The following is a 56,301-nucleotide window of genomic DNA, read 5'->3' on the forward strand; positions in this document are numbered from 1 at the left end:
CTTCAAGAAAGTGGCGGACTCAGCAGGATTCGAACCTGCGACCGCTCGGTTCGTAGCCGAGTACTCTATCCAGCTGAGCTATGAGTCCGCGATTGGCAGTTTTAGACCAGGTTACCGCTGGTTGACTGAAGCAGCTTTGCAAGCAGAGCCACTTCAAGAAAGTGGCGGACTCAGCAGGATTCGAACCTGCGACCGCTCGGTTCGTAGCCGAGTACTCTATCCAGCTGAGCTATGAGTCCGCGATTGGAAGTTTTAGACCAGATACCGCTGGTTGATTGAAGCAGCCTTGCAAACAAAGCCACTTCAAAAGTGGCGGACTCAGCAGGATTCGAACCTGCGACCGCTCGGTTCGTAGCCGAGTACTCTATCCAGCTGAGCTATGAGTCCGTGTCTTGCCGCGCATTATAGGTCGCTGAAACATTTTTGCAAGAACGTTTTCGTTTAAAATCAACTACTTAGCGTTCTTACCGTTTACAGCGCCCTACGCAAATAATGGCGGTGAAGGGGGGATTCGAACCCCCGATACCCTTATGAGGTATACTCCCTTAGCAGGGGAGCGCCTTCGGCCACTCGGCCACCTCACCGCAACACGAGGCGAATATTAAAGAACCTCTTTCACCTTTGCAACCCTTTTTTTGAAAAAAACTTCAAAAAAATTAAAGGCTTGGCTCTTCATCCTTCTCCTTCTTGATCCGCAGGTAGATTTCCTCGCGGTGAACGGCCACTTCTTTAGGGGCGCTGACGCCAATACGCACCTGGTTGCCTTTGACGCCGAGCACCGTCACGGTGATCTCGCCATCTCCAATGATCAGGCTCTCGGCGCACCGACGAGTCAGAATCAACATAGCTTTCTCCTTACGCAAACATTCAGGGGTAACAGTCTTGGGGGTAAGGGCCGGTCGTGGACGACGACCTGGCCCGATTACGCGCCACACAGGGCAGGACAAGGCCTGCGTGGCGAGCAGAAACGCGAAGGGCGCGGCACCAGCCGCGCCCTCCCAGGCAGCGCCTTACTCGCCCTGTCGGGCAGGGGCGTCGAGCTCGAACGCGGTGTGTAACGCGCGCACGGCCAGCTCCAGGTATTTCTCTTCGATCACGACCGAGACCTTGATCTCGGAGGTGGAGATCATCTGGATGTTGATGCTCTCCTTGGCCAGTGCTTCGAACATGCGGCTGGCGACACCGGCGTGCGAACGCATGCCGACGCCAACGATCGAGACCTTGGCGATCTTGGTGTCGCCGATCACTTCACGGGCACCGATTTCGCGGGCGGTGTTTTCCAGCACGCTTTGCGCCTTCTCGTACTCGTTGCGGTGTACGGTGAAGGTGAAGTCGGTGGTGTTATCGTGGGCGACGTTCTGCACGATCATGTCCACTTCGATGTTCGAAGCGCTGATCGGGCCGAGGATCTTGAAGGCCACGCCCGGGGTGTCCGGCACGCCGCGAATGGTCAGCTTGGCTTCATCACGGTTGAAGGCGATACCGGAAATGATCGGCTGTTCCATGGATTCCTCTTCATCAATGGTAATGAGGGTACCCGGACCCTCCTTGAAGCTGTGCAGCACGCGCAGCGGAACGTTGTACTTGCCGGCGAACTCCACCGAACGGATCTGCAGCACCTTGGAACCGAGGCTGGCCATTTCCAGCATCTCTTCGAAGGTAATCTTCTCCAGGCGCCGGGCCTGCGGCACAACGCGCGGGTCAGTGGTGTAGACGCCATCGACGTCGGTGTAGATCTGGCACTCGTCAGCCTTCAGCGCCGCCGCCAGGGCCACGCCTGTGGTGTCGGAGCCGCCACGGCCCAGGGTGGTGATGCTGCCGTGCTCGTCCACACCCTGGAAGCCTGCAACCACGACCACGCGGCCTTCCTTGAGGTCGGCGCGAATTTTCTGATCGTCGATCTGCAGGATGCGCGCCTTGTTGTGCGCGCTGTCGGTGAGGATGCGCACCTGGTTGCCGGTGTAGGACACCGCTGGCACACCGCGCTTGATCAAGGCCATGGTCAGCAGGGCAATGGTGACCTGCTCACCGGTCGACACGATCACGTCCAGTTCACGCGGAACTGGCTGATCGGTAATCTGCTTGGCCAAGTCGATCAGGCGATTGGTTTCACCGCTCATGGCCGACAATACAACCACCAGGTCGTCGCCCGCTTCACGGTGTTTCTTGACCTTTTCGGCTACCTGCTCGATCCGCTCGATGGAACCGACAGAGGTGCCGCCAAATTTCTGTACGATCAACGCCATTTCAATGGTGCCTCAGCCCATACAGGGCCCCAAAAAACAATCCAACATGAAGAGGCCGGCGGGAGTGGCCTGTGCGGCTGATTCTTGCACCCAAATTCGGCACCAGGATTCGCCTCGCTGCGTTGCCACTCCTCGCCGTAGCCCGGCTACGACTCGTCGCGGCGCCTTGCGCGGCAAACCCTGGCACTCGAATTTGAGCGCAAGAATTAGCCGTACAGGCCACTAGACCACCGGCCCCTTCATCTCAAAGTCCCTGCTCTGCGAATGGCACGGCCAGCGCCAGGGCATGGTCCAGTGCAGCGACGTCGACGCCACCACCCTGGGCCATGTCCGGACGGCCACCGCCCTTGCCACCCACCGCCGCAGCGGCTTGTTTCATCAGATCGCCAGCCTTGAGTTGGCTGGAGAGGTCTTTGGTCACGCCGGCCACCAGCACGACCTTGCCCTCATGCTCGCTGCCCAGCAGGATCACTGCGTGGCCGAGCTTGTTCTTCAGCTGATCGACCAGGGCCAGCAGGGCCTTGCCATCCTGCCCATCCAGGCGGGCAGCAAGTACCTTGGCCCCCTTGACCTCAACGGCCGCATTGGAGAGATCGTCCCCGGCGGCGCTGGCGGCCTTGGCCTGCAGCTGTTCCAGCTGCTTCTCCAGCTGGCGGTTGCGCTCGAGCACAGCCGACAGCTTGTCGATCAGGTTGTCGCGGTTACCCTTGACCAGTTGCGCGGCTTCCTTGACCTGCTCTTCGGCAGCGTTCAGGTAGGCCAGCGCAGCGGCGCCGGTGACTGCTTCGATACGGCGCACGCCAGAGGCCACGCCGCCTTCGCTGATGATCTTGAACAGGCTGATGTCACCGGTGCGCTTGGCGTGGATACCGCCGCACAGCTCCACCGAGAAATCACCGCCCATGCTCAGCACACGCACGGTGTCGCCGTACTTCTCGCCGAACAGCGCCATGGCGCCTTTGGCCTTGGCGGTTTCGATGTCGGTCAGCTCGGTTTCCACCGGGGTGTTCTTGCGCACTTCGCGGTTGACGATGTCTTCCAGCTGCTTGATCTGCGCAGGCGATACCGCCTCGAAGTGGCTGAAGTCGAAACGCAGGCGCTGGCTGTCGACCAGCGAGCCCTTCTGTTGTACGTGCTCGCCCAGTACCTGGCGCAGCGCTTCGTGCAGCAGGTGCGTGGCGGAGTGGTTCAGCGAGGTGGCGTGCTGCACATCGGCATCAACCTTGGCCTCGACTGGCGAACCGATCACCAGCGCACCGCTGGCGACCACGCCGTGGTGCAGGAAGGCACCGCCGGTCTTGGTGGTGTCGCGCACGTCGAAGCGCGCAGCGCCGGCCTGCAGGAAGCCGGTGTCACCCACCTGGCCACCGGACTCGGCGTAGAACGGCGTGCGGTCGAGCACGATCACGCCCTGCTCGCCTTCACCCAGTTGGTCAACGGCCTGACCGTCCTTGTACAGGGCGATGATCTTGCCTTGGCCTTCGGTGGCGTCGTAGCCGAGGAACTCGGTGGCGCTGTCGACCTTGACCACGCTGTTGTAGTCCATGCCGAAGGCACTGGCGGAACGCGCACGCTCACGCTGGGCGTCCATCTCGCGCTCGAAGCCGGCTTCATCGATGGTCAGCTCGCGCTCACGGGCGATGTCGGCAGTCAGGTCCATCGGGAAGCCGTAGGTGTCATACAGCTTGAACACCACGTCGCCCGGCACCACGTTGCCTTTCAGCTGGGCCAGGTCCTGCTCGAGAATGCGCAGGCCTTGCTCCAGGGTCTTGGCGAACTGCTCTTCTTCAGCCTTGAGCACACGCTCGATATGCGCTTGCTGGCTCTTCAGCTCGGGGAAGGCTTCGCCCATTTCGGCGGCCAGTGCGGCAACGATCTGGTAGAAGAAGCTGCCCTTGGCGCCCAGCTTGTTACCGTGACGGCAGGCGCGGCGAATGATGCGGCGCAGCACGTAGCCACGGCCTTCGTTGGACGGCAGCACACCGTCGGCAATCAGGAAGCCGCAAGAACGGATGTGGTCGGCCACCACTTTCAGCGAGGCCTGGCCGTCATTGCTGCAACCGATGGCCTGGGCCGCGGCGCTCAGCAGGTTCTGGAACAGGTCGATCTCGTAGTTCGAGTGCACGTGCTGCAGCACGGCGCTGACACGCTCCAGGCCCATGCCGGTGTCTACCGACGGCGCTGGCAGCGGGTGCAGCACGCCGTCGGCGGTGCGGTTGAACTGCATGAAAACGTTGTTCCAGATCTCGATGTAGCGGTCGCCGTCTTCTTCTGGCGAGCCGGGTGGGCCGCCCCAGATGTCCGCGCCGTGGTCGTAGAAGATCTCGGTGCATGGGCCGCACGGGCCAGTGTCGCCCATGGTCCAGAAGTTGTCAGAGGCGTACGGTGCGCCTTTGTTGTCGCCGATACGCACCATGCGCTCTTGCGGCACGCCGACTTCCTTGGTCCAGATATCGTAGGCTTCGTCGTCGGTGGCGTAGACGGTTACCCAGAGCTTTTCCTTGGGCAGGTTCAGCCATTTGTCCGAGGTCAGGAAGGTCCAGGCGAAGGTGATGGCATCGCGCTTGAAATAGTCGCCGAAGCTGAAGTTGCCCAGCATTTCGAAGAAGGTGTGGTGACGCGCGGTGTAACCGACGTTTTCCAGGTCGTTGTGCTTACCACCGGCGCGCACGCACTTCTGGCTGCTGACAGCACGGGTGTAGGCACGCTTCTCCGCACCGAGGAAGCAGTCCTTGAACTGGTTCATGCCGGCATTGGTGAACAGCAAGGTTGGGTCGTTGTTCGGGATCAGCGAACTGGAGGCGACTCGGGTATGGCCCTGCTCTTCGAAGAAGCGAAGGAAGGCTTCACGGATTTCTGCGCTTTTCATAGGTTCTTCCACGGAAACGGCGGCCCTGTTGGGCAAACACGTCGACGAAACGACGGCAAAGGGCCGCATTATATCGGTCCTGCAATCTCGATGCAGTGTGTTTATACGATAGAAACCGTCGTTTGGACGGTTTTTCGGGCTATGCAAACGAAAACGACATGACCGGATGCTAAATCCTGTGTTTCGCCACTGGCAAGCCAATTACCGCTCATGGGGAGGGAAAATGGAACAGGCGGTGCATTAAAGGGTTTTCATCATGGATGGGATCCGAAAACCCGTAGCACGATGGCTGCTCATTGCGCCCTACATATATGCAGCCTTGCACGCCGTGCACCCACCTAACCTGGCCAATCACTCAACCAGCAGGTGATGCACATGGCAACCCCCGCAATGACTGCACAGCGCATAGACGGAAATGACAAAAGCAATTCGGCCGACTTCGGCGAGATGGATGAGGCTATCGCCTATGATGATCCCGTCGAATCAGCGTTGGGCTCGTCTCGCGTCTACTTCAATTTCGAGCACTTCGACCTCTACAGATCACCCGCCATGCACATACAGCGTCGGCTAATCGAGGCCATGGACGGCGAGGCAGTCGTCGGCAGCATTGACGAACTTCTTGTCTGGCTGAACACCACCGATGTGCAGTTGCGCCAAGACAGCATCATCACGCTCGAGGTCGACGGCCAACCCTTTACTATCCACCCAGCCTCTCCTGAGCAACGGCTTCATTTACTGTTCGTGGCAGCAGAGGCCCCTGAGGGCATAGGCCAAGGCGTCGATTACCCAGTGCGCGTGGACGGTAACGCGAGCCGCGACAACCTTTTCGAGATCACCGCGTTCGAGCACCTGTTCCTCTATGGCACACCGCAGTTCCAGGCACGGGTATTCGAACAACTGGCGTTGCTGCCTGGCTATCCCGAGCTGAAACGGTTACTGGACAAGGCGCGCCAGCAGTACGCAAACGTGCCGGATATCGTACTCATGCAGTGCTATACCGGCCCGCTGCAACAGGGACCTGGCTTTGACCTGGAGGGCATGATCCCGGCCAAGTATTCCCACCTGCTACCCGGCGGCTATACCGCCGTACTCTACGACCCCTACGATGCAAACGGCCTCGACGGGCTAACCACGCTGACAAGAATGCTGCAAGAGGTTTACGACGCGCTAGCGCCAGACAGCTTGGTCCCAACCCCGACGCTGGGTAACTGAGCCCCTCATGACAAGCTGCGCCCTTCATCGGGCACGATCAGAATCCCTGCCCTGAGGCCATTCCTGACCTTGGGGTTGGGGAATATGATGCGTGCACCCTCTTCCTCGACCACCCAGCGCATCTCGGCCAGGTCCTCAGCCAGCAGGTAACCCTTGCTCAGCTCCGAAAAGTTCTCGATGTCCGCCGGGAGGTGCAGGTGGAAGCTGTCGCTGTGCTTGATGATTTCACGGGAAACACTGAACAGCTGCAGGCCATCCAGCGAGGTTTCATCCCCTGGCTCGGTAGCCTCGATGATGCTGATCAGGCGCTCTTCCAGCTTGTCGAGGTTGACCTGCTCGTTCTGGCCGAACGGGCGGGCCTTGCCCAGCTCCAGGGTAAAAGCTTCAGCATCCAACTGTTCGTAGGTGAAGGCACTGAAGGTGATGGAAGATTTGCTTTGCAGCAGCACCGCCTCCATGCCGGCCGCCGCCAGGCGCGCCAGTTCGCGACGGGAATGCTTGCGCCCCTCTTTATAGGGGTACAAGGCAAACTGCTCGATCTTCGAACCGCGAATTGCCGTATGCAGGTCGTAATGCAGGCGGCTGCGCCCCGGCTTGCTGAAGAACACCCGGGCAAACTGCTCGAGCTCCGCGGCACGCAATGCCTCGAAACCACTGGAAAGCTCATGACGGCCGTTGAACAGGCGGTTGATGTCCTGCTCGATGAAACGCTCGCCCTTGCGGATCGCGGCCGGGTTGCCGAACAGGAACAGCAACCGTGCCTTGGGCTTGATCTTGCCGCTGGCCACGCCGTGCAGCAGCCGTTCGAGCAGCTCGATCGGCGCCGTTTCGTTGCCATGAATGCCGGCGGACAACAGCAAGTCCAGCCCACAATCCTCGCTCTCGGCAGGGCGCACTTCCAGCGCGCCCTCCCCCAGCCAACGCAAACGCGCGCCCTTGGGTGTCACTTGGGTCTTCTCGGCCGGTTCGTGATCGGTGAGGGTCAGCTCAAGCAATTTGCCGAGGGCGAGCATAGTGACTTCCTTAGTGGTGGTGGCCGCAGTCGGGGCCATGGACGTGATCGTCGTCTTCGCCAACCTCGGCCGGCTCCATTTCCAGCTGCAGGCTGACCAGGTTGGTGGCCATCGGGCGCAGCAGCAGGTTGGCGTATTCGGTGTCGTCTTCATCGACATCCACACCGATCAGCAGCTGGCCACGGCCGTCCTGCTGAATCCACACTTCCTTGCCTTGCCACACCACGGCAAAACGGGTGCAGGAGGTTTCCAGCTGGGTGCCGTCTTCATCTTCGAGGATCAGGCGCAGGGCGTCGGTCATTGCAAAGTCTCTCTTCAAGGTTGTCGTTGGAACGGGTACACCGAACCCAACTTCAGGATCTGGGTCAATTCGTCCAGTGCCGTACGGCATTCCACCAGCAGTTGCGGGTCGGCCAAGTCCGCTTCGCCCAGGCGATCGCGGTAATGCTTGTCGACCCACTGCACCAGGGTGTCGTACAGCGGGGCGGTCATGATAACGCCTTGGTTGACCGCCGCCAGTTCCGATTCCTTCAACGCCACGCGCAAACGCAGGCAGGCCGGACCACCACCGTTCTGCATGCTTTGCTTGAGGTCGAATACCTTGACCTCCCTGACCGGGCCACCTTGGCTGGTCAGCTGCCCCAGGTAAGCCCAGACCCGCTCATTGTTGCGGCACTCTTCCGGCACCACCAGCAACATGGAGCCGTCGTCGCGGCTGAGCAGCTGGCTGTTGAACAGGTAGGAACGCACCGCGTCTTCCACCGCCACCGCTGCCCGCGGCACACAGATGGCCTGGAAGTTGCCACCCTTGCTGGCCAGTTTCGCTCGCAGCTGGCCAAGCACCGCGCCAGTCTCGAGGAAAGCGTCCTCGTGATAGAACAGCACCTCGCCGTTACCCACCGAAATCACATCGTTGTGGAACACGCCCTGGTCGATCACCGCCGGGTTCTGTTGAGCATAGACCACACCGCCGTCACTCAGCCCATGCAGCCGGGCCACGGCCTGCGAGGCCTCCAGGGTTTGCCGGGCCGGATACTTCTGCGGCGCCGGGTAGCGGCTGTCGAAGGCACTGCGGCCGTACACGAAGAACTCCACACCCGCTTCACCATAGGCACGGCAGAAGCGCGTGTGGTTGGCCGCGCCCTCGTCACCGAACTGTGCCACGGCAGGCAATGCTGCGTGGTGGGCAAAGTGTTTCTCGTTGTTGAACATGGCACCCAGCACACGGCTGGTGGTCGGGTGCTCGATGCTACGGTGGTACTTGCAGTTCAGGTTGGCCGCAGTGAAGTGCACGCGGCCATCCGCGGTGTCGGCACTGGGGCTGACCGTGGCAGCGTTGGCCACCCACATGCTCGACGCCGAGCAGCTGGCCACCAGCAACGGCATGGCCTCCCTGGCGGCACGCTGGATCACCTCGGCATCGCTGCCACTGAAGCCCAGGCGGCGCAGTGCGGCCACATCCGGGCGCTCTTGCGGCGCCAGCACGCCTTGCTTGAAGCCCATGTCAGCCAGCGCTTTCATTTTTGCCAGGCCCTGGCGCGCCGCTTCACGCGGGTTGGAGCCTTGCTGGCTGTTGCTTTGCGAAGCCACGTTGCCGTAGGACAGGCCGCCGTAATTGTGGGTAGGCCCCACCAGGCCATCAAAATTCACTTCATAGGATTTCATCGGCTAGGCTCCGTGACTGTTGTTATAGGGTGATACCCGGCGTCAGGGTCGCCGGCAAGGCAAGGCTGGCGGTTTCCAGCGAAGCCACGGGGTAAGCGCAGTAGTCAGCCGCGTAGTAGGCACTGGCGCGATGGTTGCCACTGGCGCCCACGCCGCCGAACGGTGCACTGCTGGCGGCCCCCGTCAGCTGCTTGTTCCAGTTGACGATGCCGGCGCGGCTGCGCAACCAGAAGTACTGGTAGCGAGCGCGTGAATCGGACAACAACCCGGCGGCCAGGCCGTACTGTGTGTTGTTGGCTTCATCGATGGCCGCATCGAAGTCGGCATAACGGATGACTTGCAGCAGTGGGCCGAAGAATTCTTCGTCCGGGCGCCCGGCTACGCCAGTGACATCGACAATACCCGGGGTCAACAGCGCGGCATCGGCCTGAGGCTGGGTCATTTCCAGCAGTTTCACGCCACCTTTGCTGAGCAGGTCTGCCTGGGCGTCCATCAGCCCCTGCGCCGCCTGCAGCGAAATCACCGAGCCCATGAACGGCGCCGGCTGCTCATCGAACGCACCTACCGTGATGGTTTTGCACACCTCGACCAGGCGAGCGATCAGCGCATCACCCCAGGCACCTTGCGGCACCAGTAGTCGGCGTGCGCACGTGCAACGCTGGCCGGCGGAAATGAACGCAGACTGGATGATGGTGTACACCGCAGCGTCAATGTCCTTGACCTCGTCCACCAGCAGCGGGTTGTTGCCCCCCATTTCCAGGGCCAGGATCTTGTCCGGGCGGCCAGCGAACTGCTGGTGCAGCACATTGCCGGTGCGGCTGGAACCGGTGAAGAACAAGCCATCGATCCCAGGGTTGGCAGCCAGCGCCACACCGGTTTCGCGTGCGCCCTGCACCAGGTTCAGCACACCCGCTGGCAGGCCGGCGGCGATCCAGCAGTTGACCGTCAGCTCGGCGACCTTTGGCGTCAGCTCGCTGGGTTTGAACACCACGCAGTTGCCCGCCAACAACGCCGGCACGATATGGCCATTGGGCAGGTGGCCCGGGAAGTTGTAGGGGCCGAACACCGCCACCACACCGTGGGGCTTGTGCCGCAGCACTGCCGTGGCATCGGCCAGCGGGCCGCTCTTTTCCCCGGTACGCTCGCGGTAGCTTTGCACCGAGATTGCGACCTTGTTGATCATGCTGGTGACTTCAGTCGCCGACTCCCACAGGGGCTTGCCGGTTTCCTCGCCAATGCACTGGGCCATGGCCTCGGCATGCGCCTTGAGCTGTGCGGCAAACTTCTCCAGCACATCGATGCGCGCTTCCAGGCTGAGTTGCGCCCAGGCCGGAAAAGCCTGCCGCGCCGCCTTTACGGCAGCGTCCACCTGGCTTGCGTCAGCGCCCTGCCCTTGCCAGATCACGGCCTGGGTCACCGGGTTCAGCGATTGCAGGCTTTCGCCCCGGCCGGCCTGCCAATTGCCTGCGATGTAATGCGTGGTCATTTACTGGGCCTCCCGGCTTGCCGACAGCGGCACGGCGCGCACGTTGTCACCCGCGCCCATGCGCAGGCGCTTGGCGGTCAGCGGGTCGACCACCAGGGTACCGGCGGCCAGCCGCGCAGGTGCAGCGGTGATGCGGCAATCGTCGCGCTTGCGGTTGTGGATGATGTAAGGGGTGGCGTCATCGCCCGGCGTACCGACCGCCAGCACCAGGGTCTGGCTTTCGCGCACAGCGCGGATTTTGGCGGTGTCGCATTCGATGGCAGGGCCGGCGTCAAAGATGTCGACGTAACCCTGATAGTTGAACCCTTCCTGCTTGAGCATCGCCAGCGCTGGCTCGGTGTCTTTGTGCACACGGCCGATCACCTCACGCGCCGCCTCGGAAAGGAAGCAGGTGTACAGCGGAAACTTGGGCATCAGCTCGGCGATGAACGACTTGTTGCCAACGCCAGTGAGGTAGTCGGCCTGGCTGAATTCCATCTTGAAGAAATGCCGGCCCAGGCTTTCCCAGAACGGCGAACGGCCCTGCTCATCCGACATGCCGCGCATTTCGGCGATGATCTTCTTGCCGAACAGCTCCGGGAACTCGGCAATGAACAGCATGCGTGCACGCGACAGCAGGCGGCCATTGAGGCCGGAGCGGTAGTCGCCACGCAGGAACAGCGAGCACAGTTCAGAGTTGCCGGTCAGGTCGTTGGCCAGGAACAAGGTCGGGATTTCGCGGTAGATCTTCAGTTCCTGCGAAGCGCTGACGGTCAGGCCGACCCGGTAGTTGTACCAAGGCTCGCGCAGGCCCACGGCACCGGCGATGGCACTGATGCCCACCACCAGGCCTTCGTCGTTTTCCAGCACGAACAGGTAATCGGTGTCGCCACGCTCGGCTTCGCCACGGAAGCTCTTTTCCGCCCAGCCAACGCGCTGCCCCAGGCGTTCTTCGTTGGCCGGCAGCGTGGTCAGCCCGGTGGTGCCGGTGCTGCGTGCCAATTCGATCAACGCAGGCAAATCGCTGCTGCGTACAGGACGAACGATCATGCTATCTCCTTGAGCGGCGGCGTCGGCCGGCGCAAAACTCTTCTAACGCATCAATCCCGAAACGTCTGTTACCAGACCTCAGACCGCGACCAGGCGCACGCTGGCGCCCTCACCCACGCCCAACGCGTCGGCCGCAGCCTCGCTCAGGCTGACCGGCTTGCCGGGCACCCAGTCGAGCTCCAGCAACACGGCGCGGTAGTCTTGCAACTGGCCATTGCACACCAGGTACGGGCGCCCGCCCTTGGCCGCGCCCTCTTCGATCTTCACCGGTACAACGCGGCTCTGGGCAATCGAGCGAACACCCGAAGTACGCGCATGCAGGGTTGGGCCGCCGTCGAAGATGTCGATGTAGTGCTCGGTCTCGAAGCCTTCGCGCATGAGGATGTCAAAGGTGATCTGCGCCCGCGGATGCACCTGCCCCATGGCCTCCTGCGCTTCGTCAGGCAACAGCGGCACATAGATTGGATAGTGCGGCATCAGTTCGGCGAGAAAGGTACGGCTCTTCAGGCCACACAGGCGCTCGGCGTCGGAATAGTTGAGGTCGAAGAAATTACGGCCAATGGCATCCCAGAACGGCGACTCGCCCTGCTCGTCGCTGTAGCCAACGATTTCGGTCACCAGCGAGTCGGCGAAACGCTCCGGATGCGCCGCCATGAACAGCAGCCGGCCGCGAGAATTGAGCTCGGCCCAGCCACTGTCTACCAGTTCCGGCAATACATAGAAGCTGGTCAGCAGGCTGTTGCCGGTCAGGTCGTGACACATCGACAGCACGTGGATCTTGTTGTGAATCTTCAGCTCGCGCGAAGCGTGCACGAAGGTTTCGTTACGAAAGCTGTAGAACGGCTCGGAGTAGCCTGCCGAAGCGACAATGGCCGAGCAGCCGGCCAGCTTGCCGGTTTCGCTGTCTTCGAGCACGAAGAAGTAGCTTTCTTCACCGTTGAAGCTGACCTCGGCGGCGAAGGAAGTCTCGGAGGCGGCGATCTTGTCGCCCAGGCGAGCAGCGTCGTCCGGCAGCGAGGTGACACCAATGGGGCTGTCTGCAGCCATGCGCTGCACTTCGTTCAGATCAGCCATTTGCGCGGGGCGCATCACCAGCATGGTGTCACTCCTTTGGAATACGGGCCGCTCATGGCGGCACGGAAAAACGGCAGGCGCGTGGGCACCTGCACTGGAATCGGGTATCGCCGGCCCGGCTCAGCCTTGGCTGGGGCCGGCGAAAGGACCGCAGGCGGATCAGCCTTTGGTCAGGGTAGCCACAGCGCGCTCGAAGCGGTCCAGGCCTTCATCGATGTCGGCGTCTTCAACCACCAGGCTTGGCGCGAAGCGAACCACGTCCGGGCCGGCCTGCAGCACCATCACGCCTTCCTTCTCGGCGGCGTTGAGCACGTCCTTGGCCTTGCCTTGCCAGGCTTCGGTCAGCACGCAGCCCAGCAGCAGGCCAACACCACGCACCTGGGTGAACAGGTTGTACTTCTGGCCAATCTGCTCCAGGCGGGCCTTGAAGCGCTCATGCTTGGCCTTGATGCCGGCCAGGGTTTGCGGGGTGTTGACCACATCCAGCACCGCGCAGGCAACGGCACAGCCCAGCGGGTTGCCGCCGTAGGTGGTGCCGTGGGTGCCAACAGCCAGGTGCTTGGCCAGCTCGGCGGTGGTCAGCATGGCGCCGATCGGGAAACCGCCGCCCAGGCTCTTGGCGCTGGTCAGGATGTCTGGCGTTACGCCGTAGTGCTGGTAGGCATACAGCGAACCGGTACGGCCAACGCCAGTCTGCACTTCGTCAAAAATCAACAGGGCGTTGTGCTCGTCACACAGCTTGCGTGCGCCTTCCAGGTAGGCCTTGTCGGCCGGCACCACACCGCTCTCACCCTGGATCGGCTCGATCACCACGGCGCAGGTCTTGTCGGAAATCTGTGCCTTGAGCGCTTCCAGGTCGTTGTAGGGCACGTGGCTGATGCCGGTGATTTTCGGACCGAAGCCATCGGAGTACTTCGGCTGGCCGCCGACACTGACGGTAAACAGGGTGCGGCCGTGGAAGCTGTTCACGGTGGCAATGATTTCGTGCTTTTCCGGGCCGAAGCGGTCATGGGCGACGCGGCGGGCCAGCTTGAAGGCGGCCTCGTTGGACTCGGCGCCAGAGTTGCAGAAGAAGGCGCGGTCGGCAAAGGTGGCGTCCACCAGCTTGTGGGCCAGGCGCAGGGCCGGCTCATTGGTGAACACGTTGGACACGTGCCAGAGGGTGTTGGCCTGGTCGGTCAGGGCCTTGACCAGTGCCGGGTGGCAGTGGCCCAGGGCGTTTACCGCGATGCCACCGGCAAAGTCGATCAACTCGCGACCCGACTGGTCCCAGACGCGGGAACCCTCGCCTCGCACAGGAATGAAGGCCGCCGGAGAATAGTTGGGGACCATGACCTGGTCGAAATCGGCACGTTGCACCGGGGCTTGCTCAACGGACATCTGAGTCTCCTGAAGAGGAACGCTGGCCTGGAAGTGGCGAGCGATGGGGGGATTGTAAGGACTGATCCGCGCCTGTCCTTGCGGCCAAGCGACAACTTGTTACAGCGCAAAACCCAGTTTTGACAAGGTTTTCGGCAATGCGACAAACACTGTCGCAATCGCGCAGTGTACGGGAATGTTCGCCGGTATTCTTGTGGTGCCTGACAGATCGAGCGCCGCCCGCGCGGCGCTTCGCGGGGCAAGCCCGCTCCCACATCTGTTTCGGGCCAGTTTCTCCTGCATCCATTGGCGCGCGCACCATGGGTGCATGGCTGGAGATTGATGAAGAGCAGCAGCGCCCCCTTCGATATCGAAGGGGACAAACAAGGCGGACAGAGGTGACTTAACAGGATGGACTGGCCCGAAACAAATGTGGGAGCGGGCTTGCCCCGCGAAGCGCCGCGCGGGCGGCGCTCGATTTCGGCATCACCATCAAACCCAAGGCATACACCCCAGGCCCAACCAGAATGTCAGCCCTTTTCAGCCGGCGCCGAGCTCAGCTCGAACGGGCTGCTGCTGCGCCGCTGGTTACGGTCTTCCCGCGGCGTCGCGCCGAAGAAGTTGCGATAGGCACTGGAAAAGTGCGGCCCCGAGGAAAACCCACAGGACAAGCCGATCTGGATGATCGACTTGCTGGTCTGCATCAGCATCTGCCGCGCCTTGTTAAGCCGCAGCTCCAGGTAGTACTGGCTCGGCACACGGTTCAGGTACTGCTTGAAGATACGCTCCAGCTGCCGGCGCGACACGCACACATGCTGGGCAATCTCATCGGTGGTCAGCGGCTCTTCGATGTTGGCTTCCATCAACAGTACCGCCTGGGTCAGTTTGGGGTGGCTCGAACCCAGGCGGTTTTGCAGCGGAATCCGCTGGCGCTCGCCACCCTCGCGAATGCGCTCGACCACCAGTTCCTCCGACACCGCCCCCGCCAGCTCGGCGCCATGATCACGGGCCAGCACCGCCAGCAGCAGGTCGGTCACAGCCATGCCGCCACAGGCGGTCAAGCGGTCGCGATCCCAGTCGAAAAGGTGGCTGGTGGCGATGACCTTGGGGAAGCGCTCGGCAAAATCGTCCTGCCAGCGCCAGTGCACCGCTGCCCGGTAACCGTCGAGCAGGCCCAGCATCGCCAGCGGATAAACACCCGCAGACAACCCGCCGACCATGCAACCACTGCGCGCCAGCTGCTTGAGCGCCGTGGACAACGCAGCCCCAACCGCCGCAGGCGGCTCGTCAGCAAGCAGAAACAGTTTGTGGCAACCTTCCAGGCGACCCGCCCATGCCTCGCCCGGCAAGCGCCAGCTACCCTCCAGCGCAGGCTCGGCCTGCAGGAAGGCCAGTTCGTAGACCACATCCGGGTGCACCCGCTGCGCCACCAGCAACACTTCCTCGGCCAGCGCCAGGGTCAAGGGCCTGGTGCCGGGCCAGATGAGAAAACCGATTCGCTGGGTGGTCATAGGGTGCGGTCCGAAACCTGGGTTCGTTCGAGTCTGTGCGCCGGGTCAGGCTGCGCTCGCCGCGCAGCATGCCCTATTCTGGTGCAAAAATGCAGCTTTTACTTCAGGCTGCCGGAAAGGAACTGCTTCAGGCGCTCCGACTGCGGGTTTGCCAGCACTTCACGCGGGCAGCCGGTTTCTTCCACCAGGCCTTTGTGCAGGAACACCAGCTGGTTGGACACCTCGCGGGCAAAGCCCATTTCGTGGGTCACGACCACCATGGTCCGGCCTTCCTGTGCCAGCGCCTGCATCACCTTGAGCACATCACCCACCAGCTCGGGGTCGAGCGCCGAGGTTGGCTCGTCGAACAGCATAACCTCTGGCTCCATGGCCAGGGCCCGGGCAATTGCCACACGTTGTTGCTCACCACCCGACATATGCCCGGGGAAGGCGTCCTTGCGGTGGGCGACACCCACCTTGGCCAGGTAATGCTCGGCCTTCTCCAGCGCTTCCTTCTTGTTCATGCCCAGTACATGTACCGGCGCTTCGATGATGTTTTCCAGCGCCGTCATGTGCGACCACAGGTTGAAGTGCTGGAACACCATCGACAGGCGCGAGCGCATGCGTTGCAACTGGCGCGGGTCGGCAGCCTTCAGCGCGCCGTCCTTGCCGGCCAGCAGCTTCAGTTCTTCGTTGTTGAGCAGGATCTTGCCGGCATGCGGCTGTTCCAGCAGGTTGATGCAGCGCAGGAAGGTCGACTTGCCCGAACCACTGGAGCCGATGATGCTGATGACGTCGCCGGCCTTTGCCGCCAGGGACACGCCCTTGAGCACTTCATGGCTGCCGTAGCGCTTGTGCAGGTCTTGGACTTCGAGTTTGTACATGCTGTCGATTCTCACAAAGCGGTCAGTGCTTGCGCGGCGCCAGGTAGCCGAGCCAGCGGCGTTCGGCCATCTTGAACAGGCGCACCAGGATGAAGGTCAGGCACAGGTAGAACACGCCCGCCGTGATGTAGGCCTCGAAAGGCAGGTAGTACTGGGCGTTGACCGTGCGTGCGGCACCGGTGATGTCGATCAGGGTCACGATCGACGCCAGGCTGGTGGTCTGCAGCATCATGATCACTTCGTTGCTGTACTGCGGCAGTGCCCGGCGCAGGGCCGAAGGCAGCAGGATGCGCCGGTACATTTTCATGCGCGACATGCCCATGGCCTTGGCCGCCTCGATCTCGCCATGGGGCGTGGCCTTGAGGCTGCCGGCAATGATTTCGGCGGTGTAGGCGCTGGTGTTGATGCCGAACGCCAGGCACGCGCAGAAGGTGGCGCTGGACAGCAACGGCCAGAGGAAGCTTTCGCGCACCGCTTCGAACTGCGCCAGGCCGTAGTAGATCAGGAACAGCTGCACCAGCATGGGTGTGCCGCGGATCACGTAGGTGTACAGCCACGCAGTCAGATTGATCGCTGGCTGTTTCGACACCCGCATCAGGCCCAGCGGAATGGCCGCCAGCAGGCCGAAGAACAGCGAAATCGCCAGCAGCTTGAGGGTGGTCAGCAGGCCGCCGAAGTACATCGGCAGTGCCTCCCAGACGACGTTGTAGTCGAAGATCATAGTTCAGCCACCTTGACGCCCACCGAGTAGCGGCGTTCCAGATACTTCAGGGCCAGCAGCGAGACGCTGGTCAGCACCAGGTACAGGGCCGCCACCGCCAGGAAGAAGGTGAAAGGCTCGCGGGTGGCATCGGCCGCCTGCTTGGCCTTGAACATCATGTCCTGCAGGCCGACGACCGAGATCAGCGCGGTGGCCTTGGTCAGCACCAGCCAGTTGTTGGTAAAGCCCGGGATCGCCAGGCGAATCATTTGCGGCACCTGGATGCGGAAGAACACCTGGCGGTTGCTCATGCCATAAGCCACGCCAGCTTCGGCCTGCCCCTTGGGGATACCGAGGAAAGCACCGCGGAAGGTTTCCGACAGGTAAGCACCAAAAATGAAGCCCAGGGTACCGATACCCGCAACCAGCGGGTTGAGGTCGATGTAGTCTTCGTAGCCGAGCAGCGGTGCCACCCGGTTGATGATGTCTTGCCCGCCGTAGAAGATCAGCAGGATCAGGACCAGGTCCGGGATGCCACGGATCACCGTGGAATACAGGTCGCCCAGCCAGGCCAGCCAGCGCACAGGCGACAAGCGCAGCGCCACACCGATCAGACCGAGCACGATGGCCAGGGCCATCGACGACAGGGCAAGCTGAAGCGTCAGCCACGCCCCGTCGAGGATGACTGCCCCGTAGCCTTTCAACATGATGAGGTCCTCGACCTAGAGAATGAAAAATGGTGCAAACCTCAGAGCCTCTGCTGTTTGCACCATTGCACAGGTGAACCCGACGTCTTAGTTCGAGTCTGGACCGTAGATGTCGAAGTTGAAGTACTTCTTCTCGATTTCTTTGTACTTGCCGTTGGCGCGAATGGCATCGATCGCCGCGTTGATGCGGTCGGCGTTGGCCTTGTCGCCCTTGCGCACGGCAATGCCGACGCCATCACCGAAATACTTCACGTCGGTGAACGACGGGCCGACGAAGGCGAAGCCCTTGCCAGTATCGGTTTTCAGGAAGCCGTCTTCCAGCAGGGTGGCGTCGGCCACGGTACCGTCGAGGCGGCCGGCAGCCACGTCGAGGTAGATTTCGTTCTGAGTGCCGTAAGGGACCACGGTGGCGCCTTTCGGGGCCAGCACTTCCTTGGCGAAGCGGTCGTGGATCGAGCCGCGCTGCACGCCGATCTTCTTGCCTTTGAGTTCATCCAGGCTGTCGCTGACAGCGGTGCCGTCCTTCATGACCAGGCGCGCCGGGGTGAGGTAGTAGCGCTTGGTGAAGTCGACCGACTTCTTGCGGTCTTCGGTGATGGACATGGACGACAGGATGGCGTCGATCTTGCGCACTTTCAGCGCCGGGATCAGGCCGTCGAATTCCTGCTCGACCCAGGTGCACTTGGCTTTCATCTCTTCACACAGGGCGTTGCCGATGTCGTAGTCGAAACCAGCGATGCTGCCATCGGTCTGCTTGAAGGCGAAGGGAGGGTAAGCGGCTTCAATGCCGATCTTCAGTGGTTTTTCATCGGCCTGCGACACCAGGGAAAACACGGACAGCGCCAAGGCGCCAAGCAGTGCGAGCTTCTTCATCAGGTAACTCCATCGGTACGGGGCAATACAAGGCAGGTAACAACTGCCCGATATGCGAATGGGTACAACGCGAGCCGCGCAGGGTTCGACCAAGGTCGCAGACCACGAGCGAGTGAGTGGCATTTTAGCGATAGCCCGGTAGTCGATATTTCTTCAAAGCGACAACTACTTACAGAAGCGCCTGAAACCGCTGCGGGCGATGTTGACAGCCAGTGCAAATTATGCAAAAGCGCAAGAAATAGAACCTATAGACCTAGCAATTCCTGGGCCTATTATTGGCAAAGCCTTGTACGACGGCAAGTGCAGCGTGCCGTGTTACACAAAATGGCCTCAGGAATGCACCAAAACAAGCCAGATTTGTTTCCTGGCGCCCCGAACCTGTGCAGGGCCGGTGACAGAACAGTTACCGATGAATGTCGGGTAACAGTAAAGCAAAAACCCCGCCGGTTGCCCGGGCGGGGTTCATGTTGCCGGGCCTACGCACACCCTGTGGGAGCGCATGAGACTCGGCGATCAGGCCGAAGCCAGGTTCATGGCCTTGTGGGTGTCGATCAGGTGCTGCACCACGCCCGGATCGGCAAGGGTGGAGATATCACCCAGCGCATCGTACTCGGCGGTGGCAATCTTGCGCAGAATACGCCGCATGATCTTGCCCGAACGGGTTTTCGGCAAGCCTGGCGCCCACTGAATCACGTCCGGCGAGGCGATCGGGCCGATCTCTTTGCGCACCCAGTTCTTCAGCTCCAGGCGCAACTGCTCGCTGGCCTCGACGCCGGCATTGAGGGTGACATACACATAGATGCCCTGGCCCTTGATGTCGTGCGGCACACCCACCACCGCAGCCTCGGCCACTTTCGAATGGGCCACCATGGCGCTTTCGATCTCGGCGGTACCCATGCGGTGGCCGGACACGTTGAGCACGTCATCCACGCGCCCTGTGATCCAGTAGTAGCCATCCTCGTCGCGGCGTGCGCCGTCGCCGGTGAAGTACATGCCACGGAAGGTCTTGAAGTAGGTGTCGACGAAGCGGTCGTGGTCGCCGTACAGCGAACGCGACTGGCCCGGCCAGGAGTCGAGGATGACCAGGTTGCCTTCGGCGGCACCGTCGATCAGGTTACCCAGGTTGTCCACCAGCGCCGGCACCACACCGAAGAACGGGCGGGTTGCCGAACCCGGCTTGAGGCCGGTGGCGCCTGGCAGCGGGCTGATCAGGATGCCGCCAGTCTCGGTCTGCCACCAGGTGTCGACGATCGGGCAACGCTCCTTGCCCACGGTCTTGTAGTACCAGTTCCAGGCTTCTGGGTTGATCGGCTCGCCTACCGAACCCAGCAGGCGCAAGCTGGAGCCGTCAGCGCCTGCAACGGCGGCCTGCCCTTCGGCCATCATGGCGCGAATGGCCGTTGGCGCGGTGTAGAGGATGTTGACCTTGTGCTTGTCGACGATTTTCGACACGCGGGTGATGTCCGGGTAGTTCGGCACGCCTTCGAACAGCAGCGTGGTGGCGCCGTTGGCCAGCGGGCCATAGACGATGTAGCTGTGGCCGGTAACCCAGCCGACATCGGCAGTGCACCAATAGACCTCGCCTGGGCGATAGTCGAACACGCGCTCGTGGGTCAGCGCGGCATACACCAGGTAACCGCCCGTAGTGTGCAACACGCCCTTCGGCTTACCCGTGGAGCCGGAGGTGTAAAGGATGAACAGCGCTTCTTCAGCGCCCATTTCCTTCGGTGCGCAGTGGCTGGAGGCCACTTTCATCAAGTCTTCGTACCAGATGTCACGGTGCTGGTGCCAGGCAATGTCGCCACCGGTGCGCTTGCACACGATGATCTTCTGCACGCTGCTGGTTTCAGGATTGGTCAGCGCCAGGTCAACGTTGGCCTTGAGCGGAGTACGACGGCCACCGCGCACGCCTTCGTCGGCGGTGATCACCACCTTGGACTTGCAGTCGATGATGCGACCCGCCAGCGCCTCGGGCGAGAAACCACCGAACACCACCGAGTGGATGGCCCCGATACGGGCACAGGCCAGCATGGCGACCACGGCTTCGGGGATCATCGGCATGTAGATGGTAACCACATCACCACGGTGCACGTCCTGGCCACGCAGGGCGTTGGCGAACTTGCAGACCTGCTCGTGCAGCTCGCGGTAGGTGATGTTGCGGTGTTCGGAAGGGTCGTCGCCTTCCCAGATGATTGCCAACTGGTCACCGCGCTCTTCGAGGTGGCGATCCAGGCAGTTGGAGGAAACGTTCAGAGTGCCGTCGGCGAACCATTTGATATCGACGTGGTGGTCGTCGAAGGAGGTCTGCTTGACCTTGGTGAACGGCCTGATCCAGTCGATACGCTGGGCCTGCTCGCGCCAGAAGCCGTCCGGGTTGATCACCGATTGCTGGTACATGGCCTTGTAGGTGGCCTCGTCGGTCAGGGTAGTGGCCGCAACCTCGGGACGAACGGGATACAGTGGAGCCGCACTCATCTGTGTTACCTCGGAGTAATAGTTGTTTTTGTATGGAACCGTTTGTAACTGTACCAGAGCGACAAAAGCCATTCGACGTTGGTAGTAATTTGGTACGCCCGTGCCGGCAAAGCGCTCTGGCATGAGGATTACAGCCCGGGCCACGAAAAACCGGGGGGCTTTACCAGAGGATTGTTACAGATTCTGTCAAAACACTTTATCAAAACACCCACTGTTTCAGCCTTGGCCACAACCCTAGAATTCACCTCGCCAGCAACGGCAAGGCGATTAACAACTGGTAACAGCCCCCACGAAGGCAAGCGTTAATCTCCCTCTAATCCCGATAGTTAAAACTAGCTGTACTCGCGGCGCCATAAGCGCCGCGTGCCCCCTCACGACCTTAGACAGGTAAATAGAAAATGAAAGCTTTACTGGTATTGGTACTTGGCAGTCTTTGCGGCGCGGCGATGGCCGGCGAAGCCAAAGATGCCGAGCAGATTCCGGTTGAACAGTACAGTTACTCGCAGCACCTGGACATTGCCCGCGTCATATCCATGAGCGAAGTGCCCAATGTGTGCGAAGTCGTGCCAGCCCGCATGACCTACGAGGACTCCCAGGGCCAGAAGCACATTCTCGAATACCGCGTGATGGGGAACGGCTGCTCTAACGGCTAACCCTTGAGATTGGGGCCCCTGCGGGGCCCTTCGCGGGCTTGCCCGCTCCCACAGGTACTGCACAGCTTTCAAGTACCGTGCAATACCTGTGGGAGCGGGCAAGCCCGCGAAGAATATTGCACAAGATTAACAGGCTATTAATTACCCGCTTTGATCTGCCGACTTGCCTAAGGAATAGTCCCTTAACTTGTTGGCAATCGTCGTATGCGAAACACCCAATCTTTTGCCTAAAGCCCGGCTACTCGGAAACTCCCCCATCAAACTTTCCAGCACCGCTTTTTCAAAGCGCCCGACAATCTGCGAAAGATCCCCCTCCAGCGAAAACTCCCCCAGCGGCTGCCGTACGCCATAGTCCGGCAAACGAATATGTTCGCTTTTAACCACCCCGCCGTCACATAACGAAACCGCCTGGAACAAGACGTTTTCCAGCTGCCTTACATTGCCCGGCCAATGGTATTGCCCAAGTTTATCCATTGCCGCCGGCGCCAGGCGTGGCATGGCGCAGCCAATCTGCCGGCTGGCCTGGTCGAGAAAGTGCTGTACCAACCCTTCCAGCCCATCCATGCATTCGCGCAAAGGCGGAATGTGCAGCGACAACACGTTGAGGCGGTGATAAAGGTCTTGCCTGAACTCGCCGCGGGCACAGAGCTCGGACAAGTCCACCTGGGTCGCGCAGATCACCCGCACATCCAGGTACACCTCTTCATCGCTACCTACCCGACGGAAGCAACCGTCCTGCAGGAAGCGCAGCAACTTCACCTGCAGCCGCGGGCTCATCTCCCCTACCCCATCAAGGAACAACGTGCCGCCAGCGGTCAGCTCCAGCAGCCCCAGCTTGCCCTCGGCCCGCGCACCTTCGAATGCCCCGGGGCCGTAACCGAACAGCTCGGTCTCGGCCATCGACTCGGGCAGCCCGGCGCAATTGAGCGCCATCAGTGGCGATTGCCCACGCGGGCTGGCCAGATGGCAGGCGCGCGCCAGCAGCTCCTTGCCGGTGCCGGTCTCACCCTCGATCAGCAGCGGCGCATCCAGCGGTGCCATGCGCCGCGCCTCACGCACCACGGCGGCCATTACCCGCGAGCTCTGGAAGATGCTGTCAAAGCCGCGCAGCTCCTGCTTGCGCACGTTGTAGATGCGCTCGCCAATGCGGTCGGCACGGTGCAGGGTGAGCACGGCGCCCGCCAGCGCCTCGCTGTCATCGTGCTCGGACTGCAACGGCGCAATATCAGCCAGGAACACGTCGCCCTTGACCTTGATCCGCATGCCGTTGATACGCGACTTGTTGGCCCGCACCAGCTCCGGCAGGTCAAAGTCTTCCACGTAGCGCGCCAGCGGCATGCCCGGCACCTCGTCCACCCGCACCCCTAGCAGCTGCGCCGCGGTGCGGTTGGCGGCGACGATGCTGCCACCCATATCGATCGACAGCACCGGAAAGTCCAGCGCCCCCAGCAGTGCGTTCAGCTCCATGTGCCGGCGCTCGCTGGGCATCAGCCCTACGCGCTTGACCCCAAACACCCCGGCAATTGCTTCGAACTTCGGCCGTAACGCCTGGAACTGTAGGTTGATCAGGTTCGGGCAATGCAGGTAGATGGCGTTGCCATGGTCACCGCCCACCTCGCCGCGCAGCACGTTGATGCCGTACTCCACCAGCAGGTTGAGGATGTCGCGCAGGATGCCAATACGGTTCTGGCAATGCACTTTGATACGCATGTGGGCTCTCGAAGCGCCAATGTTTTTCAACACCGCGCAGAAAATTCGTAAAGATAAGCTGACAAAATCAGGGAAAGCATCAGCCAGATACCCCGGATTTTCCGACACCTGGGCGGCTTTGTAAAATTATCGTTACGAAAACAAGGGCGAAGACCCATACCAAGGCGGGCGCTGCATCGTGCAAACCGATCTGGGCAAGGATATTACTTAGGCATGTCCTGCACATAACAAGAAAGCCCTCACCAGGAGAGCCACATGAAACAGACGCAATACGTGGCACGCGAGCCCGATGCGCATGGTTTTATCGACTACCCGCAGCAAGAGCATGCGGTATGGAACACCCTGATCACCCGCCAGCTGAAAGTGATCGAGGGCCGTGCCTGCCAGGAATACCTCGACGGCATCGACCAGCTCAAACTGCCGCATGACCGTATTCCGCAACTGGGTGAAGTCAACAAGGTGCTGGGCGCCACCACCGGCTGGCAGGTTGCCCGGGTACCGGCTCTGATCCCCTTCCAGACCTTCTTCGAACTGCTGGCCAGCAAGCGCTTCCCGGTCGCCACCTTCATCCGTACCCCGGAAGAGCTGGACTACCTGCAAGAGCCCGATATCTTCCACGAAATCTTCGGCCACTGCCCGCTGCTGACCAACCCGTGGTTCGCTGAATTCACCCACACCTACGGCAAGCTTGGCCTGGCGGCGACCAAGGAACAACGCGTGTACCTGGCGCGCTTGTACTGGATGACCATCGAGTTTGGCCTGATGGAAACCGCGCAGGGTCGCAAGATCTATGGCGGCGGCATCCTCTCGTCGCCGAAAGAGACCGTCTACAGTCTGTCTGGCGAGCCCGAGCATCAGGCTTTCGACCCGATAGAAGCCATGCGGACGCCGTATCGCATCGACATCCTGCAGCCGGTGTATTTCGTGCTGCCGAACATGAAGCGCCTGTTCGACCTGGCCCACGAAGACATCATGGGCATGGTCCACAAAGCCATGCAGCTGGGCCTGCACGCACCGAAATTTCCACCCAAGGTCGCCGCCTGAGCGACCTTGCCGATAACAACTCGCACCGGAAAACACTCATGAACGCCTTGAACCAAGCCCATTGCGAAGCCTGCCGCGCCGACGCGCCAAAAGTCACCGACGAAGAGCTGGCCGAGCTGATTCGCGAAATCCCGGACTGGAACATCGAAGTACGTGACGGCCACATGGAGCTGGAGCGCGTGTTCCTGTTCAAGAACTTCAAGCACGCCCTGGCGTTCACCAACGCCGTAGGCGAAATCGCCGAGGCCGAGGGCCACCACCCGGGGCTGCTGACCGAATGGGGCAAGGTCACCGTGACCTGGTGGAGCCACTCGATCAAAGGCCTGCACCGTAACGACTTCATCATGTGCGCGCGTACTGACAAAGTTGCTGAGACGGCTGAAGGCCGCAAATAACCGCTTGGTAATTGGGGCCGCTCTGCGGCCCTTCGCGGGCTTGCCCGCTCCCACAGAGACCGCGCGATCCTGAGCTTTCGCGATCCCTGTGGGAGCGGGCAAGCCCGCGAAGGGCTGCGAAGCGGCCCCATTTATTATGGGAAAAATGTCCGCTGTTCGCCCGCAAACCCGACAAGCGACCGGTAAAAAATCCAAACTGTCATCCAGACTTGTGTATCCTGCCCGAGCTTTGCGAAGCTTCAACCGCGCCTGGCGCAGACTTTTCACTCACACTTGCGAGGAACGACGAGATGCACGAAATCCCGAATCTTCCCTTCCCAAGCTTGAACCCAGAAGAGCCATCCGTGACCGTTCACGCCGAACCGGCAGCTGCCGTCGAGCAGGATGGTGACGATCAATCCAGCGCTGACCAGGAATAAACCGCGCAACCTCCGACAGTGTGAAAACGGCTGACCTGCGGGTTACCCCCGTCATCACGTTTTCACACTGCCCAGAACCCACGTAGGCCCCCATGCCCGACTCACCGCGCCCCCTTGCGGTCACCCTGCAAGTCGTCTCCATCGTCCTCTTCACCTTCATCGGCTACCTGAACATCGGCATTCCGCTGGCTGTGCTGCCTGGCTATGTGCACAACGACCTGGGCTTCAGCGCCGTGGTTGCAGGCCTTGTGATCAGCGTGCAATACCTGGCCACCCTGCTCAGCCGCCCCACCGCCAGCCGCATCATCGACAACCACGGTAGCAAGAAGGCCGTCATGTATGGCCTGGCCGGCTGCGGGCTTAGCGGGGTGTTCATGCTGGCGTGCGCCTTCCTCACCCACCTGCCCTGGCTGAGCCTGGCCTGCCTGCTGGTTGGCCGCCTGGTGCTGGGCAGCGCCGAAAGCCTGGTGGGGTCGGGGTCGATTGGCTGGGGGATTGGCCGGGTGGGTGCAGAAAACACCGCCAAGGTCATCTCCTGGAACGGCATCGCCAGTTACGGCGCGCTGGCCATCGGCGCTCCGCTGGGCGTGTTGATGGTCAAGAGCCTTGGGCTATGGAGCATGGGCGTGAGCATCATCCTGCTGTGCATCCTTGGCCTGCTGCTGGCCTGGCCGAAGCAGGCAGCGCCCATCGTCAGTGGTGTACGCCTGCCGTTCCTGCGGGTGCTGGGCAAGGTGTTCCCGCATGGCTCGGGGCTGGCGCTGGGTTCGATCGGCTTTGGCACCATCGCCACGTTCATCACCCTGTATTACGCAAGCCGCGGCTGGACCAATGCAGCGCTGACCCTGAGCCTGTTTGGCGCCAGCTTCATCAGTGCGCGACTACTGTTTGGCAACCTGATCAACCGCATTGGCGGGTTCCGGGTGGCGATCGCCTGCCTGTCAGTGGAAACACTGGGGTTGTTGATGCTGTGGCTGGCGCCCAGTGCCGAGTTGGCGTTGGCAGGGGCAGCACTGAGCGGGTTTGGTTTTTCGCTGGTGTTCCCGGCGCTGGGTGTGGAAGCGGTGAACCAGGTGTCAGCGGCCAACCGCGGGGGGGCGGTGGGGGCGTATTCGCTGTTCATCGATTTGTCGCTGGGGGTGACCGGGCCGCTGGTGGGCGCGGTGGCGGCGGGGTTCGGGTTTGCTTCGATGTTTCTGTTTGCGGCGGGGGCGGCGGGTTGTGGGTTGGTGTTGAGCCTGTATCTGTACAGACAGACTCGTCGACATCGAGATCGCGTAACAGAAGGCTGAGTGTTGCGCTGCCTGCGCCGGCCCTTTCGCGGGCAAGCCCACTCCCACAGGAACCGCGTTAGCCATGGCTGACACGACCCCTGTAGGAGCTGGCTTGCCTGCGATGGGCTGCAAAGCAGCCCCCGAGGCCCTCAGGGTCAACGCTGGGCGTACTGCAACACCACTTCAAGCGGGTGGCGCATCTTGCGCTCGGTCATGCGCTTGACCTGGCTACGGCATGAATAACCGGTCGCCAGCGGCTCCCCTTCCTTGTCCAGCTTGGTCGCCCAGCTCTGCTCGAAGATGGTCCGCGAGGTGTCCTGGTTACGCGCCTCGTGCCCATAGGTACCGGACATGCCACAGCAACCGGTCGCCTCGGTCACCAGTTTCAGCCCCAGGCGGGCAAACACCTGCTCCCACTGCTTGGTGCTGGCCGGCACGTTGGTCTTCTCGGTGCAGTGCGCCATCAGGCGGAAATTGCCCGGTGCGGTCGGCGCCTGCTCAGGCAGCACATCCATCAACCATTCCTGCGGCAACAGCACCTTCGGGCAACCGTCCAGCCCCGGAACCTTCTGGTATTCCTGGCGGTACACCAGGGTCATCGCCGGGTCCAGCCCCACCAGCGGCACGCCACAGTCGGCCAAGGCCTTGAGCTGAGTGGCGTTGCGGATCGCCGCCTTGGCGAACGCCCCCAGGAAGCCCTGCACGTGCAGCGGCTTGCCGTTGGCACTGTACGGCGCCAGGTACACCCGGTGGCCCAGGCGGTGGGCCAGGTCGATGAAGGCCGACAGCAGCGGCGTTTCGAAATAGCGGGTGAAGGCGTCCTGCACCAGCACGATGCTGCGCTCGCGCTGGGCTGGGGTCAGTTCGCGCAGGGCTGCCACGCTGGCCACGCCGACACGGCAACGGGTCAGGGTGGCCTGGAAGTTGAAGCGACTGATCAGCGGGCTGTCGACCATGCCGATCTTGCCTGCCAGCAGCTTGCTGACCCACTTCGAACCCATTACCGCGTTGTACAGCCCCGGCGCATGGGCCATGTACGGGATGGTGAACTCCAGCGAGCCGATCAGATAATCACGCAGCGGGCGCTGGTAGCGACCGTGGTACAACTCAAGGAAGCGCGAGCGGAAGTCCGGCACATTGACCTTGATCGGGCACTGCCCGGCGCACGACTTGCACGCCAGGCAACCCGCCATGGCGTCGTACACCTCGTGGGAGAAGTCTTCCTGGCCCTGGGCGCGTGCACGGTTGTTGCGCAGGCGCGCCGGCAGGCCCTTGAGCCACGAAACCTTGTTGCGTGCCGCAGCCAGCACGTCGATGTTCGCCTCGCCCTGCAGGCGCAGCCATTCACGCATCAGCGAAGCACGGCCCTTGGGCGAGTGCTGGCGTTCACGGGTGGCCTTCCACGACGGGCACATGGCGTCGTTGGGGTCGTAGTTGTAGCAGGCACCGTTGCCGTTGCAGTGCACGGCGCTGGGGAAGTCTTGCCACACACGCTCGTCGATGGTGCGGTCGAGGTCACCGCGCAGGGTCACACCATCCACCGGGGTAAGGCCTTCGCGGCTGTCTGGCGGGGTGCAGATCTTGCCTGGGTTGAGCTGGTTGTGCGGGTCGAACGCGCCCTTCAGGCGCTGCAGAGCCGGGTACAGTTCGCCGAAGTACTCGGGCACATACTCCGAGCGCAGGCCTTTGCCGTGCTCGCCCCACAACAGGCCACCGTAGCTTTTGGTCAACGCCGCCACGGCATCGGAAATCGGCTTTACCAGCGCCGCCTGCGCCGGGTCTTTCATGTCCAGCGCCGGGCGCACGTGCAGCACGCCGGCGTCGACATGGCCGAACATGCCATAAGCCAGGCCGTAGCCATCGAGCAAGGCACGGAAGTCGGCAATGTAGTCGGCCAGTTGCTCCGGCGGTACAGCCGTGTCTTCCACGAACGGCTGCGGGCGCACTTCACCCTCGACGTTGCCCAGCAGGCCCACCGAGCGCTTGCGCATGACATAGACGCGGGTAACCGCCTCGGCGCCTTCAGCCAGGGTATGCCCCAGGCGCTCGACGCTGGCGTCCGATTGCAAATGTTCGACAAAGGCCTGCACCCGGGCATTGACCTCGGCCGGCTCGTCGCCGCAGAACTCCACCAGGTTGATGCCCAGGGTCGGGCGCTCGGGGTCAGCCGGGAAATACTCGGCCACGCTGTGCCAGACGATGTCCTTCATGGCCAGCATCAGCACCTTGGAGTCCACTGTCTCGATCGACAGCGGCTTGTGCGCCATCAGCGCGTTGGCGTCACGCAGGGCATCCATGAAGCTGGTGTAGCGCACGTTGACCAGCACCGCGTACTTGGGAATCGGCAGCACGTTGAGCTTGGCTTCGACCACATAACCCAGCGAGCCTTCGGCACCGCACAACACGCTGTTGAGGTTGAAGCGGCCCTGCTCGTCACGCAGGTGCGCCAGGTCGTAGCCGGTCAGGCAGCGGTTGAGCTTGGGGAATGTGGTTTCGATCAGTTCGGCCTGGTTTTCCTGAATGTCACGCGCCATGCGGTACACCTCGCCGACCCGGCCGGGGGCGGCGCAGGCCTGCTCCAGCGCGGCATCGTCGATCGGCAGGCTGTGCAGGCGCTCGCCACCCAGCAGCACGCTGTGCAGTTCCAGCACGTGGTCGCGGGTTTTGCCATAGGTGCAGCTGCCCTGGCCGCTGGCGTCGGTGTTGATCATGCCGCCGACGGTGGCGCGGTTGGAGGTGGACAACTCAGGGGCAAAGAACAGACCGTGCGGCTTGAGCGCGGCATTGAGCTGGTCCTTCACCGTACCAGCCTGCACCCGCACCCAACGCTCCTCGACATTGATTTCGAGAATCTTGTTCATGTGCCGCGACAGGTCGACGACGATACCGTCGGTGAGCGACTGGCCGTTGGTGCCGGTGCCGCCACCGCGCGGGGTCAGCTTGACCTCCTGGAAGCGCGCCTCGCCCATCAGCGTGGCAACCCGCGCCACATCGTCGGCGTCCAGCGGGAACACCGCCGCCTGTGGCAAGCGCTGATAGATCGAGTTGTCGGTGGCCAGCACCGTGCGGGTGCCGTAGTCGGCACTGATCTGGCCACGGAAGCCGCTGTTGCGCAGGGCTTCGAGGAATTCAGGGTAGTTGGCGCTCGGCGCAAGGGTCGACAGCTGGGCGATCATCGAAGGATGGCCTCTTGATATTGGCTAGTTCACGGGATTCCTGTCGCTCCCGCATGGGTGTTGCCATGCGGGGATGACGTATAGGCCAATGTTCCTGTAGTTTTGCTTCAGGGGCAAACGGATAATCCTGCCGCTATCAATGACTTTTATGAATGAATTACCGCCACCTGACACCGTCCATGTCGCTGCTGCTGGCCTTCGAGGCCGCCGCCCGGCATGAAAGCTACACCCGCGCCGCTGCCGAACTGTCGCTGACCCAGAGCGCGGTCAGCCGCCAGGTACAGGCGCTGGAACAGCAACTGGGCCTGACCCTGTTCCGCCGTGAGGGCCGCCAGGTACAGCTGACCGATGTCGGCCGCCTGTACCAGCGCGAACTCAGCGAGGCACTGGGGCGTATCCGCAGCGCCACCCTGCAGGCCCTGGCCTACCAGTCAGGGGTGGGCACCTTGCGCCTGGCCACCCTGCCCACGTTTGGCTCCAAATGGTTGTTGCCGCGCCTGCATGCGTTCTATAGCGCCCACCCGGGCATGTTGGTGCACATTCATTCACGCATTGAAGCCATCAACTTCGACACCAGTGAGATCGACGCCGCCATCGGCGTGGCCAGCCACGACCTGCCGGGGCTGATCTGCCATCGCCTGCATGCCGAAGAACTGGTGGTGATCCTGCCAACGGAAGCCGGTGCGGATAGCCAAGGCTGGAACCCGGCAAGGATCAGTGAAGAGGTGCTGTTGAATGTGGCCAATAACCCGCACGCCTGGGGCGAGTGGTTCTCGCACCATGGCCTGCCGCACCGGTCCATGCGCCTGGGGCCGAGCTTTGAGCTGACTTCGCACCTGATTCAGGCGGTGCGGGCCGGGATTGGTATCGGGCTGGTGCCACGCATTCTGGTGGAGGAGGAGTTGGCCAAGGGTGAGCTGTACAGCCCCGGGGTGGCGTTTGCCAGCCAGCGCAGTTATTACCTGATCTACCCGCCCAGGAATGAGGCCTTGCCTTCGTTGCGGGCATTCAGGGGGTGGTTGCTGGAGCAGATCTGAATTTTTGCCTGTGCCGGCCTCTTCGCGGGCACGCCCGCTCCCACAGAGAAATCACTGGGCCTGAGGCAGCGTTAAACCTGTGGGAGCGGGCGCGCCCGCGAAGAGGCCGGCGCACCAACAAAAAACCCGAAGCCAGTCACCTGTCTTCGGGTTTCTTCATGCTGCTTCAAGTAACTTACTTGGCTACGTGCCCCGCAGCCCCACCGGCATTCACCCGGCGACGCGGCTTGACCATGTAGACCACAAACATGCCGAACAGCCACACTGGCATTACATAAACCGAAACCTGAATGTCCGGGATCATCAGCATGATGCCAAGGATCAGCACCACGAAGGCAAGCACCACATAGTTACCGTAGGGGTACCACAGCGCCTTGAACAGCGGCTTCTGGCCGGTGCGGTCCAGGTGCTGGCGGAACTTCAGGTGCGAGTAGCTGATCATCGCCCAGTTGATCACCAGGGTCGCCACTACCAGCGACATCAGCAGCTCAAGGGCGTTCTGCGGCATCAGGTAGTTGAGCAGCACGGCAACAAAGGTAAAGGCAGCCGAGACCAGGATCGAACGCACTGGTACGCCACGTTTGTCGACCTTGGCCAGCGACGCCGGGGCATCGCCCTGCTCGGCCATGCCCAGCAACATGCGGGCGTTGCAGTAGGTGCCACTGTTGTACACCGACAGCGCGGCAGTCAGGACCACGAAGTTCAGCAGGTGGGCAGCAACGTCACTGCCCAGCAGCGAGAACACCTGCACGAACGGGCTGCTGCCATAGCTGCCACCCGAGGCATCGATGCTGGCGACCAGGTTGTCCCATGGCGTCAACGACAGCAATACCACCAAGGCACCCACGTAGAAGATCAGGATGCGCCAGATGACCTGGTTGATCGCCTTGGGGATCACGCTCTTCGGCTTGTCGGCCTCGGCAGCGGTGAAGCCAAGCATTTCCAGGCCGCCGAAGGAGAACATGATGAACGCCAGGGCCATCACCAGCCCGCTGACACCGTTAGGGAAGAAGCCGCCATGCGACCACAGGTTGGCGATGGTGGCGTCCGGGCCGCCGCTGCCGCTGGTGAGCAGGTAGGCACCCAGGCCGATCATGCTGACGATGGCGACGACCTTGATGATGGCAAACCAGAATTCGGCCTCACCGAAGAACTTCACGTTCATCAGGTTGATGGCGTTGATCAGCACGAAGAACGCTGCCGCCGTGACCCAGGTAGGGATCTCCGGCCACCAGTAGTGGACATACTTGCCAACTGCAGAAAGCTCCGACATGCCCACCAGGATGTACAGCACCCAGCAGTTCCAGCCCGACAGGAAGCCGGCGAAACCGCCCCAGTAGGTGTGGGCAAAGTGGCTGAACGAGCCGGCCACCGGCTCTTCGACAATCATTTCGCCAAGCTGGCGCATGATCATGAAGGCGATGAAGCCGCAGATGGCGTAGCCAAGGATCATCGACGGGCCAGCGGATTTCATCACGCCTGCCGAGCCGAGGAACAGGCCGGTACCAATCGCACCGCCGAGGGCGATCAACTGGATGTGGCGGTTCTTCAGGCCCCGCTTGAGCTCGCCTGAATGCATGTTTTGTCCACTCATGAACGAAGTCACCTGCATTGTTTTTATCTGTGACGGAATCGGACCCACCGCGCTCGTGGCGCAGCGGAATGGGCAAGGTGGTTACCTTGGGTTCCTGACCTCAGGTGCCGCCGGGGCGGGTCAACCGGGCGTGATCAAGAGTGCGCTGTACGCATAAGGGGTCACAGGTAAAACGCGGCGCATTGTATACCTCAGCGCGCAGGCGTCAACGCGCCGCACCGTTTCCGAGGAAAAAGCGCAGCGGTCCTGTGGTGCAGGGCCTTGAAAGGCGAAGTGATCGGCGTACATGGCGCCTCCATTTGTTGTTTTGTCAGCCAGGCTCTGTGGACGGGCTCTTGCGCACGGCAATGGCGGCTATAACACCGTGTAGACGGGGGTTTGGGCAAGGGTGGGTGACGCAGGGGCGGCTGGTTTTGCACATCGGCGACGGCAAGGTTTGTTTACACGATTCGGTCAAATCTGGAATCAGGGCTGAAATAGCCCGACTTTGTATAATTTTCTTTACAGGCCGGTTCAAGAACTTGCCAGTCGTCCGAAAAATTCTTTTTGTTCAATACCTTGGGGCCGCTTTGCGGCCCATCGCGACGCAAGGCCGCTCCCACAAGGGGCGCCATGCACCGTCGTTTGTGGGAGCGGCCTTGTGTCGCGATGGGCTGCGCAGCAGCCCCAAATTCTTACAGGCATAAAAAAACCAGTCCGAAGACTGGTTTCTCGTTACCGCCCAGGCCAATCAGCCACGCGGCTTGCCGCGGCCGCGACCTGCCGGCTTGTCACCATCGGGCTTGCCCGGGCGCTTGCGCATCTCGCTCGGGCGCTCGGCCACCGTGCTGCCACGGGTGTTCTTGCGCGGGGCCTCTTCACGTGGCTGACGCGCAGGGCGTTCACCGCCAGCGGCACCTTCGTGCGCCGGGCGCAGGTTGCGGACGCGCTCGCCACGGCCCAATGGGCGGGTCGACTTGCGCTGCAGGCGCTCCATCTTGTCCTTGGCCTTGAGCTTCATGGCAGGCAGCGCTACCGGCTGCAGCCCCACTTCAGCGGCCAGGATGTCGATTTCGCCCTGGCTCATTTCACGCCAGCGGCCCATAGGCAGGTCGGAGTTGAGGAACACCGGACCAAAACGCACGCGCTTCAGGCGGCTGACCACCATGCCCTGCGATTCCCACAGGCGACGTACTTCACGGTTACGGCCTTCCATCACCACACAGTGGTACCAGTGGTTGAAGCCTTCGCCACCTGGCGCCTTCTGGATGTCGGTGAACTTGGCCGGGCCGTCTTCCAGCATCACGCCGGCTTTCAGGCGCTCGATCATCTCGTCGTCGACTTCACCACGCACACGTACCGCATACTCACGGTCCATCTCGTAGGACGGGTGCATCAGGCGGTTGGCCAGCTCACCGTCTGTGGTGAACAGCAGCAGGCCAGTGGTGTTGATGTCGAGGCGACCAATGTTGATCCAGCGACCTTCTTTTGGCCGTGGCAGGCGGTCGAACACGGTCGGGCGGCCTTCCGGATCGTCACGGGTGCAGATTTCACCATCGGGCTTGTTGTACATGATCACCCGGCGAGTGGCCTCGGCGGCCTCTTCGCGCTTGATCAGCTTGCCGTCTACGGCGATTGCATCATGCAGGTCGACACGTTGGCCGAGGGTGGCCTCGACGCCGTTGACCTTGATGCGGCCCTGGCTGATCCAGGCCTCGACGTCACGGCGCGAGCCCACGCCAATGCGTGCCAGCACTTTCTGCAGCTTTTCGCCGGATGGAGGGGTGATTTCGGTATCTTGCAGGTCTTGCTCACTCATCTGGGCACCTCCCGGTGTAGGAATGAAAAAGGGGTTTCTGGCGACACAAGCGCCAAAAGGCCGCGCATCATACGCGGTTCGGCGGGGGAACGCACTGGAGATTAGAGGGTTTTGTGGGCATTGCCGGGGGTTTCTGCCTAATGGTGATGGGTTGGCTGTACCGGCCCTTTCGCGGGCACGCCCGCTCCCACAGCTACCGCGCCAACCTCGGGACCTGTGGGAGCGGGCGTGCCCGCGAAGAGGCCGGCACAGGCACCCGCAAAGTCAGGGCTGCAACTTGCCCTCTTCTTCCTCAGGAGCCTCAGGCTCTTCTTCACGCAAATCATCAAAATCAGTCTTCAGGCCCTCTTCCATGGCATCCAGCTCCACCAACAGGCTACGGAAGCTGGTTTCCTCCTTCGGCTCCGCAAGTTCCTCCTCCTCCCCAATGCTGGCATCGGCCAATGCCTGCAAGTGCGCCGGTACCGGCGCGTCATCCGGATCGAGCAGCGGCTCCGGCTCCATTTCGCGCAGCTCGGCCAAGGCAGGCAACTCATCCAGGCTCTTGAGGTTGAAGTGGTCGAGAAACGCCTTGGTGGTAGCAAACATCGCCGGCCGCCCGGGCACCTCGCGGTAGCCCACCACGCGGATCCACTCACGCTCCATCATGGTCTTGATGATGTTGCTGTTCACCGCCACACCCCGCACATCCTCGATCTCGCCACGGGTAATGGGCTGGCGATAGGCGATCAGGGCCAAGGTTTCGAGCAATGCGCGCGAATAACGTTGCGGGCGCTCTTCCCACAGGCGCCCGACCCAGGGCGCATAGTCTTCGCGGATCTGCAGACGGTAGCCGCTTGCCACTTCCTTGAGTTCGAAAGCACGGCCGCTGCACGACTTGCCCAGTACCTCAAGGGCCTTCTTGAACACGCCGGGCTCGGGGCGCTCGGCCTCTTCGAGCAGCTCGTACAGGCGCTCCAGGGATTGCGGTTTGCCCGAAGCCAGCAAAAAAGCTTCGATCAGCGACGCCAGGTCGCGGGGGTCATTCAGGTTCATCAGGTTCTTCAACAAGCGCTGGGCGAAGCCGCACATGAATGGCGGCGAAAGGTTCATTCTGCACCAGTTCGATCAGCGATTCCTTCACCAGCTCGAGAATCGCCATGAAGGTCACCACCACCCCCAGCTTGCCCTCTTCGGCGGCAAACAGCTCGACGAACGGCACAAAAGCGCCGCCCTTGAGGCGCTCCAGCACCTGGCTCATGCGCTCGCGCGTAGACAACGTTTCACGGCTGATCTGGTGGCTTTCGAACAGGTCGTTGCGGCGCATCACCTCGGCCATGGACATCAACAGCTCTTCCAGGCTTACCTGCGGCAACAACTTGCGCACCTTGGCCTGCGGCGCTTCCAGGCGTGGCACCACGACGTCGCGGCCCACCCGCGGCAGTTCGTCGATACCCTCGGCAGCCGCCTTGAAGCGCTCGTACTCCTGCAGGCGGCGGATCAGTTCGGCCCGCGGGTCGCCCTCCTCCTCCTCGACATCGGCCGAACGTGGCAGCAGCATGCGCGACTTGATCTCGGCGAGCATGGCGGCCATCACCAGGTATTCGGCGGCCAGCTCCAGGCGCACGCTTTTCATCAGCTCCACGTAGCCCATGTACTGGCGGGTAATTTCTGCCACGGGGATGTCGAGGATGTCGATGTTCTGCTTGCGAATCAGGTACAGCAACAGGTCCAGCGGGCCCTCGAAGGCTTCGAGGATGACCTCCAGGGCGTCTGGCGGGATGTAGAGGTCCAGCGGCAGCTCGGTCACGGCTTCGCCATAGACCAGGGCCAGTTGCAGCTGCCTGGGCAAGTCCACTGGTTCAGCCGGCGCCTCGGGTGTTTCTACCTGGCTCACGCGTTGACCATGAACGGCGTGGGGTCGCCGCAGCCTGCGCGGATCAGTTCCGGCTCGTCGCCCGACAGGTCGATGATGGTCGACGCCTTGAGGTCGCCAAAACCGCCATCGATCACCAGGTCGACGTGATGCTCCAGGCGCTCACGGATCTCGTAGGGGTCAGTCATCGGCTCGCTGTCGCCCGGCAGAATCAGGCTCACGCTCATCAGCGGTTCGTCCAGCTCGGCCAGCAAAGCCCGGGTAATGGCATGGTCTGGCACACGCAGCCCGATGGTGCGGCGCTTGTCGTGCAGCAGCAGGCGCGGCACTTCACGCGTGCCGTTGAGAATGAACGTATAGGGCCCCGGCACATGCGCCTTGAGCAGGCGGAAGGTGCCGGTGTCGACCTTGGCGTACAGCCCCAGTTGCGACATGTCACAGCACATCAGGGTGAAGTTGTGCGTCTTGTCCAGCCCACGCAGGCGCCGCACCCGTTCGATGGCCGTCTTGTCACCCATCTGGCAACCCAGCGCGTAGGCCGAATCCGTCGGATACACCACCACCCCACCTTTGCGGATGATCTCCACGGCCTGCTTTATCAGGCGCGCCTGTGGGTTCTCCGGATGAATCTGGAAAAATTGGCTCACGTAGTCGTCCTGTTCATAGCGCCAAAGGCTGTTCATGGCTGAATCGACGCCACAGAGGTGGCAGGTCCTCGGGCAAAGGCCGGTAGGCACCGATCTCGCCCCAGGTGCCGGGGCCGTGGAAGTCACTGCCAGCGCTTGCCAGCAGGCCGAACTCACGGGTAAGGATGGACATCGTGCCCACCTGCTCGGCCGGCATCATCCCGTTGACCACTTCAAGTGCCTGCCCGCCTGCCTGAATATAGTCGGCAATCAGCCGTCTGCGCTTGCTGCGGGTCAGGTCGTAGTGCATGGGATGCGCCAGGCTCACCCACGCTTTGGACTGGCGCAGGGTGGCGACAGTTTCGTCGAGGGTCGGCCAGTGCTGCTTGACGTCGCCCAGCTTGCCGGCGCCCAGCCACTTGCGAAACGCCTCGCCACGGTCCTTGACGTGCCCGGCGCGCACCAGGTACTCGGCAAAATGCGGGCGCGCCGGGGCATTGCCGCTGTCGCCCAGTTCGTGCTGCACGGCACGGGCACCTTCGAGCGTGCCGGGCATGCCCTTGGCCGCCAGCCGTTTGTCGATTTCTTCGGCGCGCAGCCAGCGCCCCCGGTGCAGCGCCTCGATGGCCGCCAGCAAAGGTGGTGCGTCGAGGGGGAAGTCATAGCCCAGCACGTGGATGGTCGCGCCACCCCAGGTGCATGACATTTCCACCCCGCTAACCCAGCGCATGCCCCGCTCAATGCAGGCCTGGCGTGCTTCAGGCAGGCCTTCGATGGTGTCATGGTCGGTCAGTGCCAGCGTTTGCACCCCGTGCTCATGGGCCCGGGCAACCAGTACCGAAGGCGACAGGGCGCCGTCGGAGGCCGTGCTGTGACAGTGCAGATCAACATTCATGGAGGAGCGCTTTCGCTGGAATCGATGTTTGTTATTATGCCGTCACATCCCGATTCTGGCTGCCATTGTGAAACAATTCATCGATTTCATCCCGCTGCTACTGTTCTTCATCGTCTACAAGCTGGACCCGCGCCCCCTGGAAGTCGCCGGCCACAGCTTTGAATTCGGCGGCATCTACAGCGCCACGGCCATGCTGATCATCAGCTCGCTGGTGGTGTACGGCGCGTTGTTCCTGCGCCAGCGCAAGCTGGAAAAGGGCCAGTGGCTGACCCTGGTAGCCTGCCTGGTGTTCGGCGGCCTGACGCTGACGTTCCATAGCGAAACCTTCCTGAAGTGGAAGGCACCGGTGGTGAACTGGCTGTTCGCGTTGGGCTTTGCCGGCAGCCACTTCATTGGTGACCGGGTGCTGATCAAGCGCATCATGGGCCATGCCCTGAGCCTGCCCGATGCCATCTGGGCACGCCTGAACGTCGCCTGGATCGCCTTCTTCCTGTTCTGCGGTGCGGCCAACCTGTTCGTCGCCTTCACCTTCCAGGACTTCTGGGTGGACTTCAAGGTGTTCGGCAGCCTGGGCATGACCGTGATCTTCCTGGTGGCGCAAGGCGTGTACCTGTCGCGCCACCTGCACGACGACCCTTCTACCTCCAAACCCAAGGATTGACATGCTCTACGCCATCATCGCCAGCGACGTCGCAAACTCCCTGGAAAAACGCCTGGCTGCCCGCCCAGCGCACATCGAACGCCTGCAACAGTTGAAGGCCGAAGGCCGCGTGGTACTGGCCGGCCCACACCCGGCCATCGACAGCAACGACCCGGGCGAGGCGGGTTTCAGCGGTAGCCTGATCGTTGCCGAGTTCGAATCGCTGGCTGCGGCGCAAGCCTGGGCCGATGCCGACCCGTACATTGCTGCGGGCGTTTACGACAAGGTCGTGGTCAAGCCGTTCAAGCAAGTACTGCCTTGATCCAGAACCGCGTCGTCTGCTTCGCGGGCTTGCCCGCTCCCACAGGTACAGCACAAGCCTGGGACTCTGTGCGGTCCCTGTGGGAGCGGGCAAGCCCGCGAAGAAGCTGACGCGGTGCTGGCAGTTATACGGTTGCCATCAGTCTGCGGTATCTTTGCCACTGGCGGGCTGAATAGCCGCTGTCATTGGTTGAATTGAGTGAGTCATGAGCGAGCTGTTACTGATTGATGATGACCAGGAGCTGTGCGAGCTGCTCGGCAGCTGGCTGACACAGGAAGGGTTCACCGTACGTGCCTGCCACGATGGCCAGAGCGCACGCCAGGCCCTGGCCGAGCACGCCCCGTCAGCGGTGGTACTGGACGTGATGCTGCCCGATGGCAGTGGCCTGGAACTGCTCAAGCAATTGCGCAGCGAGCATGCCGAACTGCCGGTGCTGATGCTCTCTGCCCGTGGCGAACCGCTGGACCGCATCCTCGGCCTGGAACTGGGCGCTGACGACTACCTGGCCAAACCCTGCGACCCGCGTGAACTCACCGCCCGCCTGCGCGCCGTACTGCGCCGCAGCCACCCTACCGCCACCACCAGCCAGGTGGAACTGGGCGACCTGGTGTACAGCCCTGCCCGTGGCGTGGCCAGCATCGATGGCCGTGAAATGACTCTGACCCTGTCCGAAAGCCGCATTCTCGAAGCGCTGCTGCGCCAACCTGGCGAGCCGCTGGACAAGCAGGAACTGGCGCAGATCGGCCTGGGCCGCAAACTGACCCTGTACGACCGCAGCCTGGACATGCATGTCAGCAACCTGCGCAAGAAGATCGGCCCGCATGCCGATGGCCGGCCACGCATCGTGGCGCTGCGCAGCCGGGGCTATTACTACTGCCTGTGACATCGCCGGGGCCGCTTCGCAGCCCATCGCCGGCAAGCCAGCTCCCACAGGACTGTGCAAGCCTCAGGCCCTTTGATAACTCTGTGGGAGCTGGCTTGCCGGCGATGGGGCGCGCAGCGGCCCTGGTTCATCTTTACCGAGCCTTTACCATCCCCTGACTGCGCTTGACGGTGATCTCCCTAGACTGTGCTCATCCGGTAACCACCGGCCTATGAAAGGAGAGACACCATGCGCAAGACCCTTATCGCCCTGATGTTCGCCGCCGCCCTGCCGACCGTGGCCATGGCCATGCCTGACGGCGGCCCGCGTCACGACGGCCCGCATCATCGCGGTGATGCGCCTTTCCACCAGCTGGACCTGAGCCGCGACCAGCGCCAGCAGATCGGCAAGCTGATGGGCGAGCAGATGCAGCAGCGCCGCGACATCACCGAGCGCTACCTGTCCAAGCTGCCGGCCGCCGACCAGAAGGCCATGAAGGACGAACTGCAAGCCAGCCGTACCAAAACCGACACCGCAGTGCGCAACCTACTCAAGCCTGAGCAGCAGAAGAAGTTCGACGAACTGCAAAAAGAACGCGCTGCCAAGAAAGCCGAGTGGCAGGAGTTCCAGGCCTGGAAAGCTGAAAAAGGCAACAAGGCCCAGTAAGCTGTCCGCCCAATGCCCGGCCCGCATCACTGCGGGCCGGGCTTTTCCCGTTTAGGAGGTGCACTTGCGTTCACTGTTCTGGCGCATCCTGGCCAGCTTCTGGCTGGCCATTACCTTGGTCGCAGGCCTGTCGATCCTGTTGGGCCACATGCTCAACCAGGACGCCTGGATCCTCAGCCGCCACCCGGGCCTGAATACCCTGGCCAGCAAGTGGGCCAAACATTATGAGCAGGAAGGCCTGGATTCGGCCCAGCATTTCCTGGAGCGGCGCAAGGACCGCTACAAGATCGACGTGCAAGTGCTCGACGACAGTGGCGAGGCCGTGGTGCCGGGCACCTTCCCGCGCCGTGCGGCAGCCTTCGAGGCACGCCAGCACAATGACCAGCGGCGCCTGCCGTGGCGCAGGCTGACCGAGGAATACACCAGCCCTGACACGGGCGATACCTACCTGTTGATCTACCGCATACCGCACCCGGCACTGGATGCCTGGCACCGCGAAAGCCTGATGTGGCCGCTCAGTGCATTGGGCATTGCGCTGGTGGTGCTGACCTTGTTCAGCCTGCTGGTGACCCTGTCCATTACCCGCCCGCTAAGCCGCCTGCGTAGCGCGGTGCATGACCTGGGCCAGAGCACCTACCAGCAGAACAGCCTGGCCCGGCTGGCCGCGCGGCGCGACGAATTTGGCGTGCTGGCCAAGGACTTCAACAAGATGGGCGCACGCCTGCAAAGCACCATCGGCAGCCAGCGCCAATTGCTGCGCGATGTGTCCCATGAGCTGCGCTCGCCGCTGGCCAGGCTGCGTATCGCACTGGCCCTGGCCGAGCGGGCCGGGCCCGAGCAGCGGGAAACCCTGTGGCCGCGCCTGACCCGCGAGTGTGACCGCCTGGAAGACCTGATCAGCGAAATCCTCGCCCTGGCCCGGGTGGATGCGGAACAGGCCCATGCCGAACCCGTCGACCTCAACGCCCTGCTCGGCAGCGTGCGCAAGGACGCCTTGCTCAGCGCGCCTGAGCAGGATGTGCGCCTTGAAGCGCAGCCTGGGTTGACCTTGCAGGGTTGGCCAACGCTGATCGAGCGTGCCGTGGACAACCTGCTGCGCAACGCCTTGCGCTTCAATCCGGTCGGGCAGCCGGTCGAGGTCAGCGCCGTACGTGAGCAGGCACGGATCGTGATCAGCGTGCGCGACCATGGGCCGGGGGCGGCGCCGGAGCATCTGGCACAGTTGGGCGAGCCGTTCTTCCGCGCGCCGGGGCAGGAAGCGCCGGGGCATGGGCTGGGGCTGGCGATTGCACGCAAGGCGGCGGAGCGCCATGGTGGGAGCCTGATTCTGGACAATCATCCACAGGGTGGGTTTGTGGCCAGGCTGGAGTTGCCTGTGGCTGAGGCTGCTGGCAGTTGAAGTGATGTCAAAGCCACTGGCCCTTTCGCGGGCACGCCCGCTCCCACAGGTACCGTGCAATGCCTGAAATGTGCACAGTACCTGTGGGAGCGGGCGTGCCCGCGAAAGGGCCAGAGGCCTTGATACAGCAATCAGCCCAAGGCAGCGTTACTCGCCCCAGCCACTCACGAAGTCGGCAGTTTCCAGAATCGGCGCCGTACGCGGCTCGTTCAGCGGCGTGCCGACATACAGGTAGCCGATCAACTCCTCGTTCTCGGCCAACCCCAGCCCCTTGTGCACATGGGCATCAAACGCCATGTCCCCGGTACGCCACACCGCACCGATACCTTGCGCATGCGCGGCAATCAGGATGCCATGCGCCGCACAGCCCGCCGCCAGGCGCTGCTCGGACTTGGGCACCTTGAAGTGGTCTTGCAGCCTGGCGATAACAACGATCAGCAACGGCGCCCGCAACGGCATGGCACGCGCCTTGTCCAGCGCTGCCTGGCTGGCATCGCCCTTCTTGTCCACGGCTTCGGCAAACAGCTCGCCCAGCTTCTCAAGGCCCTGGCCCTCGATGGTGAGGAAGCGCCATGGCCGCAGCTGGCCATGGTCCGGAGCGCGCAATGCGGCCTGGAACAGCGCCTCGCGCTGGGCGGCATTGGGTGCCGGGGCGGTCAGGCGTGGCACGGAAACACGGTTGAGCAATGCGTCGAGAGCCTCCATCGGCTACCCTCCTGGCAGGTGAATGTGCGGCCATTCTCAAGCTGCAAGCCATAAGCTGCAAGCTTCAAGCAGAAGCAAGCCAGCGCACGCAGGCTTTTCTTGCAGCTTGTAGCTCGCGGCTTGCAGCTGACCACCCCATAGGTAGAATGGCGCCCTTCCGTTTCGAGTCAGAGCAGATCACATGGCGTTGCCGACCTTAAGGATCATTGGTTTCATCATCGGCATCTTCCTGATTACCCTCGCCGTCAGCATGGCCGTGCCCATGGCGACGCTGGTGATTTTCCAGCGCACCGGCGACATGCCGTCATTCCTCTGGTCAAGCCTGATCACCTTTATCGCCGGCCTGGCCCTGGTGGTACAGGGGCGCCCCGAACATGTGCACCTGCGCCCGCGCGACATGTACCTGCTGACGGTCAGCAGCTGGCTGGTGGTGTGCGTGTTCGCCGCCCTGCCGTTCCTGCTCACCCAGCACATCAGCTACACCGACGCGTTCTTCGAAAGCATGTCGGGCATCACCGCCACCGGCGCCACCGTGCTCAGCGGGCTCGACAGCATGTCGCCGGGCATTCTCATGTGGCGCTCGATGTTGCACTGGCTTGGCGGTATCGGCTTCATCGCCATGGCGGTGGCGATCCTGCCGTTGCTGCGCATCGGTGGCATGCGCCTGTTCCAGACCGAGTCGTCCGACCGTTCGGAAAAGGTCATGCCGCGCTCGCACATGGTCGCAAAATCGATCGTGGGGGTGTACGTGGGCTTCTCGATCCTTGGCTCGCTGGCCTTCTGGTGGGCAGGCATGAGCCCGTTCGATGCCATCAACCACGCCATGTCGGCCATCTCGACTGGCGGTTTCTCCACCTCTGACCAGTCGTTGGCCAAATGGGATATCCCGGCCGTTCACTGGGTTGCTGTGGTGGTCATGATCATGGGCAGCCTGCCGTTCACCCTCTACGTAGCGACCTTGCGTGGCAACCGCAAGGCACTGATCCGCGACCAGCAGGTGCAGGGTTTGCTGGGCATGTTGCTGGTTACCTGGCTGGTGCTGGGCACCTGGTACTGGTACAGCACCAACCTGCACTGGCTCGATGCCTTGCGCCATGTGGCACTCAACGTAACCTCGGTGGTCACCACCACCGGTTTCGCCCTGGGCGACTACAGCCTGTGGGGCAACTTCTCGCTGATGCTGTTCTTCTACCTGGGCTTCGTTGGCGGCTGCTCCGGTTCGACGGCAGGCGGTATCAAGATTTTCCGCTTCCAGGTGGCCTACATCCTGCTCAAGGCCAGCCTTAACCAGCTGATCCACCCGCGCGCGGTGATCAAGCAGAAATACAACGGCCACCGCCTCGACGAAGACATCGTGCGTTCGATTCTGACGTTCTCGTTCTTCTTCGCCATCACCATCTGCGTCATGGCCCTGCTGCTGTCGTTGCTGGGCGTGGACTGGATGACCGCCTTGACCGGCGCTGCCGGCACGGTTTCGGGCGTAGGCCCAGGCCTTGGCGAAGTAATTGGCCCGTCGGGCAACTATGCCACGCTGCCAGACGCGGCCAAGTGGATCCTGGCGGCCGGGATGCTGCTTGGCCGCCTGGAAATCATCACGGTGTTGGTGCTGTGTATGCCGGCGTTCTGGCGTCACTGACGCCTTCGGCCTCCGCGCCGATGCGGGCACGGTACTCGCTGGGCGTGGAATCGAACCAGCGACGGAAGGCCCGGAAGAAGTTACTGGGGTCGGCAAAGCCCAGCAGGTAGGCCGTTTCCAACAGGGTCATGCCGGGCTGGGCCAGGTACTGCTCGGCCAGTTCGCGACGGGTGTCGTCGAGCAAGGTCTGGAAGCTGGTGCCCTCCTCCTGCAGGCGGCGCTGCAAGGTCCGCTGCGACAAATGCAGGGCCTGGGCCAGGGTTTCGCGCTTGGGCTCACCCTGCGGCAGGATGCGGCACAACACCTGGCGCACACGGTGGGTCACCCGGCTTTCGGAAAAGCGTGCCAGGTACTCCCCGGCAAAACGGTCGTGCAGCACCGCCATGGCCTCGTTGGCGGTCGGCAGCGGCGCCTCCATGTCGGCCCGTTCGAACACCAGCGCATCATGCGGCGCGCCAAACACCAAGGGTGAATGGAACGCGACCTTGTACGGCTCGATATCCTTTGGCTGCGGCCCCTGCACCAGCACCCGGCGCGGTTGCACCGGCCGGCCGCTGAGCCATTTGCACAGCGCCAGGGCACAGGCCAGCGATGCCTCGGCACTGTGCCGGGTTGGCGGCAGATGGTCGCCGTGCACGGTCAGGATCAGCGAGTAGCCCTCGGAGCCAAGGATAAAGCTGAGGTCGGAGCTTTCAGCGATGATCCGCTGGAAACGCACCAGGCGCTCGAAGCCCTCGGCCAAAGTGCGGCTGGACATCAGCGCGTAGCCCACCACATGGAACGACGCCGGGCGTACCACGCGGGCCATGTTCAGGCCGATGGCCTCATTGCCCGACAATTCGACCGCCAGCTGCCAGAGCCGGGTCATGGAGTCTTGCGGGAAGCGTGCATCAGGGTCGTCGAGGGCGGCAAAATCCAGCCCCAGCTGCTTGAACATGGCCCGGCAGTCCAGCCCTTCCAGTTCGAGTGCCTTCACAATCCCTGATGCCCAACTGGCTGACGTGGTTCTTTCGCTCATGACAGGCTTCTTCTATCGACCGCTCCTGCGGTGAACCCCAAGGATACTCATTTGGCGCCTATTGTCACTGATAGGCTCCGTGAGTCACTCTAGACTCGAATCAGGCTCCACGCCGTGCATCTCGTCCAGAAGTATTAATCCCGGAGCACTGCCATGAACCGCACAGCGCAGTTTCGCAGTTTTGCCGAGTTCTATCCGTATTACTTGGGGGAGCACAGCAACCCCACCTGCCGCCGCCTGCACTTCGTCGGCACCAGCCTGGTGATTGCGCTGCTGGCCTATACCATTGGCAGTGGCAAATGGTTGCTGTTGCTGGCCGTGCCGCTGTTCGGCTACGGCTTCGCCTGGGTCGGGCATTTCTTTTTCGAGAAAAACCGACCGGCGACCTTTACCTACCCTTTGTACAGCCTTGCCGGTGATTTCGTGATGTTCCGCGACATCCTGCTAGGCAAAGTCAGGCTGTAAGGATTTTGGGGCCGCTTTGCGGCCCATCGCGACGCAAGGCCGCTCCCACATAAGAGCTGCGGTTTGCCTGTAGGAGCGGCCTTGCGTCGCGATGGGCTGCAAAGCAGCCCCATGGCCATAGAACCTTACGCCATTTCTTGCACCGCCGCCGCTGCAGCCTGAGCCTCGGCCAGCCGATACAGCTCGATGCTGCCATCCCAATGCTCGATCAGCGCCGTGCACGACTCCACCCAATCGCCGCAATTGAGGTACTCCACCTCCCCTACCTTGCGGATCTCGGCATGGTGGATATGCCCGCACACCACCCCATTGAAGCCACGCCGGGTACATTCGTGGGCAATGGCATCCTCGAAGTCACTGATGAAGTTCACTGCCCCCTTGACCTTGTGCTTCAGGTACGCCGACAGCGACCAGTAGCCATAGCCGTAACGCGCCCGCCAGTGGTTGAGCCAGCGGTTCAGCACCAAGGTGAACTCATAGGCGCGGTCACCGAGAAACGCCAGCCAGCGGTGGTAACGGGTGATCACATCGAACTGGTCACCATGGATCACCAGCAGGCGCCGGCCATCGGCAGTCAAGTGCTCGGCCTCATCCACCAGCTGGATGTTGCCCAGGATCAGCCGGGAGTAGCGGCGCAGGAATTCGTCATGGTTTCCTGTGACATAGATCACCTCGGTACCGCGCTTGCTCATGGTCAGCAGCCGGCGAATCACGTTGGTGTGGGCCTGCGGCCAATAGATCCCGCCGCGCAGCTTCCAGCCATCGATGATGTCGCCGACCAGGTACACGCGGTCGGCCTGGTAGCCCTTGAGGAACTGCGAAAGGTGTTCGGCCTGACAGTCACGGGTACCCAGGTGTACATCGGAGATCCACAGGGTACGCACGCGTTGCTTGCGCGAGGGACGGGACAGTTCGGCATGGGTCATGAGCAGGCTCCGGCGCAGTTTGCTGGAGACTGGCAGGCGTAAGTGACAGCGCCGTGGCAAAACGGTGACGAGTGATGGTGTGCAACGAATGAGGCACAATGGGCTTCTGCCCTGCGAGGACTCCCCATGACCGCCGGCCCGATACTCTCGCTGCGTCATTACCGCGACAGCCTGATCGCCCACAGCCACGAACACCCGCAACTGGTGTTCGGCCTGCGCGGCCGCCTGGAGTTCGAGGTGCAGGGGCAAGGCACCGGCATTGATCGGCAGGGGCTGGTGGTGGTGCCGGCGGGTGCGCATCATACCTGCGCCAGCGATGGCGGCAGCCATTGCCTGGTGCTCGATGTGCCTGGGGAGCAATGGTTGCACGAGCAGTTGGGCGAGCACGCCGATGCCAGCCGCCGCCTGCTCGACCGCCCCGCCGCGCTGGGCCTGGACCACCGCCAACAGCAGTTGGTGGATTGGCTGGCCGCCAGCCCCATGCACGACCCGCTGATTGCACGGCAGGGCGCAGCGCTGCTGCTGGCCAGTCTCAATCCCACTGCTGCAGCCAGCGTTACTGCCAGCCGGCGCCTGCCCTATCCCGCCTTCGATGCGCATATCGAGCAACACGCTGCCTACCCGCTGCAGGTGGCCGATCTGGCGCGGCTGGCCGGGCTGTCCAGTGCCCGGTTGCATGCGCGCTTTACTGCAGAGTGCGGGATGACGCCTATGGACTACATTCGCCAGCGGCGCTTGCTCAAGGCGCGGCGGCTGGTGACCCAGACCTTGTTGCCGATGGGTGAGATTGCCGCGCAGGTGGGGTACAGCTCGCAGAGTGCGTTTTCGGCGGCGATGTTGCGGGCGTTTGGCTGTACGCCGTTGGCCTTGCGGCGAGAGCCTGGCGACAACTGACAGCAGGCTTGCGACAGAACGGGTTTGCCTGAACCTATACACTTTGCCTGTACCGGCCCTTTCGCGGGCTTGCCCGCTCCCACAAGGCTTGTGCAGTACCTGTGGGAGCGGGCAAGCCCGCGAAGAGGCCGGCACAGCCAGTAGAGATCTTGAGCAAGGACCCACCATGAACCACCGCACCGCCCTCGGCGCCCTGCACATTGGCGCGCTGTTCTTCGGCCTGACCGGCGTCTTCGGCAAACTGGCCGCCAGCGCCAGCCCGGCAATCATCGTGTTCGGCCGCGCTGCCTTCGCCGTATTGGCCCTGGCCCTGTTCGCCAGCTTCGCTGGCCCTGGCTGGCAACGCCTCAGCGGCCAGGACATCCGCCGCCTGCTGCTCGGCGGGGTACTGCTGGCCGGCCACTGGGTCAGTTTCTTCATCGCCGTCAAGGTCGGCGGCGTGGCCATCGCCACCCTCGGTTTCGCCAGCTTCCCTGCCTTCACCGTCATCCTCGAAGGCCTGTTGTTCCGTGAACGCATCCGCCGCAACGAGGCCGTGCTGGTACTGCTGGTCAGTATTGGCCTGATACTGGTCACGCCCGCCTTCGACCTGGCCAGCGAGGCCACCGGCGGCCTGCTGTGGGCATTGCTGTCGGGGCTGCTGTTCTCGTTGCTGTCGCTCACCAACCGCGCCGGCTCCGGGCGCTTGCCTGCGGTACAGGCAGCGCTGTGGCAGAACCTGGTGGTAGGCCTGTGCCTGTTGCCGTTCGCAGCCCCGGGCCTGGCCGGCGTAGCGACCACGGACTGGCTGTGGATTGCCCTGCTCGGCATCTTCTGCACCGGTGTGGCGCACAGCCTTTTTGTCGCCAGCCTGGCCGTGATCAAGGCGCGCACCGCCGCGGTGGTATTCGGCATGGAGCCGGTCTACGGCATTGCCGTAGCCTGGGTGGTGTTTGCCGAAACGCCCACCCTGCGCATGCTGTTGGGTGGTGCGCTGATCATCTTCGCCATCGTGCTGTCCAGCCGCCTGGCCGCCGAGCAGCCGCCCAGGCAGCCACTGGCCGAGGGCACCTGATCAGCGATCGTTGTGGCCAAGGTCGCGCTGCGGGTCGATCTGGTCGCGCACCCGCTGCTTTAGCACCTTGGCCTCGGGGAAGCCGCCGTCGGCCTTGCGCTCCCAGATCTGCACGCCATTGCAACTGATGCGGAAAATACCGCCAGTGCCCGGCTCCAGGGCTACCCGGCCAAGGTCGTCGCTGAAGGTGCTGAGCAGTTCCTGGGCCAGCCAGGCGGCACGCAGCAGCCATTGGCACTGGGTGCAATAGGTGATGACGATTTCCGGCTTGCTGTTGGCCATGTGAAGCATCTCCAGGTAAGGGGCCGCTTATACTAGCGGTCTTTAGCCCACGGTTTGAGACTCACGATGCGCCGTTTGCTGTTCTGTTTTCTGCTCACCCTCACCTGCCTCACGGCAGCCGCCGAACCGCTCAGGCCCAAGGTCGGCCTGGTACTGTCCGGTGGCGCCGCCCGTGGCCTGGCACACATCGGGGTGCTCAAGGCGCTGGAGGAACAGGGCGTGCGCATCGACGCCATTGCCGGCACCAGCATGGGCGCGGTGATCGGTGGGCTGTACGCCTCAGGCTACAGCGTCGAAGAACTGGAAAAGCTCGCCACTACCCTGGACTGGCAACAGGCGCTGTCTGACGCCCCGCCGCGCAAGGACGTGCCGTTCCGGCGCAAGCAGGATGATCGCGATTTCCTGGTCAAGCAGAAAATCAGCTTTCGCGACGACGGCAGCCTGGGCCTGCCGCTGGGGGTAATCCAGGGCCAGAACCTGGCGCTGCTGCTGGAAAGCAAGCTGGCGCACACCGCCGACACCCGTGACTTCGACAAGCTGCCCATCCCCTTCCGCGCAGTGGCTACCGACATCGCCAGTGGCGAAAAAGTGGTGTTCCGCCGCGGCCACCTGCCCCAGGTAATCCGCGCCAGCATGTCGATCCCCGCCGTATTCGCCCCGGTCGAGCTGGATGGCCGCCTGCTGGTGGATGGCGGCATGGTCGACAACATCCCGCTCGACGTGGCGCGGGAAATGGGTGTGGACCTGGCCATCGTGGTCGACATCGGCACCCCGCTGCGTGACCGCAAGCAACTGGCCACGGTGGTCGATGTGCTCAACCAGTCGATCACCCTGATGACTCGCCGCAACTCGGAAGAACAACTGGCCAGCCTGCACCGCGACGACATCCTCATCCAGCCGCCGCTTAGCGCATTTGGCGTGACCGATTTCGGCCGCGCCCGGGACATGATCGACGCCGGTTACCGCGCCACCCGCCTGCTCGACCCACGCCTGGCTACCCTGCGCCAGCCCGAGGGCGACAGCGACCTGGCCGCGGCCCGGTCACCACGCCAGCGCACGCCAGTGATTACCGCGATCCGGATCGAGAACGACTCCAAGGTCAGTGATGACGTGATCCGCTCGTACATTCGCCAGCCGCTGGACGCGCCGCTGGAACTCGACCGCTTGCAGACCGACATGGGCACCCTGTACGGCCTGGACTACTTCGACCGGGTGCAATACCGCGTGGTGCACAAGGGCAATGACAATACCCTGGTCATCAACGCCCGCGGCCGACGCGGCGGCACCGACTACCTGCGCCTGGGCCTGAACCTGTCGGACGACCTGCGCGGCGACAGCGCCTTCAACCTGGGCGCAAGCTACCGGGTCAACGGCATCAACAGCCTGGGCGCCGAATGGCTGACCCGTGGCCAGATTGGCGACCAGCAAGAACTGTACAGCGAGTTCTACCAACCGCTGGATGTCGGCTCACGCTACTTCATTGCGCCGTACCTGGACTTTGCCTCGCAGAACATCGAAGCCACGCTCGACAACGACCCCGTTGCCGAGTATCGCCTGGAGCGCTACGGCTTTGGCCTGAACGTGGGGCGGCAGATCGGCACCAACGGTGAGGTGCGCCTGGGCGTGGGCAAGGCCTGGGGCGAGGCCGAGGTCCGCATTGGCGACCAGGACCTGCCCAAGGTCAGCTTCAACGAAGGGTTTTATGAACTGAAGTACTCGTTCGACACTCTCGACAACGTGTATTTCCCGCACAGCGGCGAGGACATTGGCCTGACCTTGCGCAAGTACGACAAGTCGCTGGACTCCGACCAGGATTACCGGCAGTGGCTGTTCAACCTGGACAAGGCCATCAGCAGCGGGCCGAACACCTTCGTGCTAGGTGGGCGCTATGGGCGCACGCTGGATGACACCGAAGTGGTGACGTCGAGTTTCGTGATGGGCGGCGCGCGGGAGCTGTCGGGCTTTCGCCAGGACTCGGTATCGGGGCAGAACGTGAGCCTGATGCGGGTGGTCTACTACCGCCGGCTAACGCCACGGGCCTATGTGCCGCTGGACTTCCCGCTGTACATCGGTGGCTCGCTGGAGCGCGGGCGGGCATGGAACAACGACAACGATTTCGACAGCGGGTACATCAATGCGACGAGCATCTTCCTGGGGCTGGAGACGCCGCTGGGGCCGCTGAATTTCACCTATGGCACCAACAGTGCGCATGAGCAGGCGGTGTACCTGAACCTGGGGCATACCTTCTGAACAATGGGGCCGCTTTGCGGCCCTTCGCGGGCTTGCCCGCTCCCACAGGGGGCAGCGATTCTCCTGTGGGAGCGGGCAAGCCCGCGAAGGGCTGCAAAGCAGCCCCAATAGCCCTCAGGACTTTTCCAGGTTGGCCAGGATCTTGGCATGCACCCGCATGCACACCTGCAGGTCCGCTTCATCCACCCCGGTAAACAGCTCCACGCGCAGTTGATTGGCGATGGTTTCGATCTGGTCGATCAGCGGCTTGGCTGGCGGGCACAGCACGATCTTCTTCGCCCGCCGATCCTCCACTACCGCCTGCCGGCGCACCAACCCTTGCGCCTCCAGGCTGTCGAGCAGGCGCGCCAGGGTCGGGCCTTCCACGCCCACGCTCTGGGCCAGCTCGCGCTGGGTAGGCGCCTCTTCAAAACGGGCCAGGTGCAACAACACCAGCCAGCGCGCCTGGGACAGGTTGAGCCCGGCCAGGCGGCGGTCCAGCTCGGCACGCCAACCCCGGGACATCTGGGCCAGCTGCATGCCGAAGCGGTGTTGATTGTCGGTCAGGGGCATAAGCAACTCATTGAATAGATCTAATTATTAGGCAGCTAACCATGGCCCGCCCCATGAGGCAAGGCTCGCGCGCCCCTGATTGTTCGATAATCGTCAAAAAGGATGACAAAGATCAGCAGATGGCGGTTCTGCCTTCGATCCGATCGACCCTTACAACTCGAACTCGGCGGCCAGTGCCGCACGCACGCAATACAGCACCCCCTCCGGCACCCGCGCCCCGAACAGTGGCGCAATAGCCGATACCGGCGGCAACTCGCCCTCGCCATCAAGGAAGGCATCCTGCACTTCCATCAGCAGGTCTTCCGGCAGGTCCAGGGCCTGGTCCAGGCTCAGCTCCTGGCGGCCGAGCGCCTCGGCCAGCAGGCTATACACGTTTTTCTCGCTGCAGTTGAGCTGCCCGGCGATCTGCGCCGGGGTCATGCCGGCGCGTGCCAGGCTGACCAGTTCGTGGCGCAAGTCAAGCACCACTTTCGGCGCTTCTTCCGTGCCACCACTGTTGTTCAGCACTTCGAGGAACGCCTGGCCATAGCGCTCCAGCTTGCGCGCGCCCACACCGCTTACCTGGGCCATGTCGCTGAGGCTGACCGGCTGGCTGCGCAGCATTTCCAGCAGCGTCGAATCGGGGAAGATGACATAGGGCGGCACGCTGTGCTCCTCTGCCAACTTGCGCCGCAAGGTGCGCAACGCTTCCCACAGTTCGCGCTCTTCGGCACGTACCAACTGGCTGGCCGGGCTGCCGCCACTGGACGACGAGGCCTTGGCCGTGGTCTGCGGCTTGAGGTCACGACGCAGTTGCAACGCCACCTCGCCGCGCAGCAGCGGCCGGCAGCTATCGGACAGGCGCAAGCCGCCGTAGCCTTCCAGGTCGATATCGACCAGGCCTCGCGCCACCAGCTGGCGGAACAGTGAACGCCACTCGACCTCGGCCAAGCCCTTGCCGACGCCGAATACCGACAGCTTCTCGTGGCCGAAATTGCGCACTTTTTCAGTGTCCTTGCCCAGCAGCACATCAACCAGATGGCCGACGCCATAGCGCTGGCCCGTGCGGAACACCGCCGACAGCGCCTGGCGGGCCGGCTCGGTGGCGTCCCAGGTCTGGATGTTGTCGACACAGTTGTCGCAATGCCCGCATGGCTGCTCGAGGGTTTCGTCGAAATAGGCCAGCAGCGACTGGCGGCGGCAGCGGGTTTCTTCGCACAGCGCCAGCATGGCGTCGAGCTTGTGCTGCTCGATGCGTTTGTGGCGCTCGTCACCTTCGGAGTTCTGCAGCATCTGCTTGAGCATCACCATGTCCTGCAGGCCGTAGGCCATCCAGGCATCGGAGGGCAGGCCGTCACGGCCGGCACGGCCGGTTTCCTGGTAATAGGCCTCAAGCGACTTGGGCAGGTCGAGGTGGGCAACGAAGCGCACGTTGGGCTTGTCGATGCCCATGCCAAAGGCAATGGTGGCAACCATGATCAGCCCTTCCTCGTTGAGGAAGCGGTGCTGGTTGGCAGACCGCGTTTCCGCGGCCAGGCCGGCGTGATACGGCAGTGCCGGGAAGCCCTGGTCACACAGGAAGGCGGCCGTTTCGTCGACCTTCTTGCGCGACAGGCAGTACACGATACCGGCGTTGCCGCGGCGCTCGCCAAGGAAGGCCATCAGCTGCTTGCGCGGCGCTTCCTTGGGCACGATGCGGTAGAAGATGTTGGGCCGGTCGAAGCTCGACAGGAAGCGCTCGGCGCCTTGCAGGTGCAGGCGCTGGACGATTTCTTCGCGAGTACGCATGTCGGCAGTGGCGGTCAGCGCAATGCGCGGCACATGCGGGAACAGCTCGGCCAGTTGGCCCAGTTGCAGGTATTCAGGGCGGAAGTCGTGGCCCCATTGCGAAACGCAGTGGGCTTCATCGATGGCGAACAGCGAGATGTCCAGATCCCGCAGGAAGTCGAGCATGCGCGGCTGCACCAAGCGCTCAGGGGCCAGGTACAGCATCTTGACTTCACCCCGGCGCAGGCGCCCGGCCAGCTCCCGCTGCTGCTCCGCCGTCAGCGTGGAGTTGAGCGCGGCGGCCGGCACACCCAGCTCGTCCAGCGTGGCCACCTGGTCATCCATCAGCGCGATCAGCGGCGAGACCACCACTGTAAGGCCCGGGCGCAACAGCCCCGGCACCTGGAAGCACAACGACTTGCCGCCACCGGTGGGCATCAGCACCAGGGCATCGCCGCCATTGGCCACGCATTCGATGATTGCCGCCTGGCGCCCACGGAAACTGTCGTAGCCGAAGATATCCTTGAGAACGCGCTGAGCCTGTTCGAGCATGTGCAACTCCACAAATCGCCGTACCATCCCGGGAACAGGCTGGACGAAAAACCCGCCCCGCACACGCCAAAAGCGTAAGCGGTTTTTGCCAGGCAGCCGGCAACACCCGCCCCTGGATGAAAAGCCGCGGAGTATACCGCAGCACCGCGCTGCGCAGTGGACCATGGCGATAGACGTTCCCTTACCCTGCTGCCGCTGCAAGGTGCTAGAATTCGTTATCGTTTATTCCCCAAGGTAGCCCTGTAATGTCCTTCGCCGAGCAACTGACCCGCCTGCAAGCCTTCCTCGACGCCGACGAGCTGCACGAAGAAGCGCTGGACTACGTCGCCGCCCACGGCTACCTCACCGCCCTGTCGATCAACGCCGAAGAAGTGCCCGAGCGCGAATGGATCGATGCCCTGTTCGCCGAGGAGCCACACTACGCCAGCGAGGCCCAGCGCACCGAGATCGAAGCCACCCTGGTAGCGTTGAAAGCGCACATTGCCCGCCAGCTGGCCAGCGACGAGGAATTCGACCTGCCATGCGACCTCGACCTGACCGACGAGCCGGATGATTCCGACCTGCGCGGCTGGTGCATCGGCTTCATGGAAGGCGTATTCCTGCGTGAAGAGGCCTGGTTCGAGAACGCCGAAGAAGAAGTCAGCGAGATGCTGCTGCCAATCATGGTCGGCTCGGGCCTGTTCGACGAACAGCCAGAGTTCGCCGACATTGCCAGCAACGCCAACCTGCAGGACGACATGATCGTACAGATCCCTGAGGCGTTGAGCGCTTTGTTCCTGCTGCTGCACGCGCCTGACGAAAAGCCGGCACTGCTCAAGCCACGCCACCACTAAGTCGCCTGTGCGCTACCTGCTGCTGGCCATAGGCTGGCTCAGCGTCGCGCTGGGGGTGTTGGGGATTTTCCTCCCGGTATTGCCCACCACCCCTTTCCTGCTACTGGCGGCAGCCTGCTTTGCCCGCAGCTCGCCGCGCTTTCACCACTGGCTGGTTCATCACCCCAAGCTCGGGCCATGGATCCGCGACTACCTCAGTGGTGAGGGCATCCCCCTCAAGGGCAAGGTCTACGCCATCGGCCTGATGTGGGCCAGCATTGGTTTGTCGTGCTATCTGGTACCCCTGTTCTGGGCGCGCGCGTTCATGTTGACCAGCGCCGTGCTGGTAAGCCTGTATATCGTCAGGCAGAAAACCCTGCGCAGACCAAAGTGACATTTTTTTGTCGCCAAATATCACTTTCGCCTAACTGAAATTTCCTTTATCTGAAATTGTTCTGGAACCGCACCAAAGCCCCGTATCAGCTGGCTTTGGCGGCTTCTAACGCGATCATCCCTTGCACTTCTTGTCAACACAGTTAGACAATATCGGTCTTATATGGCAATTTGATATGAATAAATCTTCTTATCTATCGCGATGAATGTACTTAGCTGTGTTGTTAAAAACCTGCAACACTATACCCGATAATTTTATCGTCATTTTTTTGGCGAGCAGCAGGATCAATTCCAGGATCAGGGAGATGTACCATGCGCGTTTTGAACCCCATCACCAGTGCATTACTGTTGGCCCTGGCGAGTGCCAACGTACAGGCGATGTCGATCACCGAGGCCGTCCAGAGCGCCGTGGACTACCACCCGCAAGTAAGCTCCAACCGCAACAGCAAGCTGTCGGCCGATGAGGACGTCAAGTTTGCGCGTGGTGGCTACTACCCTTCCGTGGACTTGGTCGCAGGCTATGGTCGCCAGCGTTCGGACAACGCCACCACCCGTGCCCAAGGTAACCATAACAAGGAAACCCTCAACTACACCCAATCCGAGCTGCGCCTGCGGCAGATGATCTTCGACGGCTTCAACACGTCGAACGAAGTGGGCCGTACCGAGGCTGTCTCCACCTCCCGTGCCTACTACACCCAGGCGGTTGCCCAGGATGTCGCCCTGCGTGCAGTAGAGGTTTACCTGGAAGTGCTCAAGCGCCGCGAACTGGTGACCCTGGCCAAGAACAACCTGCAAGCCCACCTGCGCGTCAACGACCAGATCGGCCTGCGTAACGAGCGCGGCGTCGGCAGCACCGCCGACCTTGACCAGTCCCGCGCACGTCGCGCCCTGGCAGAAAACAACCTGGATACCGCCGAAGTCGACCTGGCCGATGCCGAAGCCAACTTCTTCAGTGTGATCGGCCGTGCCCCGGACGAGCTGGAAAGCCCGCAGACCATCAAGGGTGAGGTACCTGAAACCCTCGACGGCGCGCGCGACAGCATGCGTCAGAACAACCCCTACATCAAATCTGCCCAGGCTGACGTCAACGCCGCCGAGCAGCAGTACGAAGTGGGCAAGTCGACGTTCTATCCGCGCTTCGACGCCATTCTGGCAACCGGTGCCAACAACAACACCGGCGGCGAAAAAGGCCACAACAACAACGACTGGCAAGCTGGCGTGGAGATGAACTACAACCTGTTCCGCGGCGGCAGCGACAAGGCCCGCCTGCAGTCTGACGCGCACAAGATCAACCAGGCCCTGGATATCCGCAACAACGCCCTGCGCGAGTTGACCGAGAACCTGAGCCTGGCGTGGAACGCCATGAACAACGCCAGCAAGCAGTTGCCGACTGCGCGTGAGTACGCCGAGACCACCAAACGCGTGCGAGCCGCCTACCAGGACCAGTTCGGCCTGGGTCAGCGCACCCTGCTGGACGTGCTCGACAGTGAAAACGAGCTGTACAACGCCGACCGCCGCTACACCGAAGTGCGTTATACCGAGGAGTTCTCGCGCTACCGCGTGTTGGCA

General features: G+C 62.5%; 49 protein-coding genes and 4 tRNA genes (1 of these 53 running past the window's edge). 19 read left to right on the plus strand and 34 right to left on the minus strand.

Features of this window, described 5'->3' with window-relative positions; genetic code table 11:
• Positions 1 to 11 precede the first annotated feature (11 nt).
• From ACIQUI_RS12165 to alaS, 7 genes are all read right to left on the minus strand, one after another.
• A tRNA-Arg gene (locus tag ACIQUI_RS12165) sits at positions 12 to 88 on the minus strand.
• 74 nt (positions 89 to 162) lie between these two features.
• Positions 163 to 239 (minus strand) — tRNA-Arg (locus tag ACIQUI_RS12170).
• Between the two features lie 71 nt (positions 240 to 310).
• Positions 311 to 387, minus strand: a tRNA-Arg gene (locus ACIQUI_RS12175).
• A 106-nt stretch (positions 388 to 493) separates the two neighbouring features.
• Positions 494 to 584: transfer RNA gene (locus ACIQUI_RS12180), tRNA-Ser, on the minus strand.
• Positions 585 to 656: 72 nt separating this feature from the next.
• Positions 657 to 845 carry a carbon storage regulator CsrA gene (gene csrA / locus ACIQUI_RS12185; protein ID WP_003254503.1) on the minus strand — a complete coding sequence of 63 codons (189 nt, stop codon included), beginning with the start codon at positions 843 to 845 and terminating at the stop codon, positions 657 to 659.
• Positions 846 to 1,010: 165 nt separating this feature from the next.
• A complete protein-coding gene (locus ACIQUI_RS12190; RefSeq protein ID WP_403198594.1) occupies positions 1,011 to 2,246 on the minus strand; it encodes an aspartate kinase in 1,236 nt (411 codons plus the stop codon).
• A gap of 244 nt (positions 2,247 to 2,490) precedes the next feature.
• Positions 2,491 to 5,115 carry an alanine--tRNA ligase gene (gene alaS / locus ACIQUI_RS12195; protein WP_403198597.1) on the minus strand — a complete coding sequence of 875 codons (2,625 nt, stop codon included), beginning with the start codon at positions 5,113 to 5,115 and terminating at the stop codon, positions 2,491 to 2,493.
• Positions 5,116 to 5,490: 375 nt separating this feature from the next.
• On the opposite strand from alaS, the gene ACIQUI_RS12200 reads away from it, so the two are divergent.
• Entirely contained in the window at positions 5,491 to 6,327 is an 837-nt protein-coding gene (locus tag ACIQUI_RS12200) for a hypothetical protein (RefSeq protein WP_403198599.1), read from the plus strand.
• A gap of 5 nt (positions 6,328 to 6,332) precedes the next feature.
• Here the strand turns inward: ACIQUI_RS12200 and astE are convergent, their stop codons facing one another.
• The 13 genes from astE to acs all read right to left on the minus strand — a co-directional run bounded on the left by astE (position 6,333) and on the right by acs (position 21,082).
• Entirely contained in the window at positions 6,333 to 7,340 is a 1,008-nt protein-coding gene (gene astE, locus ACIQUI_RS12205; RefSeq protein WP_403198602.1) for a succinylglutamate desuccinylase, read from the minus strand.
• Between the two features lie 10 nt (positions 7,341 to 7,350).
• Positions 7,351 to 7,641: a hypothetical protein gene (locus ACIQUI_RS12210; RefSeq protein WP_016488488.1), complete on the minus strand. Its 291-nt coding sequence runs from the start codon at positions 7,639 to 7,641 to the stop codon at positions 7,351 to 7,353.
• Between the two features lie 14 nt (positions 7,642 to 7,655).
• The gene (astB, locus tag ACIQUI_RS12215) at positions 7,656 to 9,005 is read right to left on the minus strand and encodes an N-succinylarginine dihydrolase (RefSeq protein ID WP_403198605.1); all 1,350 of its coding nucleotides are present in this window, start codon (positions 9,003 to 9,005) and stop codon (positions 7,656 to 7,658) included.
• A gap of 22 nt (positions 9,006 to 9,027) precedes the next feature.
• Positions 9,028 to 10,491, minus strand: a complete 1,464-nt coding sequence (astD, locus tag ACIQUI_RS12220; RefSeq protein ID WP_403198608.1) for a succinylglutamate-semialdehyde dehydrogenase — start codon at positions 10,489 to 10,491, stop codon at positions 9,028 to 9,030.
• Positions 10,492 to 11,520, minus strand: coding sequence for an arginine N-succinyltransferase (astA, locus tag ACIQUI_RS12225; protein WP_403198610.1), 1,029 nt, complete (start codon positions 11,518 to 11,520; stop codon positions 10,492 to 10,494).
• 78 nt (positions 11,521 to 11,598) lie between these two features.
• Positions 11,599 to 12,618: an arginine/ornithine succinyltransferase subunit alpha gene (gene aruF / locus ACIQUI_RS12230; protein WP_403198613.1), complete on the minus strand. Its 1,020-nt coding sequence runs from the start codon at positions 12,616 to 12,618 to the stop codon at positions 11,599 to 11,601.
• A gap of 135 nt (positions 12,619 to 12,753) precedes the next feature.
• On the minus strand, positions 12,754 to 13,974 hold the full coding sequence (locus ACIQUI_RS12235) for an aspartate aminotransferase family protein (RefSeq protein ID WP_403198615.1): 1,221 nt from the start codon (positions 13,972 to 13,974) through the stop codon (positions 12,754 to 12,756).
• Between the two features lie 509 nt (positions 13,975 to 14,483).
• Positions 14,484 to 15,464 (minus strand): transcriptional regulator ArgR, encoded by a 981-nt coding sequence (gene argR, locus ACIQUI_RS12240; protein WP_391125424.1) that lies wholly within the window; start codon positions 15,462 to 15,464, stop codon positions 14,484 to 14,486.
• 98 nt (positions 15,465 to 15,562) lie between these two features.
• On the minus strand, positions 15,563 to 16,327 hold the full coding sequence (locus ACIQUI_RS12245; protein ID WP_403198618.1) for an ABC transporter ATP-binding protein: 765 nt from the start codon (positions 16,325 to 16,327) through the stop codon (positions 15,563 to 15,565).
• Positions 16,328 to 16,349: 22 nt separating this feature from the next.
• On the minus strand, positions 16,350 to 17,048 hold the full coding sequence (locus tag ACIQUI_RS12250; protein ID WP_016711852.1) for an ABC transporter permease: 699 nt from the start codon (positions 17,046 to 17,048) through the stop codon (positions 16,350 to 16,352).
• Positions 17,045 to 17,734 carry an ABC transporter permease gene (locus tag ACIQUI_RS12255; RefSeq protein ID WP_016488497.1) on the minus strand — a complete coding sequence of 230 codons (690 nt, stop codon included), beginning with the start codon at positions 17,732 to 17,734 and terminating at the stop codon, positions 17,045 to 17,047. Before ACIQUI_RS12255 ends, ACIQUI_RS12250 begins: the two co-directional genes overlap by 4 nt.
• Positions 17,735 to 17,821: 87 nt before the next feature.
• The gene (locus ACIQUI_RS12260; protein ID WP_403198621.1) at positions 17,822 to 18,607 is read right to left on the minus strand and encodes an ABC transporter substrate-binding protein; all 786 of its coding nucleotides are present in this window, start codon (positions 18,605 to 18,607) and stop codon (positions 17,822 to 17,824) included.
• Between the two features lie 513 nt (positions 18,608 to 19,120).
• Positions 19,121 to 21,082, minus strand: a complete 1,962-nt coding sequence (gene acs, locus ACIQUI_RS12265; RefSeq protein WP_403198623.1) for an acetate--CoA ligase — start codon at positions 21,080 to 21,082, stop codon at positions 19,121 to 19,123.
• A gap of 398 nt (positions 21,083 to 21,480) precedes the next feature.
• Here acs and ACIQUI_RS12270 point away from each other — a divergent pair, with 398 nt between their 5' ends.
• Positions 21,481 to 21,735, plus strand: a complete 255-nt coding sequence (locus ACIQUI_RS12270; RefSeq protein ID WP_003254526.1) for a DUF2790 domain-containing protein — start codon at positions 21,481 to 21,483, stop codon at positions 21,733 to 21,735.
• Positions 21,736 to 21,876: 141 nt separating this feature from the next.
• Here the strand turns inward: ACIQUI_RS12270 and ACIQUI_RS12275 are convergent, their stop codons facing one another.
• Positions 21,877 to 23,445, minus strand: a complete 1,569-nt coding sequence (locus ACIQUI_RS12275; RefSeq protein ID WP_403198626.1) for a sigma-54-dependent transcriptional regulator — start codon at positions 23,443 to 23,445, stop codon at positions 21,877 to 21,879.
• Between the two features lie 255 nt (positions 23,446 to 23,700).
• Between ACIQUI_RS12275 and phhA the strand changes: the two genes are divergently transcribed.
• From phhA to ACIQUI_RS12290, 3 genes are all read left to right on the plus strand, one after another.
• The gene (gene phhA / locus ACIQUI_RS12280) at positions 23,701 to 24,489 is read left to right on the plus strand and encodes a phenylalanine 4-monooxygenase (protein WP_400742857.1); all 789 of its coding nucleotides are present in this window, start codon (positions 23,701 to 23,703) and stop codon (positions 24,487 to 24,489) included.
• Positions 24,490 to 24,527: 38 nt separating this feature from the next.
• A complete protein-coding gene (locus tag ACIQUI_RS12285) occupies positions 24,528 to 24,884 on the plus strand; it encodes a 4a-hydroxytetrahydrobiopterin dehydratase (RefSeq protein WP_003254532.1) in 357 nt (118 codons plus the stop codon).
• A gap of 511 nt (positions 24,885 to 25,395) precedes the next feature.
• On the plus strand, positions 25,396 to 26,595 hold the full coding sequence (locus ACIQUI_RS12290; protein ID WP_403198628.1) for an MFS transporter: 1,200 nt from the start codon (positions 25,396 to 25,398) through the stop codon (positions 26,593 to 26,595).
• 137 nt (positions 26,596 to 26,732) lie between these two features.
• On the opposite strand, the gene ACIQUI_RS12295 is transcribed toward ACIQUI_RS12290, so the two are convergent.
• Positions 26,733 to 29,753 carry an FAD-binding and (Fe-S)-binding domain-containing protein gene (locus ACIQUI_RS12295; protein WP_403198631.1) on the minus strand — a complete coding sequence of 1,007 codons (3,021 nt, stop codon included), beginning with the start codon at positions 29,751 to 29,753 and terminating at the stop codon, positions 26,733 to 26,735.
• A 152-nt stretch (positions 29,754 to 29,905) separates the two neighbouring features.
• Between ACIQUI_RS12295 and ACIQUI_RS12300 the strand changes: the two genes are divergently transcribed.
• Positions 29,906 to 30,790, plus strand: coding sequence for a LysR substrate-binding domain-containing protein (locus tag ACIQUI_RS12300; RefSeq protein WP_403198634.1), 885 nt, complete (start codon positions 29,906 to 29,908; stop codon positions 30,788 to 30,790).
• Between the two features lie 175 nt (positions 30,791 to 30,965).
• Here ACIQUI_RS12300 and ACIQUI_RS12305 read toward each other — a convergent pair whose 3' ends face one another.
• From ACIQUI_RS12305 to ACIQUI_RS12330, 6 genes are all read right to left on the minus strand, one after another.
• Entirely contained in the window at positions 30,966 to 32,384 is a 1,419-nt protein-coding gene (locus ACIQUI_RS12305; protein WP_403198637.1) for an amino acid permease, read from the minus strand.
• A gap of 730 nt (positions 32,385 to 33,114) precedes the next feature.
• The gene (rluB, locus tag ACIQUI_RS12310; RefSeq protein ID WP_391125390.1) at positions 33,115 to 34,182 is read right to left on the minus strand and encodes a 23S rRNA pseudouridine(2605) synthase RluB; all 1,068 of its coding nucleotides are present in this window, start codon (positions 34,180 to 34,182) and stop codon (positions 33,115 to 33,117) included.
• Positions 34,183 to 34,446: 264 nt separating this feature from the next.
• Positions 34,447 to 35,217, minus strand: coding sequence for an SMC-Scp complex subunit ScpB (gene scpB, locus ACIQUI_RS12315; protein ID WP_403198641.1), 771 nt, complete (start codon positions 35,215 to 35,217; stop codon positions 34,447 to 34,449).
• Complete coding sequence (locus ACIQUI_RS12320) at positions 35,204 to 35,929, minus strand: segregation and condensation protein A (RefSeq protein WP_403198837.1); 726 nt, start codon at positions 35,927 to 35,929, stop codon at positions 35,204 to 35,206. The genes scpB and ACIQUI_RS12320 overlap by 14 nt, the downstream gene beginning before the upstream one ends.
• Before the next feature lie 125 nt (positions 35,930 to 36,054).
• Positions 36,055 to 36,684, minus strand: coding sequence for an L-threonylcarbamoyladenylate synthase (locus ACIQUI_RS12325; protein WP_403198840.1), 630 nt, complete (start codon positions 36,682 to 36,684; stop codon positions 36,055 to 36,057).
• A gap of 13 nt (positions 36,685 to 36,697) precedes the next feature.
• A complete protein-coding gene (locus ACIQUI_RS12330; RefSeq protein ID WP_284354061.1) occupies positions 36,698 to 37,558 on the minus strand; it encodes a PHP domain-containing protein in 861 nt (286 codons plus the stop codon).
• 67 nt (positions 37,559 to 37,625) lie between these two features.
• On the opposite strand from ACIQUI_RS12330, the gene ACIQUI_RS12335 reads away from it, so the two are divergent.
• The 5 genes from ACIQUI_RS12335 (at position 37,626) to ACIQUI_RS12355 (ending at position 41,447) form a co-directional block, all read left to right on the plus strand.
• Positions 37,626 to 38,219, plus strand: a complete 594-nt coding sequence (locus ACIQUI_RS12335; RefSeq protein ID WP_391125384.1) for a septation protein A — start codon at positions 37,626 to 37,628, stop codon at positions 38,217 to 38,219.
• A 1-nt stretch (position 38,220) separates the two neighbouring features.
• The gene (locus tag ACIQUI_RS12340; RefSeq protein ID WP_012273585.1) at positions 38,221 to 38,520 is read left to right on the plus strand and encodes a YciI family protein; all 300 of its coding nucleotides are present in this window, start codon (positions 38,221 to 38,223) and stop codon (positions 38,518 to 38,520) included.
• 205 nt (positions 38,521 to 38,725) lie between these two features.
• Positions 38,726 to 39,403 (plus strand): response regulator transcription factor, encoded by a 678-nt coding sequence (locus ACIQUI_RS12345; RefSeq protein ID WP_403198643.1) that lies wholly within the window; start codon positions 38,726 to 38,728, stop codon positions 39,401 to 39,403.
• Between the two features lie 228 nt (positions 39,404 to 39,631).
• On the plus strand, positions 39,632 to 40,048 hold the full coding sequence (locus ACIQUI_RS12350) for a Spy/CpxP family protein refolding chaperone (RefSeq protein ID WP_403198646.1): 417 nt from the start codon (positions 39,632 to 39,634) through the stop codon (positions 40,046 to 40,048).
• Between the two features lie 58 nt (positions 40,049 to 40,106).
• Positions 40,107 to 41,447, plus strand: coding sequence for an ATP-binding protein (locus tag ACIQUI_RS12355; protein WP_403198649.1), 1,341 nt, complete (start codon positions 40,107 to 40,109; stop codon positions 41,445 to 41,447).
• Between the two features lie 147 nt (positions 41,448 to 41,594).
• Here ACIQUI_RS12355 and ACIQUI_RS12360 read toward each other — a convergent pair whose 3' ends face one another.
• Positions 41,595 to 42,152, minus strand: a complete 558-nt coding sequence (locus ACIQUI_RS12360) for a nitroreductase family protein (protein ID WP_403198651.1) — start codon at positions 42,150 to 42,152, stop codon at positions 41,595 to 41,597.
• A 181-nt stretch (positions 42,153 to 42,333) separates the two neighbouring features.
• Here ACIQUI_RS12360 and ACIQUI_RS12365 point away from each other — a divergent pair, with 181 nt between their 5' ends.
• Entirely contained in the window at positions 42,334 to 43,788 is a 1,455-nt protein-coding gene (locus ACIQUI_RS12365; RefSeq protein ID WP_391125369.1) for a potassium transporter TrkG, read from the plus strand.
• Here ACIQUI_RS12365 and ACIQUI_RS12370 read toward each other — a convergent pair.
• Entirely contained in the window at positions 43,745 to 44,806 is a 1,062-nt protein-coding gene (locus ACIQUI_RS12370; RefSeq protein ID WP_403198654.1) for an AraC family transcriptional regulator, read from the minus strand. The genes ACIQUI_RS12365 and ACIQUI_RS12370 overlap by 44 nt on opposite strands.
• Before the next feature lie 153 nt (positions 44,807 to 44,959).
• Here ACIQUI_RS12370 and ACIQUI_RS12375 point away from each other — a divergent pair, with 153 nt between their 5' ends.
• Complete coding sequence (locus ACIQUI_RS12375; RefSeq protein WP_391125365.1) at positions 44,960 to 45,271, plus strand: Mpo1-like protein; 312 nt, start codon at positions 44,960 to 44,962, stop codon at positions 45,269 to 45,271.
• Positions 45,272 to 45,396: 125 nt separating this feature from the next.
• Here ACIQUI_RS12375 and ACIQUI_RS12380 read toward each other — a convergent pair whose 3' ends face one another.
• Positions 45,397 to 46,197 (minus strand): UDP-2,3-diacylglucosamine diphosphatase, encoded by an 801-nt coding sequence (locus tag ACIQUI_RS12380; RefSeq protein WP_403198657.1) that lies wholly within the window; start codon positions 46,195 to 46,197, stop codon positions 45,397 to 45,399.
• Positions 46,198 to 46,323: 126 nt separating this feature from the next.
• Here ACIQUI_RS12380 and ACIQUI_RS12385 point away from each other — a divergent pair, with 126 nt between their 5' ends.
• Together ACIQUI_RS12385 and ACIQUI_RS12390 are read left to right on the plus strand one after the other, a co-directional pair.
• Positions 46,324 to 47,091, plus strand: a complete 768-nt coding sequence (locus tag ACIQUI_RS12385; RefSeq protein ID WP_403198660.1) for an AraC family transcriptional regulator — start codon at positions 46,324 to 46,326, stop codon at positions 47,089 to 47,091.
• 166 nt (positions 47,092 to 47,257) lie between these two features.
• Entirely contained in the window at positions 47,258 to 48,145 is an 888-nt protein-coding gene (locus ACIQUI_RS12390) for a DMT family transporter (protein WP_403198663.1), read from the plus strand.
• On the opposite strand, the gene ACIQUI_RS12395 is transcribed toward ACIQUI_RS12390, so the two are convergent.
• A complete protein-coding gene (locus ACIQUI_RS12395) occupies positions 48,146 to 48,427 on the minus strand; it encodes a SelT/SelW/SelH family protein (RefSeq protein WP_403198665.1) in 282 nt (93 codons plus the stop codon).
• 66 nt (positions 48,428 to 48,493) lie between these two features.
• Between ACIQUI_RS12395 and ACIQUI_RS12400 the strand changes: the two genes are divergently transcribed.
• Positions 48,494 to 50,677 (plus strand): patatin-like phospholipase family protein, encoded by a 2,184-nt coding sequence (locus tag ACIQUI_RS12400; RefSeq protein WP_403198668.1) that lies wholly within the window; start codon positions 48,494 to 48,496, stop codon positions 50,675 to 50,677.
• A 114-nt stretch (positions 50,678 to 50,791) separates the two neighbouring features.
• Here ACIQUI_RS12400 and ACIQUI_RS12405 read toward each other — a convergent pair whose 3' ends face one another.
• Positions 50,792 to 51,229, minus strand: a complete 438-nt coding sequence (locus ACIQUI_RS12405; protein ID WP_403198670.1) for a MarR family transcriptional regulator — start codon at positions 51,227 to 51,229, stop codon at positions 50,792 to 50,794.
• Between the two features lie 150 nt (positions 51,230 to 51,379).
• Positions 51,380 to 53,527 carry a DNA helicase RecQ gene (gene recQ / locus ACIQUI_RS12410; protein ID WP_403198672.1) on the minus strand — a complete coding sequence of 716 codons (2,148 nt, stop codon included), beginning with the start codon at positions 53,525 to 53,527 and terminating at the stop codon, positions 51,380 to 51,382.
• 245 nt (positions 53,528 to 53,772) lie between these two features.
• Here recQ and ACIQUI_RS12415 point away from each other — a divergent pair, with 245 nt between their 5' ends.
• From ACIQUI_RS12415 to ACIQUI_RS12425, 3 genes are all read left to right on the plus strand, one after another.
• Positions 53,773 to 54,360: a UPF0149 family protein gene (locus ACIQUI_RS12415; RefSeq protein WP_391125344.1), complete on the plus strand. Its 588-nt coding sequence runs from the start codon at positions 53,773 to 53,775 to the stop codon at positions 54,358 to 54,360.
• A gap of 7 nt (positions 54,361 to 54,367) precedes the next feature.
• Entirely contained in the window at positions 54,368 to 54,733 is a 366-nt protein-coding gene (locus ACIQUI_RS12420) for a YbaN family protein (protein WP_403198675.1), read from the plus strand.
• Positions 54,734 to 55,044: 311 nt separating this feature from the next.
• Positions 55,045 to 56,301: the 5' portion of a TolC family outer membrane protein gene (locus ACIQUI_RS12425; protein WP_403198678.1), read on the plus strand. 102 nt of this gene lie beyond the right edge of the window; only the first 1,257 of its 1,359 coding nucleotides appear in the window; the start codon lies at positions 55,045 to 55,047; the stop codon falls past the right edge of the window.

This window comes from Pseudomonas sp. NPDC090592, assembly GCF_044769185.1.
Classification (GTDB): Bacteria; Pseudomonadota; Gammaproteobacteria; order Pseudomonadales; family Pseudomonadaceae; genus Aquipseudomonas.

Excerpts from the sequence above, each read along its gene's own strand:
- argR (WP_391125424.1), bottom strand. The coding sequence starts at position 15,464 with ATGACCACCCAGCGAATCGGTTTTCTCATCTGGCCCGGCACCAGGCCC.
- ACIQUI_RS12305 (WP_403198637.1), bottom strand. The coding sequence starts at position 32,384 with ATGAGTGGACAAAACATGCATTCAGGCGAGCTCAAGCGGGGCCTGAAG.
- ACIQUI_RS12200 (WP_403198599.1), top strand. The coding sequence starts at position 5,491 with ATGGCAACCCCCGCAATGACTGCACAGCGCATAGACGGAAATGACAAA.
- phhA (WP_400742857.1), top strand. The coding sequence starts at position 23,701 with ATGAAACAGACGCAATACGTGGCACGCGAGCCCGATGCGCATGGTTTT.
- acs (WP_403198623.1), bottom strand. The coding sequence starts at position 21,082 with ATGAGTGCGGCTCCACTGTATCCCGTTCGTCCCGAGGTTGCGGCCACT.
- ACIQUI_RS12255 (WP_016488497.1), bottom strand. The coding sequence starts at position 17,734 with ATGTTGAAAGGCTACGGGGCAGTCATCCTCGACGGGGCGTGGCTGACG.
- astE (WP_403198602.1), bottom strand. The coding sequence starts at position 7,340 with ATGCTCGCCCTCGGCAAATTGCTTGAGCTGACCCTCACCGATCACGAA.
- astD (WP_403198608.1), bottom strand. The coding sequence starts at position 10,491 with ATGACCACGCATTACATCGCAGGCAATTGGCAGGCCGGCCGGGGCGAA.
- astB (WP_403198605.1), bottom strand. The coding sequence starts at position 9,005 with ATGAAATCCTATGAAGTGAATTTTGATGGCCTGGTGGGGCCTACCCAC.
- ACIQUI_RS12235 (WP_403198615.1), bottom strand. The coding sequence starts at position 13,974 with ATGTCCGTTGAGCAAGCCCCGGTGCAACGTGCCGATTTCGACCAGGTC.
- ACIQUI_RS12285 (WP_003254532.1), top strand. The coding sequence starts at position 24,528 with ATGAACGCCTTGAACCAAGCCCATTGCGAAGCCTGCCGCGCCGACGCG.
- ACIQUI_RS12260 (WP_403198621.1), bottom strand. The coding sequence starts at position 18,607 with ATGAAGAAGCTCGCACTGCTTGGCGCCTTGGCGCTGTCCGTGTTTTCC.
- ACIQUI_RS12275 (WP_403198626.1), bottom strand. The coding sequence starts at position 23,445 with ATGCGTATCAAAGTGCATTGCCAGAACCGTATTGGCATCCTGCGCGAC.
- ACIQUI_RS12245 (WP_403198618.1), bottom strand. The coding sequence starts at position 16,327 with ATGTACAAACTCGAAGTCCAAGACCTGCACAAGCGCTACGGCAGCCAT.
- recQ (WP_403198672.1), bottom strand. The coding sequence starts at position 53,527 with ATGCTCGAACAGGCTCAGCGCGTTCTCAAGGATATCTTCGGCTACGAC.
- ACIQUI_RS12340 (WP_012273585.1), top strand. The coding sequence starts at position 38,221 with ATGCTCTACGCCATCATCGCCAGCGACGTCGCAAACTCCCTGGAAAAA.
- ACIQUI_RS12330 (WP_284354061.1), bottom strand. The coding sequence starts at position 37,558 with ATGAATGTTGATCTGCACTGTCACAGCACGGCCTCCGACGGCGCCCTG.
- ACIQUI_RS12345 (WP_403198643.1), top strand. The coding sequence starts at position 38,726 with ATGAGCGAGCTGTTACTGATTGATGATGACCAGGAGCTGTGCGAGCTG.
- ACIQUI_RS12250 (WP_016711852.1), bottom strand. The coding sequence starts at position 17,048 with ATGATCTTCGACTACAACGTCGTCTGGGAGGCACTGCCGATGTACTTC.
- ACIQUI_RS12270 (WP_003254526.1), top strand. The coding sequence starts at position 21,481 with ATGAAAGCTTTACTGGTATTGGTACTTGGCAGTCTTTGCGGCGCGGCG.
- ACIQUI_RS12415 (WP_391125344.1), top strand. The coding sequence starts at position 53,773 with ATGTCCTTCGCCGAGCAACTGACCCGCCTGCAAGCCTTCCTCGACGCC.
- ACIQUI_RS12395 (WP_403198665.1), bottom strand. The coding sequence starts at position 48,427 with ATGGCCAACAGCAAGCCGGAAATCGTCATCACCTATTGCACCCAGTGC.
- ACIQUI_RS12350 (WP_403198646.1), top strand. The coding sequence starts at position 39,632 with ATGCGCAAGACCCTTATCGCCCTGATGTTCGCCGCCGCCCTGCCGACC.
- ACIQUI_RS12210 (WP_016488488.1), bottom strand. The coding sequence starts at position 7,641 with ATGACCGACGCCCTGCGCCTGATCCTCGAAGATGAAGACGGCACCCAG.
- csrA (WP_003254503.1), bottom strand. The coding sequence starts at position 845 with ATGTTGATTCTGACTCGTCGGTGCGCCGAGAGCCTGATCATTGGAGAT.
- ACIQUI_RS12375 (WP_391125365.1), top strand. The coding sequence starts at position 44,960 with ATGAACCGCACAGCGCAGTTTCGCAGTTTTGCCGAGTTCTATCCGTAT.
- rluB (WP_391125390.1), bottom strand. The coding sequence starts at position 34,182 with ATGAGTGAGCAAGACCTGCAAGATACCGAAATCACCCCTCCATCCGGC.
- ACIQUI_RS12400 (WP_403198668.1), top strand. The coding sequence starts at position 48,494 with ATGCGCCGTTTGCTGTTCTGTTTTCTGCTCACCCTCACCTGCCTCACG.
- ACIQUI_RS12405 (WP_403198670.1), bottom strand. The coding sequence starts at position 51,229 with ATGCCCCTGACCGACAATCAACACCGCTTCGGCATGCAGCTGGCCCAG.
- astA (WP_403198610.1), bottom strand. The coding sequence starts at position 11,520 with ATGATCGTTCGTCCTGTACGCAGCAGCGATTTGCCTGCGTTGATCGAA.
- ACIQUI_RS12380 (WP_403198657.1), bottom strand. The coding sequence starts at position 46,197 with ATGACCCATGCCGAACTGTCCCGTCCCTCGCGCAAGCAACGCGTGCGT.
- ACIQUI_RS12370 (WP_403198654.1), bottom strand. The coding sequence starts at position 44,806 with ATGAGCGAAAGAACCACGTCAGCCAGTTGGGCATCAGGGATTGTGAAG.
- ACIQUI_RS12365 (WP_391125369.1), top strand. The coding sequence starts at position 42,334 with ATGGCGTTGCCGACCTTAAGGATCATTGGTTTCATCATCGGCATCTTC.
- ACIQUI_RS12360 (WP_403198651.1), bottom strand. The coding sequence starts at position 42,152 with ATGGAGGCTCTCGACGCATTGCTCAACCGTGTTTCCGTGCCACGCCTG.
- ACIQUI_RS12190 (WP_403198594.1), bottom strand. The coding sequence starts at position 2,246 with ATGGCGTTGATCGTACAGAAATTTGGCGGCACCTCTGTCGGTTCCATC.
- ACIQUI_RS12290 (WP_403198628.1), top strand. The coding sequence starts at position 25,396 with ATGCCCGACTCACCGCGCCCCCTTGCGGTCACCCTGCAAGTCGTCTCC.
- ACIQUI_RS12385 (WP_403198660.1), top strand. The coding sequence starts at position 46,324 with ATGACCGCCGGCCCGATACTCTCGCTGCGTCATTACCGCGACAGCCTG.
- scpB (WP_403198641.1), bottom strand. The coding sequence starts at position 35,217 with ATGAACCTGAATGACCCCCGCGACCTGGCGTCGCTGATCGAAGCTTTT.
- ACIQUI_RS12300 (WP_403198634.1), top strand. The coding sequence starts at position 29,906 with ATGAATTACCGCCACCTGACACCGTCCATGTCGCTGCTGCTGGCCTTC.
- aruF (WP_403198613.1), bottom strand. The coding sequence starts at position 12,618 with ATGCTGGTGATGCGCCCCGCGCAAATGGCTGATCTGAACGAAGTGCAG.
- ACIQUI_RS12295 (WP_403198631.1), bottom strand. The coding sequence starts at position 29,753 with ATGATCGCCCAGCTGTCGACCCTTGCGCCGAGCGCCAACTACCCTGAA.
- ACIQUI_RS12390 (WP_403198663.1), top strand. The coding sequence starts at position 47,258 with ATGAACCACCGCACCGCCCTCGGCGCCCTGCACATTGGCGCGCTGTTC.
- alaS (WP_403198597.1), bottom strand. The coding sequence starts at position 5,115 with ATGAAAAGCGCAGAAATCCGTGAAGCCTTCCTTCGCTTCTTCGAAGAG.